This is a genomic window from Shewanella colwelliana (assembly GCF_001735525.1).
Taxonomy (GTDB): Bacteria; Pseudomonadota; Gammaproteobacteria; order Enterobacterales; family Shewanellaceae; genus Shewanella; species Shewanella colwelliana.
Genome location: NZ_MCBT01000001.1, coordinates 115,344 through 173,014, shown reverse-complemented (window position 1 = coordinate 173,014; position 57,671 = coordinate 115,344). Strand labels below are relative to the sequence as shown.

The following is a 57,671-nucleotide window of genomic DNA, read 5'->3' as shown; positions in this document are numbered from 1 at the left end:
GCTATGTTGATGCAGAGGTATTATATACTTACATTAAGAATACTGGTGACATCAAGGCTGCAGATTATGCGCCAGTTGCTGGTGATATTCAGTTCTTAAACAGTAAGAGCCCATTAGCTTGTAAGTTCTAAGCGACAAGATAAGTGTGCAAAAAAGGCAGCCAATAGGCTGCCTTTTTTTATGTCTGCTATATCTATTACCGTCTTACTCTTAGGTAAATAATTTAAAATTTTTCACTTTATGGGTTGAAAAGGATTTTCGCTATCCGCATATAGTGATTATGAGACGCTCGATGAGGTCTCTAAGTTAAATGAACATTCAGCGCCTTCGGGGCTGCAAGGTTTAACTCAACAATGACTCGGTGCGATACCCAGTAAACCAGATAAGTTTGCTATATCGGCCATTTAAAATTGATATTGCTTAATACAAGGATATACAGATGCGTAATTATGACTTAACTCCTCTATACCGAAGTGCCATTGGTTTCGATCGTTTAGCCCAGCTAGCAGAGCATGCTGCTTCGAACAAAGGCAATTCAGGGTACCCTCCTTATAATATCGAGCTGCTAGATGAACATAGATACCGTATTACCATGGCGGTGGCAGGATTTTCGATGCAAGAATTAGATATTACCAGTGAAGGTGACAAACTGGTTATCAAAGGGACTAAAGCCGAGCAAGATACCGAGCGTAAGTATCTGTATCAAGGTATTGCCGAGCGCGGTTTCGAGCGCACATTTCAGTTGGCAGATTATGTGACTGTGGTGGGTGCAGATTTAGAACATGGCTTACTTAATATCGATCTTAAGCGTGAGATCCCAGAGGCACTTAAGCCGCGTAAAATCGAGATTGGTACTACTAGGTTAATTGATGCCGAGTAATTAACTCAGCTAAACCCTGGATGAGAAAAGGAAGCGACCGCTTCCTTTTTCGTTTCTACGATGAGTCACGACACAGAATCATTCTTACTTAACGTGTCTGGCTCTATGTATATCTATCAGATAAAACAACTTTTTTTACATTCACTTTAATAATATTTATCCCCACTAAGTGGCATTAATCTATAATTTCATCCATGATGAAATGAGACTAAAAAGTAGGGGTAATTATTGGGTGCGCGGAACAATCCGATCTATTTTTTTGCTTAGTTTAATCATCAGCGCTGGTGTAAATAGTGCCCGAGTGGTTGCTCAACCAGAGACTGAACAGTCGTTGGTGGCACAGCATTGGGTTGACTCTGAGTTACAGCCTTCCACTCTTTCACGGGATGAACAGTTAAGAGAACTGCAATGGTTTATCAACAGCAGTCTGCCTTATCAAGGCATGGAGATCCGTGTCGTATCAGAACGTATCTTGACCCATTGGTATGAAGCCAATGTGCTCGCAAAAGCTTTTTATGAGCTCACGGGTATAAAAGTGGTGCATGAGTTAACTGGCGAAGATGATGTCATACAAAAATTATCAGCGCAGATCCAAACCAATCAGAACCTCTACGATGCTTATATTAATGATAGCGACTTAATCGGTACCCATTTTCGCTCCGAACAGGTGGTGGCACTTTCTGATTTTATGGCCAACGAGGGTCAAGCTGTTACGCTTCCAACGCTTGATCTACAAGATTTCATGGGGATTAAGTTTACGACCGCACCAGATGGCAAGCTCTATCAACTTCCTGATCAGCAGTTTGTAAACCTCTACTGGTATCGCCATGATTGGTTTAGCAATGTCGCTTACCAACGCCAGTTTTTAGCTAAGTATGGTTATGCGTTAGGTGTGCCACAAAATTGGCAAGCCTATGAAGATATCGCAGATTTTTTTACTAATGATATTAAAGAGATTGATGGGAAACGGGTATATGGCCATATGGATTACGCTAAAACTGATCCCAGTTTAGGTTGGCGTATGTCGGATGCATGGCTGTCAATGGCGGGGGTTGGGGATGTTGGCTTGCCCAATGGGCTGCCCGTCGATGAATGGGGCATTCGCGTCGAAAACTGTCGACCTGTCGGTGCCAGTGTGAGTCGCGGTGGGGCATTAAATGGGCCAGCAGCTGTTTATGCGATCGATAAATTTGTCTCTTGGCTTAACTTGTATGCGCCACCAGAGTCGAGCTCACTGAATTTTACCCAAGCGGGTGAATGGCCGGGTAAGGGCGTGATTGCGCAGCAGATATTTTGGTACACCGCGTTTGTTGCCGATCTTACTGATCCGAGCCTTGCGGTGATGAATGAAGATGGTACCCCAAAATGGCGCGTTGCTCCTTCGCCTGTGGGTAAATATTGGCAAAAAGGGATGAAGTCGGGTTACCAAGATACCGGGGCGTGGACGCTTCTTAAAAATACCCCCTTAAAAAGACAGCAAGCGGCGTGGTTATATGCGCAATTTGTGGTGTCTAAAACAGTTTCGCTTAAAAAGACGTTAGTGGGTTTAACACCCATACGCCATTCAGATATACAGTCGGACGTCATGACGAAAAAGGCGCCATATCTAGGGGGGCTGGTAGAGTTCTATCGCAGCAATGCCCGAGAAGTTTGGACCCCGACAGGTACTAATGTACCTGATTACCCAGGGTTATCGCGTTTTTGGTGGCAGTACATTTCAAAAATAGTGGAGGGGACGTTAAGCTCCCAGCAAGCGTTGGATCAATTTGCCACAGCTGTTGATAAACACCTGGATATGCTTTCAAAGCGTTCCTCTCACCCCTGTGCACCAAAACTGAATGATAAGCAACCGGCTCAATTTTGGTTGCAACAAAATGGCTCGCCTAAACCGGTGAATCTTGATGAGCCAAAAGGCAAGACCTTGCCTTTTGAGGAGGCAATAAATGCATGGTACTAGACGCATTGTTAACGCGTTGCTGTACTTGATTCTGGCAAGCTTTGCGGTGCAGGCTGAGCCCGTTAAGGTGCTCACCTATGATGTTGCTCCCTTTGCGTTTACAAATGGCGAGCAGAACCAAGGTTTGTTGATTGAAGTGCTTGATGAGCTGTTCAAGCGTTCAGAACTTGAGTATATGGTGCAGTTTCTACCGTTAAAGCGGGCCATCATTAGTGTCGAGCACGACAATAATACTTGTGTATTACCCATAGAGAGAAGTCAAGAACGTGAAGTCCATTTCCAATGGATAAGCCCGGTATTAGTGTCTCGTTATGGGCTGTTTGACTTGCCTGAGTCGCAGATCCATTTGACCACACTCGAGGATGCCAAACCTTATGTTATTGGCAGCTTTCTAGGGAGTGGTGTCGGTGAATATCTCAAAGACTTTGGTTTTCGGGTCGAGTTAACCTCGTCAAATCGTCAAAACGTCAACAAGTTACTGCGTAAGCGGATTCCTTTTTGGGCGGCTGAGTTAGTGAGTGCCAATCACTTAATGAAAAAAGCTGGGGTTAACTTGACCCCAGAGCTGGTGTTTTACACCTCGTTACGGGCGATGGCTTGCAATAAAGAGATGGATTTCAAAAAGGCTGAAGCGCTACAAGCGAGCTTGTTGAGCATGTATCACGATGGTTTCTTGACGGCACTCTATGCGAAATATGGCACAGAAATTTAAACCGCGAATCGCTTTCGTTTAAGAAGAGTTGGTTCGCGGTAAAAACTAACCTGTCAGTTACCGACTTACCCCTTGTTCAATGGCTTCTGCTAAATACTCGCTAAAATCATCACCATGATTGGCTAACATTTTTGGAAACATTGAGATGGGCGTTAGTCCTGGGAAGGTGTTAATTTCGTTTAATAAAATTTCATTCTCAGGCGTTAAAAAGAAATCAATTCTTGATAGATGACGTAGCTTCATTCCATCAAAGACCTTAATGGCATACTCGCGAATACGCTCTGCAATCTCGTCACTGACATCAGCCACGACTTGGGTGGTGGCTTGGCTATTGGCAGCATACTTTTCATCAAAGGTGTAAAAGGTGTCTGCGGAGCAGATCACTTCGCCCGGCAATGTGGCTACAGTTTCTCCACGATATTGGTATACCGCTACTTCTAACTCTCGAGCACGGATGGTTTTCTCTACAACAACATAAGGTGAAAAGCTAAATGCTTCGGTTAAAACAGCGCTAATATCTTGTTGTTGATCGACGCGGTAGCAGCCGACGGAGGAGCCTTGTGAAGCCGCTTTAACGAAGATTGAGCCCCACTGTTGAAACGCGGCTTCTGTCTGTTTAATGGCATTATCATCCAGCTGGTTTAAAAAGATGTAAGGCGTATTAGGGATCCCCAACGCGCTAAACCACATCTTTGCGGTGATCTTATTAAAACAGTTACTTGAGCCTTCAGAGTCACAACCAAAATAGGGTAATTTGATCAAATCAAAGTAGGATTGGATATCTCCGGTTTCACCAGGGAAACCATGGATACAGGGGATCACATAATCGACTGGCCATGGAGCGATGCTTTCATCGTCAAAGCGGATCACCTTTTGATTAGTGAGCTCGCAGGGCTGGTCCGTTTTGGTGCGATACTGCCCATTGCCATCTAGCTCAACTCGTAACACAGACACGTGAGGCAGTTTTGCTAGTGAGGTTTCGAAATAGTTAGCCGACAACAGTGAGATTGCATGTTCATCTCCACCGCCACCACACAAAAGCAATAGATTGGTCGGACGCATCTTTTCTCCATAATATCCAGTACATTTATACCCAAGGCCACTATGACGCGCTGAGGAATTTATGCAAGTTTTGCACGCTTACTTAGGTCTCAATTGCTGGTTTTCTATCCTAGGGAATAGGTTTTAGCTAACTTGCCCAAGGGGTCTCATAGATGGCTTGGTAAGTGTTTTGTTTTAGTAAGGTTACACCGACTGCACTAAGGAACAGGGTTTGCCCTGGTGTCAGTGCCTCCTGTGCATAAATGAAGTAGGCCGCTCGTTGACGTTGGGGATAAGCTTTAAAATATTTTGCCCGTTCAATCAGTAGCCAGCGAATAAATATTTCGCTACTTTCTAGCCCCAAACCGATAAACACCAAGTCATTGCTAAATAGGATCTGTAGCCAGGTTGAGCTGCCGTTCCAATGGCTGAGATCGTCATTGGCAAAGAGTCGTCCTTTGCCCCCTTTGTGCAGCAGTGCCCGTGCTCGTTCGACCGACCCCATATAATGGCTTAGCCCAAGCCTTACGCTACGAGCATAACGTTGCATGCCGTTAATATGCCAAATTGCAAAGGCATTGGTGGGATCATCAAGGTTATGTGGTGCAAAATGGCTGCCCCAAGGATAGTAATCGGTAAATCGCTTAGGGTTGCTATGATATAAGTTGAGCCCCTGATCGGCACTGAGGGTCTCTTCAAAATTAGTGGTCAAGATAGGGGCATTGTGTGCCTTAGCCCATTCAACAATGGCGTTATGGTGAGCCGTGGGTTGCCAATTTGCCATCAATGCGCAAAATGCTTTTTGCAGCGATACATCTTCGCTGTGATTGATAAGCGTTAAAGAGTCGTAGAACTCTGTCAGGGAGATACCGTGCGGGATGTGGGTAACCGCGCTATCGGCGAAGGCTTGGTATAGTTGCAGTAGCATGGTATCCCACGCATTTATCGCGCCATCAGGTGCACCATAGCGGTTAATACCATTACCTATGATAAAGGCTGGTTTACTGCGTGGATTATTCCCGAACTGCGTCAGCAGCTCAGTTAATGTGCTTGGGTTCATGACTGCCAAAGTCTGTTAGCGAGGCCAGAGGCTCGCTGGGTTGCTTGAGCACAGGCTGCCTCAAAGATTTTTTGACTGCCTAAACAACTAAAATGGTTTTTGGCCCGAGTGATGGCCGTGTAGACCAGCTCTTTACTCAATAGCTGACGCTGTGCAGCGCTCGGTCGTGGAGGCAACACCAGTGCCACTTGGCTAAATTCGCTGCCTTGGCTCTTATGAACTGTCATAGCAAAGCAAGTTTCATGGCTAGGAAGCCTAGCGGGTAATACTTTTAACAGGCTTCCATCGGCTTGAACAAAATGGGCCATCAGCCGAGAGTGATTGGTTTCATCTGGCAAAATCACCCCAATATCGCCGTTAAATAGTCCCAAATTGTAGTCGTTGCTTTGAATGATCACTGGGCGTCCCGCATAAAATTCATGGCTTAGCGAAATAAGTTGCGCCTGAGCCAGTGCTTGGCTCACGCTGGCATTAATACCTTCGACGCCAAATTCACCCACGCGCATGGCGCACAGTATGCGGTATTGATTGAACCTGTCGATGACCTCACTGGGCGTATGGCAGCCACTCGCAATGGCTTTTAAATAGACACCGTAATGTTCAACACTCTGCGTAAGCAGTGCTTGCAACCCAAGATTCCCCTGAGGTGTGTCTTGGTGCTCAATCCATAAAAGCTCTTGATAGCCCTGTTGCCAAACGTGCAGAATAGCTTCCAGATCAGAGCGATTAACGGCGCCAGCAAGTAAGCCAATGCCGGCATCGCCTTGAAAACGGTGACTGTGCATTAACATCGCCAGAGCATCGCCAATTTGGGCATCGGGGCTGACAAAGGGGGTTAAGTCGCTAGCGGTCAATTGGCTGAGTAGCTTTGCTTTATCGGGGCTGTAGCGCATTCGCCATTGGCTAACGCCATCTGCAGAGACCTGTTTTAATCCTGCACAGATATCGGCAAGCACAGCGCCGGCTTCTACAGAAGCCAGTTGGTCTTGATCGCCCAATAAAATCAAGCGCGCATGCTCGGGCAGGGCATCAAGCAGCTTATGCATCATAGGCAGGTCAACCATGGAGGCTTCATCGACGATCAATAGATCTAGACGCAGCGGATTATCCTTATGGTGCCTGAAGCGATGGGAGTTTGGGATCACGCCCAATAGACGGTGCAGGGTTGTCGCCTCTTCAGGTACTGCGGCTAACGCGGTTAATGATAGCGGATCGCTCTTTTGCCCAAGTTCAGTGGCTAAGCGTACTTTGGAAGCCTTTATCGATTCACTCAAGCGCGCAGCAGCTTTACCGGTTGGTGCCACCAATTTGATGGTCAATGTTTGCTGCTGGCAGAGTAACAATAATAATTTGGTTACCGTGGTGGTTTTACCTGTACCTGGGCCACCCGTTATCACCGCCAGTTTGTGGCTGAACGCGGTGGCGGTGGCAATTTTTTGCCAGTCTAGTGCCTGGGCTGTTGGCGAAAATAATGCGGACAATAATGTTTGAGTGTGTGGGATATCGTCAACATCAATGGGAACACACAGCCTTTTTAGTTGCTCACTCACCTGATATTCAAATTGATAATAGCGTTGCAGGTAAAGATTGTTTCCATCTAAAATCAATGGCTTACCTGTATCGCTTGGCGTGCCAACAGCGCTACTTTGGCTTAAGGCATCGACTAACTCTACAGTCGAACCCAATAACTGACACTGAGCAGTGACTTCAGCCAGAGGATTACTACTGTCAATGAGGTTAAGTGGTAGGCAGGTATGTTGCAAGGATAGCTGCCGGCTGAGCAGGGCGCAGATAAAGGTAAAGAGTGGCGTGCTGTCAGCATGCATAGCGCTCATTTCAAGGGCAAAATGCCTGTCAAGAGCGGTGAGTAGTCGTTGCTGCTCCCATTCTTTGAGTAAGCGCTCGAGCGGTTTATCTAATGCGATCATAATGGCTGCTCCACTTGAGTCGATGTATGAGCGCTAGTGGCCATATCGCTGGTGCTATATTCAAATAAGGCATCGAGTCGCTCAATTAACGCCAACGGTGGTTTATCGAAATAGACGCCTGATCGAGCGTGGCGGGCTGACATGCCACGTAGAAATAGGTAATAGCAACCGCCGAAGTGTTGCTGATAGTCATAATTTGGCATACGCATTTTTAAATAGCGATGCAGCGCTAAGGTATAGATGATGTATTGCAGATCGTATCTGTGGCTGCGGATCGCTTGATGCATAGCGTCAACCTGATAGTGATGAAAGTCATCGCCCAAGTGGTTAGATTTATAGTCGGCAATATAAAATTGATTGTTGTGCTCGAAGGTTAAATCGATAAAACCTTTGAGCATGCCTTGTAAGCTTTCAAACTCTAAACCCGCGCTGTAGCCAAATTCGGTCAATAGCTGATTAAGCTTGTTGGCGCTGAGCCGTGAAATGGGCAGATAGAACTCCATTTCCACTAATGTTTGCGTAGATGATAGGTCTGATAACCTAAGGCAAGCATTGCTATCAAGCGGTGCTGCCAGTAAATCAAGATACCAGTGATGTAGCACAGATTGCCACTGCTCATCGATAGCATATTTCTCCATTGCGCCGGGCAACTGGGTGCTCAAGGTGGTATCTGCGTCGGTAAAATCGATAAGTTCAAGAACAAGATGCAGAAAGCTACCAGCGTTTGCCCCACGCTCGAAAGTAAAGCGCGACGCGGCAGCGGGCTGCTCATCTCGAATAACGCTAACTTCAGGAAAGGTCTCATCATCACTGCCAGGCAGGACTCGCTCATGGGCGAGGTGTTTGACCAAGCCGGAGTAACTGCCCACGCGCCAAGGTATCATCGTCGGTCGCACTAAGGTTTTAGGTGCTAACTGCGTGGCGAGTTCATCGGTGAATTCGACGGGCTGGGCCTCTGCGATGCTGTCTATGGTGGTGACACTAATTGCATCACTAGCGAGCTTTAGTGCGTGATTCTGTAATTGTGAAAACTCACAGTTTTTATCTTCAATCCCCAGCAGGTAACCTATGGCCGTTTCATGAAGTTGACTGCTGATCCCCGCTTTTTTGGTGAACCTTGAGTGGTTAGCGATATACAAATAGCACGCCAGAACCGGACGAGTTAACGCTACGTAGAGAAGACGAAGATCTTCAGCTAGGGTTTCTCGTTTATGGTTTTCCCAGCCTTCGTCTGTTTGACCTATGTCCCATAGCAGTTGATTATCATGATGGTAGAGCATAGGCGAGGGCTTGCGTCGGTTGTCTCTGGCTAAGCTGACAAAGGGCACAAAGCAGACAGGATACTCGAGGCCTTTACTTTTATGAATGGTGACAATCTGCACCAAGTTTTGCTCACTCTCTAACCTAAGCTGTGACTCTTCCGTGCCCTGGTGCTCTATTAGTGCTTGTTCATACCAATTAACCAGAGCGCTTATCCCATCTAATTCAGTGGCTTTTTGCTGTAAAAGCTCGCCTAAGTGCCTGAAATCAGTTAAGCGTCGCTGACCATCTTGTTGTGTGAGAATTCGCTCAATTAACTTAGTCTCGCTGGCCATAGCCAAGAGGCAAGGCATGACGCCGCGTTTCAACCAAAGTTGATGCAATGCGTTAAACTGCTCTAGCAAGGTCTGACGGGTATCTTCATCTATGTTAAAACGATGAATCGCCTCGCAGTTATAACCTAGCAGATGAGTGGCCAGTGCACTGCGCAGGGTTCGCTCATCTTTTGGGTTAGCAATTGCGGTGAGGATAAGTGCGAGTTCTCTGGCTTCAAGTGTGGCAAAAACGCTATCACGGCTGAGAAATACCGCACCGATGTTACGCTCAGATAACGCTGTTTTAATATATGCGGCTTCATTTCTGTCCCGCACCAGTACAGCAATATCCCTTGCCTTCAATGGTTTATCGCAATTCAGACATTGGCCTTGCTGGGCTTGGGTTAATAGCCGCGCTATCTCATTGGCACAGTCTTGTGCGAGTAGTTTGCGAGCGCTGGCCTTATTGAGGCCTTTATCTGGGTCTTCACTGAGTAGTTTAATTCGCAGTCCACTGTTGTCGTGCTCTGCCTCAATGAGTTGTTTATTGATTGCAAAGGGCGATGGCGCGACTGAGTCAAAGGGAATGGCCTCACTGATAAAGGGATCTGAATGCTGCGAAAACAGCTGGTTCACACCCGCAATCATATTAGCGCTAGAGCGGTAATTGGTGTCTAAGCTGTAGTGCTCTTCGGTATTATTTCTGGCATTGATATAGGTATGGATATCGGCGCCGCGAAAGGCGTAAATGGCCTGTTTAGGATCGCCAATCATCAGCAGACTTAGTTTCGCTGACACCGTTTCATCTTGATCATAAATTTGACTAAAAATCTGATATTGCAATGGATCCGTGTCTTGGAACTCATCGATGAGCGCGACAGGAAAACGTTTACCAATACTGGTGGCCAGTGGTGTGGCACTGTCCATGGTTAATGCGTGCGCCAAGGTGGTGAGTAGATCATCAGGCGTAAGCAGGTTTCGTTCCTGTTTTTGCCGTGTAAATCGCGCTGAAATACCTTCGCGGGCGGTAAAAAGAAAGCTAGGTACCAACTGAGCGAGTAATTGGCTTAGACTTTCAATGTGAGCCAGTAACGGGGCTTCATCAGGTGTGGGTAACACGCCGCCTTTGTTAAGCTTTAGATTGTGCAAAGAGAGTGCATCGAGCACTTTAAGATCGGGCAGAGCTTGGCTATATTTGCCCCAGTTATCCATGGCATCAAGCATTGCGGCTAGCTTAGGGTAACCTTGGTCTTTTTTTCCAAAGCGGACACCGTTGAGAGGCAGTTGATGCAATAACGCTTCAATTGCCTCTCGCTCTCGCTGCCAAGTCAGCTTAAGCCGGCTTAAACTTTGGCTGACTTGCGCCGAGAGAGCAGCAAACTCGATGGGAGTTGGTGTGGCAATCGCTTGGCTTGCCCCCAGTAATGGCCGAAGCTGACTTGCTAATCCGTCTGGATCATTAAACTTATTTTGTATTACTTGTGCCAAGTAGCTGGGCAGCTGATAGCAGCTTTCACGCCAAAAATCGCGTACTGCATGGTGCAAAAAATCGCTGTCATCTAAGGTAAACTCTGACTCAAACAATAGCGACGATTCAAATGCCATATCAGCCAATATCCGCTGGCAAAAGCCATGGATAGTAAAAATTGAGGCTTCGTCTAAGGATTTGAGTGCCAAGTCTAAACGCTTGCGGGCAATGGCAAGTTCTGTTGTTGGGGTTTGTTGGTACAGCTGCTCAATGAGCTCATCATCGACGGCGAGGCCTATAAAGCGTTTGTAAGCCTGCTGGATTTTTTTGCGAATGCGATCCCTAAGCTCACCCGTTGCGGCGTTGGTAAAGGTAACCACCAAGATCTGCTCGCAGCTTAGCGGTGCCGAGATCTCGTGTCCCAGTAGTAAACGCACATAGAGGCCCGCAATGGTATAGGTTTTACCCGTGCCCGCACTGGCTTCGATTAGCCGTTTTCCGCCAAACGGTAATGTTAAGGTATCTAATGATTTACTGTGCTGCATTACTGCCCCTCCACATAGCCGACTAACTCATTTAACGGTGCTTTGTGGTAAAGACTCAGCATGGGAGAGAGCAGTGTGGAACTGATCTCGCCAAAACCTTGAGCATCGAAATCATCGGGAAAGCGATAGAGGCGTTGGAAGTGAGGTTCTAACCCTTCACCGAGTTGACTCTGTTCATCAAGCCACTGTGTCTGTGCTGCCAGTAACTTCTCGTGATGATCGCCCTCAGCTTCTACATAGGCCAATGCGGTTCTGGGAATAAACATAAGCGGTACACTTTGTCCTTGATTGAAATAATCGACCCATATTTTCAGCTGATTGAGGGCTTGGTGCGGTTCAATGGCTGCAAAGGCATGAAAGTGGCCAATGTCGAGTAAGTAACTGGTTCTATTTTGTGTACTGGCTTGCGGCGTGGTGCAGGCATTGAGACACAGATGACGCAGATACACCCTAATAAGGTCCCGGGCATTGGCAGTGCCAGGTCGATAGTTAACTAGCCCTTTTGCCGAAATGGCATCGATACGCCCCACTAATGTTTGTTGGGCGGTGTTGCCAAGCTCAAGCGTGATATCAACCGAGTGCGCCTTTTCACCTTTTAAATAAAGGGTTCGACCAATAACTGGTTTAATATCGTGCAAATATTGGTTTAGCAGTAGGTCATCAAAAGGTGCCAGTGGTAGTTGACCTGCCAGTTTTAATTTGTGCAACATCTGTGAGTCGGGTGATTCTTGCTGCTGGCGGATTGCATCGTCAATGAGGCCACTTTGCAGTTGGTAGCGTGACAGTGGATTTAAACTGAAGGGTTCATCATTATCATCGGCTTGAATCGAAAGATTGAGATCTAATTTAAGCGAACGGTTAAAAAAGTACTGTGCTGGGTTGCGGAAGAAACGGATTAACGCCGACAGTTCCAATTCGTTACTTTCTTGCTCATCGGTGAGAGTCAATGGTGCGTTGATAAACCCGGAGTCTAAATGTGGCTCGCCGCCTGCGGTGGTTGGACACCATTGCTCGCTATAGCTTTGTTGCAGTGTACCGCCGTCTTGATAGAGACGCTCATCGAAAGGCTGCAGCGGTTGCATGATGATCAACTGCCCACTAACGGCTTGCTCAATTGCTTGGATATCGTTGATGCTGACCGTTTGCCTGTCAAAATAGCTTGGTAGATAGCACAGCTGGCAATACTCCACTAATTCTGACACTAACATCGAAGCGATACGTTCGCTATTATCTCGCTCACTGTGGCCAATATAACTGATATAGAGCTGTTCTCTGGCTGACAGTATGGCTTCTAAAAACAGGTATCTGTCATCGAGACGGCGAGAGCGATCGCCTTTGCGCGCGCCATATTGTGCGACTAAGTCAAAGCCGACTGGATGCTGTACGCGAGGATAGACACCGTCGTTCATTCCCAGTAAACACACAACTTTAAAGGGAATGGAGCGCATTGGCATAAGAGTACAGAAATTGACACTACCGGCTAAATAGCGCTGGCCTACACGGGACTCTGAAAGATGCGATACAAACCAATTTTGCAGTACATCTATGCTCAATTGGCCTTGATAGATGGCTTGTGAAACCTCTTCGTTGAGGCGACTTATCGCTGCGTGTAGGGTTTGTACCTGTTGCAGCTCTTCGTCGATGGGATCGTAGAACTGCTCCACTAACTGTTGCAGCTGTTCTATTCGTTCGGGTAACGGACTGCTGTCCTTGAGCTGTAACATAAACTGATCGAGCGCTTCAATAAAATTGAGGAGTTTACCCAATGCTTGGGCTGATTGTCCTTCAACGCCATCTAGGGCTAACTTGTCGTGGTAGACCGGAGCATTATCACTAAAGCTATAGCCTAAGATCAGGCGCTTGATACCAAATGACCACGCATTTTTCTCAAAAGGAGGCAGTTGTTGTGCTGTTCGACCTGCAGCATCCCGCCCCCAACGCACGCCAGCTTGTTCAAGCCAGCGACGAATCAAGCTGAGTTCCTCATCATCGAGTTCAAAACGCCTCAGCACAGCTGGCACCTCTAAAATACTGATGATGTCAGTGAGAGCAAAACGGCTTTGGTTGATGGTCAGTAGTTTTAAGAAACTGCTGATCAGCGGCGATTCTTGAGCCGCGCCACGATCGGCTATTGCATAAGGGATATAATGGCTGCCTGTTTTAGCCGCAAAAACAGCATCTATATAGGGGGCGTATGCCGCAACATCTGGCATCATGATCACGATATCTTTAGGGGTGAGCACCTCTCCTGATGCGGCTGGTTTTGACAACATGGTCAGCAAGTGATCATGCAGGGTTTCGATTTCACGTAACGGGCTATGGCAGCTTCGCAGTGTAATTGAGTCATCAGTAGGCGTAAGGGGACGTCGGCCTTCGATACTAAGATAGAACTCGCCGTTAGGACCTAAACTCTCACCGCGGGTTTGCATTTCCAAAATATCATGTTGGATGCCACTGAGCAGGTTGTGGTGGCCTGGGTCCTCAAAGCACTCAAAACTAAAGTCGGTATTATCTTCCGGGAGTTCTAACATCAGGTCGAGCAGTTCACGCCCCATTTTACCATTATTAGCTAGCAGCGGGTTGCCGACCTCGAGTTTATCTTCCCAGTCCTGTGCCAGTTGATGCTTGTCTGCGTATTGCAGTGCCATGCGAGCCCTGAGCCTGGGGTCAACAATATCTCCCCAGTAGTGTTGGCAGGGGGAGAGGTTAAGCATGATGACATCGATACGTTTGGCGAGAAAAGCTATCACTTCAAGTGTTTGTGGTGCCATGGATGAGATACCAAACACAAATAGGCGCGGCGGTAATCCATCCAGTGGACAATTTGGATCGTCGAGCGTATCGAATAGTGCCTGATGGAGATTGGCTCTGTGATAGGTACTTTGAGCTAATTGGTTGTGGTTGTAATGAATTAGCTCACGCCATAATACAGGTTGCCACGCTTGAGATTCGTTAAGGATTTCCTGTTTAGGCGGTAGGGTGTTTTCTCCCGCTTCCCAAGCTAAAATCCAGTCTGGACGATACACTAAGTACTGGTCAAAAATATCAGCAATTTGACCGCACAGTTGAAACAGCTTAAGCGAGGCGTGGTCGACGGTATGACTTTGCAGCGTATTGTTCTCTAAATAGTGCGCGAGTGGAGCATAAATCGGCTGGTGGATGAGCTGGGGCAACAGATCCATCAATTTCCACGTCATAGCTGCTTTGGTAAAGGCGTTCTCTTTGGGCACATCATTGAGTAGCAAGTGGCAAAGTTGCCAAATGAAACTTGAGGGTAAGGGAAATTCTAATGCGGCAGCAATATTGTTATGTTCAGCAATGGCTAGACGCAACCACGTGGACATCCCCGGACTTTGAACCAGTATCTGCTCTGGAGTTAATAGTGGCTGGTTTGCAATGGGCGTTTTAAGCTCATCCGCGAGCAGTTTTGCCAAAGATTCCATTCTATTTGATTGAACCAAGTAGAGCATAATGTGCCTTATCCGCGTTGCCTTTTATCCCGCTAAAGCCGATGTTCGATTAGGGACAAATTGTGATAAACCATTCTATGTGTTTCTTAGTTCATGTCCAATAAAAGCCATTAAAACGGCTGATTATTAGATGATTTTGCTGGAAAAAACATCATGGTGCTATCTTAGTTTTATTTAGACGTAATATGGCTATTCTAGCCTGATGTAAAGTTTGTCTATAGCGATTTAAAACCCTTTTTCGCCCAGCATCACTCAAAGGCTTGTACTTAAGAGTGATATAGCAATCGATATAGGGATTAAGGGGTTCTCTTAGGCCTGGATAATGTTGCAATACCCGCTTGTAATAGTCACTTGGAGACTCATTGATGGGCCTAGAGACCCCTTTTTTTGCTAGCATGATGCAGATCTGTTCGAATCCCGCGACCACCTTATCTTGCTGCCGAGAAAAGTGCAGTAACCCTACACTGTAGGCGATTGCAAGACCTATTGTGGCTAAAATCAGTAACATGAAAATGGCAAGCTTAGTGCTTGTTACATCCCCAAGTAGTTTTTTCAAGATCATGCTTTGCCTTTCATTATCAAAGCCCAACACCCATTTGCTCCAGTAATAATCGATACTAGCCAATGATAGTCTCAGGTTATTAAGCAGTGGATATTGGCGTAATCTGAGCGTACTAAATGGACTTTCTAATAGGTAGCTTTGCTGCGGGTTAAAGAATGCATCAAATCCATCGTCTATTCGTGAAGGTGCTATCATCGCTGTGGGATCGTAGCGGGTCCAGCCAGACTGGGGTAGCCACACTTCGACCCACGCATGTGCCATATATTGATAAACACTGAGATAACCAGCGGTTCGGTTCCATTCACCGCCTTGATAGCCTGTCACTAGCCGCGCGGGGAGACCTGTCGCACGGGCCATAAAGGCAAATGCACTGGCATAATGCACACAAAAACCTGCTTTATTTTCAAACAGAAAATCATCCAACTGCTGCGGCCCAACTTGGGGGGGGCGTAGGGTATAGAAGTAGGGCGACTCATTAAAATAGCGCATCATGGCAGTTAACCGCGCCTTGGGTTCGGGGTGATCTTTTTTGAACTGCAGTGCCAATGCCCGGGTCTTTGGATTGCCTTTTTCGGGTAATGCAAGGTTAAGAGCTTTGACGTTTGGTGCTAAGCGGCGGTCGAGTATCGCTTCTTTAAAGGAGCTGACTCGGTATTCGAGTTTTTTGTCGACTCGCGATACCGCGTATAAACGGCCATCGGGCAGGTTGAGGATATCAGCTTCACTGCTATAAGCGAGGTCCATACCATACAACCAATGTTGACGGCTGGGTTCAGTGATCACTTCATAACTAATAAACGGGCCTTGGGGTGGTTTTCTGTTCGCGGCGGCGTTGGCCGCTCTTTCAATTTTTTTGATACTCTCATCTTGCGTCCAACGTTTGCCATCGTAATTCTCCATAACCAGTGCGCGCCAATACAGTTCTGCGTTGTTTGGTTGCTCGGCATCAAAAGTGACCCGAAACGCTAACGCCGTAGAGCGGGTTAACTGATCAATATCACCAAATGAGACCTCATCGGAGAGCCCGGTCGTGGCATTGTTAGCTGAAGGAACTAGCCAAAGTGGCGGTAATCTTGGCAGTACGACAAACAGAAACAGCGCAAGGGGGAGACTTTGCAGCATTAGTTGTGTTCCGAGGCGCGCTGTACTGCGCAGCGAATCGCTATTTCGATAGAGGCTGACTAATACACAGGTATTGATTGTGGCGACTAAAGTGAGCTGTATCGTAAACCACAAGCTCTGTTTCTCAATAAACGTGATGGCGATGAGAAAATAGCCCACTAGCACCACTGCACGCACGTCTCGACGATCTCGCATCTCGATATATTTAAGTGCGTAACCTAAAATAAGCAAGTTAATTAGTCCATTAAGCATCCCTATTTGACTGGTAACTAGGGCAAGCGTAATGGCCGATGCCACCGCTAGCGCCGTGACGAGGTAGCGTGGCGGCTTAGCGACTTTTCCGCTGAAGATACCGAGTCGCCACAGTAAACAGATGGCACATATTCCCATACTCCATGGCGTCATTTTGTCATACAGGGGTAATAACACCAGTGTATTGACCATGAGTAGCCAGAGTAGGCTCTGGCGACCAATAATCTCCCCTTGTGCGAGACTCATCCGAGGTTGCCCTTAGTGCTAATGTGATCTATCGTCGCGATCGCTTTAAGCGATGCTAAACGGTGATGCTGGCCTGTTGCCGGCATATATGTTTGGTTTGGAAGCACTAATCCAAAGGCTTGTTCTTGCTCGCTCAATTGGTCAACAGACCAAGTTAATTCACTGAGTTGAAGTTCTAAATCCGGGTGTTTGTCATTAAACGTTAGCCAGGTTGGCGCACTGAGTGGCTGTTCAAACTCTTTAGTTAACATACCGCGCCCCTGAGCGAGCTGTTTCCATGCAATTTGATGTAGAGATTCACCAAACACGTAGGGCTTTAATCCCTTAAACTCCTCTACACCTTGAGTTGACCGGCCTCGTAGGGGTTGCTCAGTTGTGCCATCTTGTAGATGTTGATGCAATTGCGTCACGCTAGCGATAGGTGTGGCGAAAACGATCTGCGCATTATCAAGATCGACATTTGACCAAGCTCGGCATAGTCCCAGTGGATAACGAGATTCAACTTTAAGCCTGCCGGGGTGAGTCCACCCTCGGCGTTGGCTGGCAAAGGGGACTAAGGTTTGCACCGCTTTATCGGTGACATTGGCGACAGTTTGAGTTTCGTTGTCGCCGTAAGACAGCGTAACTTGGTGTTGTACCTGATTGGCACTAAGGTAAACCGGATAGAGTACGGTTTGCCCAGCGTAAACGTGAGGGCCTGTTTTTGCTTCTAGGGTCATTCCCGCTAAATTACGATAGCTATAAATAATGCAAGTATTAAATAGGCTCAATAGCAATAAGCTAAGCGCGATAACCAAGTTGTTTTGATAATTGGTACCAAATAGGAACAGCAGAACCACCAGCAGTAACCAGATAAGGCCAAAGCCTGTGGGCAAGATAAAGATGCTTTTGTGGGCTAATGTCACTCGATTTTGTGGCGGTAGCCGCCGAGATAACCAGCTTTTCCACCAGCGTTGGTAAACGGTGTCTGTTGTCTGGTTCAAGTCCATACTGATCACAATATTGGATTAGTACTATTGAGTAGTTTATGGGACAGCGCTTCTCCCTGTTGCTGGCTGACATGACGTAGCCTGTGTTCGGCAACAGCAGGAAATACCGCCTGCACATCTTCTGGCACTATGTAGTGTCTGCCTGCGATGAATGCCCATGCTTTTGCTGCGTTGAGCAGTGATTTGCTGGCTCTAGGGGATAGCCCATAACCTTCGTTTAGTTGGCGAGACCCATTAATAAGCGCCAAGATGTAGTTGAGCAACGCGTCGGAGGCTTTTACATCCAATACTTGTTGCTGTAGATTTTTTAATGTCATCGGATCGATACACTGTGGCAGATGGTTGCCTTGCACAGTCGTGCCTTCCCCTTTAAGCATTGCCAATTCAGCTTCGCTGTCGGGATAGCCGATAGAGAGGCGCATCATAAATCTATCTAGCTGTGATTCAGGTAACGGAAAAGTGCCTGACTGTTCGCTTGGGTTTTGCGTCGCTATCACAAAGAAGGGACTTGGTAAGGGGTGTGTAATGCCATCAACCGTTATCTGTTGCTCCGCCATCGCTTCTAACAGTGCACTTTGAGTTTTAGGGCTAGCACGGTTGATCTCATCGGCTAGCACCATCTGCTTAAAGATAGGCCCTGGATGGAATACGAATTGAGATTGTTCTTTATCAAAAATGGATACCCCCAAGATATCCGCTGGCAACATGTCACTGGTAAATTGTACTCTTTGATGGCTCAGGCCCAGACTTTGCGCTAGCCCCTGGGACAGACTGGTTTTCCCCATGCCTGGAAGATCTTCAATCAAAAGGTGTCCCTTGGCTAAAATACAGGTGATGGCCAACTTTATTTGCTGTGGTTTACCTAACAGTACCTGTTCGAGTTGCGCTAATAACGCGGTTATCGCTTGGTGAGACATAACTGTCCTTGTAGAGAGTGAGCCAACATTTATCAATATTCATTATCTCGAGTATCGCTTAACTATGCGATATAACGGCTGTTTTGGCTAGCCAATAATGGTTTCTGTGTTGTCGTGTGCCTTGATAAGTTGTTTCAAGGCGATCCTAGGTTTGGCTGTGACAAAGTCCGTTTTAAATAGAAAGCCTTGCACTAAGTCGATGCCCAGTTCCTGTGCAGTATTGAGCTGCTTTGCGGTTTCAATACCTTCTAAAATAGTCAATTTCCCCGCAAATTTACCGTACTGAACTAAGGATTGAATGAGATAACGTTGCTGGCTACACGCGAGTTGGTTAAGCCAACTCATATCAAATTTTAGGCAACTCACTTGGCTCATCAGTGCAAGCGACAGCATGGCATGGGGGGCACCAATATCATCGAGAGCGGTGTTAATCTGAGATAGATGTAACTGAGTGACCAGTTTTTCAGATTTTTGAGCATCGTTAACGCAGGTATTTTCAATAATTTCAACGGTAAGGTGTCTATGCGTGACAAACTCACGAATAAAAAGAGGAAGATTTTCAAGATCAACTGCGTGTGGGTCTAGGTTGACAAAAAGCGCCAAATTAGGATTTGAATGGGCAATTTGTAACTGTTTTGCCGCCAGTTCAACTTGGGTTAGCAACGCAGGGTGATGATGCAGTCGATCGAATACCTGATTGGGTGCAATAGGGTTGTTATTGGGTGTAACAAAACGAGCGAGTGCTTCGTAGCCGTAAATTGTCCCAGTTTGGGCATTAACCAAAGGTTGGTACTCGCATCCCATAGTGAGCATTGCAAGATCTGTCATGATGCGTCGCTGTTAATCTAAATGATAATTATTAACACTTGCTGGGCGGTGATCAAGGAATCTTTGATAATCAGTGATCTAACTGCTGCTAATTTGCACTAACACATCTCTGATTAAGTCGACATTAGTAACGAAATGCGAGCTCCTGCTCAGAAAACAGCTGTGGTGGTTGCTGTTGCTTGATTTGATAAATGATGCGATAACTCAGCACAGCTTGGACATACTCTCGAGTTTCAGTGAAGGGGATAGATTCGATAAAACTCATGACATCTAACTGACCATCACTGACTGCTAGCCAGCGTTTGACTCTGTGTGGACCTGCATTGTAAGCGGCGGTAGCCAGTACTCTATTGCCGTTAAATTGCTCAAGCAGGCGTTTGTAGTAGCGACTACCCAGTTGGGTGTTAATGTCGATGTCATACAGGCTCTTTTGACCACGGTATTTTAGTTTTGATTTTTTAGCGGTCTCTTTCGCTGTTGCAGGCATCAATTGCATTAAACCTCGTGCGCCAACACCTGACGTGGCCCACGGATAAAAGGCGGATTCCCTGCGGGCAATTGCTCTGATCTCATTAATATCTACATTGACCTGTTGGCTGGCTTGCTTAAAGGCTTTGTCCGCGGCATAGGGAAAACGCATCGTCATATCATTCCAAAGTTGTGCTTGAATGCTCGCTTGTACGCCTAAATCATGCCACTGGCGCGCTTGGGCGAGCAGGCCATATTGAGCCCTTACGGCTTTTGGATGGCGATTAAGCATTAATACCCATTCTGCACGAGCATCGATGGTTTTATCGATTGCGAGTAGCTCTTCTACGCGGGCTAAGCCTGCGTCATGGTCTAGGCTGGTGTATATTTCAGCATCTTTAAGGGTTGTCTGATGCCCCAGTTGAAACTCAAGGCTTAGGGTATCGGCGGCACTGAAGCCGTAAAAATTGCGTTGCTGTGCTAGGTTAACTAACCCTTGCTGTGTTAAGGCGTTCGTGTGCTGCGGGTATTTTGTTAGCCAATATTGCCAGCGTGCCTTTTGCTGTTTCTCTGGCGTAAGTAAGGTGAGAAGCTGCGGTAACTTTTCTTTATCGGCTTGGCGAATAGCCCAGCGGAGTCTGAGTTCTACTAAATCATCGCTATCGAGCAGCGGTAGCATGCTATCGATAAAGCTTTGCAGTGAGTCCTCTTGTCGTATGAGGGCTCGTTTAATCAAATAACGACTTAGTTTTCGTCCTTGATGATCACTAAAGCGGTCCGCTTTTTGATACATCAAGTAGAGTTTTACCGCTTTGTTAAGATCTTTTTTTGCTAGGCGACGAATACCTGCATCGACAATATCGGCGTTAATATTTGCTTTAGCGAGAAACGGTTTACTGTGTCTTAAGGTTCTTGGGTCTTTATAAACACTGAGCAAGCGCTGCGCATCGCTTTTATGTGTGGTGACCTTTTTTGCCAAAAACTTGAGTAGCCCATATTCACCTGCATTGAAAGCCAATAACATACGTGACCAGATTAAGTCTTGAGTGCGGTAGCCTGCTTTTTCCCATTCCGTGAATAGAGGATCGCATTCCTTGGGGCGTGAGCGTCCATGTAGCCAGAGTTTGCTAGCTCCTTTATAAGCCAACTCAAGCTTACCAGCGGTTCTTTGGGCCCGATAGAAATAGCATTGCAGTACTAAGTTGTTAGGTTCGTCAGGACTGATAAGCAAAAAGTCTTGCCAGCGCTTTTGTTTACCAGCAGCCATTAGATAACGATAACGTGCTGTTTGATATAAAGGCGTGTCTTGAAAAGAGGCGATTGCGGTTAATGCCGTGCTGCCATCTAGCGATAAAATATCATCAATATTGGCATGAAAATCCAGATAGGGCGTTAATGGATAGCCCTTGAGCGTGTGACGCAGTGATTGATAGTCAGCCATTCTTTCTTGTGATAACGCTTCTCTGGCTTCGAGGTACTGCTGTTGATGTGCGGTTAGCGCGGATGCACTGGCACTCGTGCTTATCAACATCGCTATAAACAGTTGTAAAACTCGATAAGCAAAAATGCGATATAACGGCAATGGCATTTTTATTAACTCCTAGTTAACTTTCCCTATTAAATGTGGCGACTCACCACCAGGTTAACATTCCTTTAATTCAGTTTTGTGTCAAACGCTTGATGCTCATCTAACGCTTTATCCACCAGTTGTGCATCAAGCTGTTTAGTGGTGACGACACCAAGTTGCTGCATCTGATGAGCTTGACGAAGCAAATTTCCTTTGCCTGTGCTCAGCTTACCCATTGCATTTTGGTAGCTTTTATCCAGAGAGTCGATGGCGCGGCCCACTTTGTCCATATCCTCTATGTAACCACACAATTTGTCATACATTTTACCCGCTTGCTTGGCGATCCGCTGCGCATTTTGGTTTTGATACTCATAACGCCAGATATTATTGATTGTTCTTAAGGCGACCAATAGATTGGTTGGGCTAACCAACATTATGTTGTTTTCAAGTGCATAGTTAACCAAGCTAGGATCATGTTCAATCGCTAACAAGAATGCAGGTTCGAGTGGAATAAACATTAGCACATAATCGAGGCTTTTTAAGCCATGCAACTGCTGGTAGTCCTTTTGACTGAGCCCTTTAATATGGGCTCGAATAGATTGGCAGTGTTCTTTAATGGCTGTCAGTTTAATCGCTTCATCGTCGCTATTGAAATAACGCTCATAGGCAACTAGTGACATTTTGGCATCAATCACTACATCTTTGTTTTCTGGTAGGTGAACAATGACATCGGGTTTAAATCGTTTACCCTGATCATTTTTAAGGTCTTGTTGGGTATCATATTCATGACCTTCACGCAGGCCGCTTTCTTGCAGTACCCGTTCTAAGATCACTTCACCCCAATTGCCCTGTTGCTTGTTGTCACCCTTTAAGGCTTTGGTTAAATTGATGGCGTCTTGGCTCATCTGTAAGTTTAACGCTTTTAGCGATTCTAACTGATGTTTGAAAGCACTTCGCTCAGCTTGCTCTATGGTATATGACTCCTGCACCTGCTGACGAAAGCCCTCTAATTGTTGCTTGAAGGGCGACAGTATATGGCCTAACTGTTGTTGACTCTGGCTCTGTAGCTTTTCGCTTTTGGCATCAAATATTTTGTTGGCGAGGTTTTCAAACTGCTCACTTAAGCGCGTCTCTGAGGCGTTAAGTTGGGCGATTCTATCCTCTAATGCTTGCGCTTCTGCTTGATGTTTCACCATTAAGGTTTGCTGCATCGCATTGGATTTTGACAAGGCAAGTTGGGTTTCTAACTGTTTACGTTGTGTTTGCTGCAATTGTTCTTCTAAATCACTGCATCGCAGGGCTTGTGCTTGGCTCATGCCTAATAATGTCATTTGGTGCTCTAACTTTTGCTGCAGTGCATAATTATCTTGTTGCTTGTCTTCTAATGCAGCTTGAGTTAGTGCTTGTTGTTGGTTGAGTGCTTCAATCGCAACGGCGTGCTCATCAATCTGTTGTTGCTTCAGCTGCTGCCATCTGCTGCGAGTGAGGCATTGATTGATCAGCGCACCGATAAGAATGGAGAGAAAGGCGACACCGGCCAATGCAATGATTTCAGGAACGGATAAGGAAAGGGCAACAGGCATAAAAGCAACACCAGTAATTTAAGATGGGTTAAGCGTCTCATGGGACACCTTAGTGTTCAATAGGTCAAAGGGTGTTTGCTTAACTCTTATGCGTTAATTATTTTTTATGTGAAATTTTTTGGCTCTTCGTGCTATCTATTGAGGTATGAGTTAAGCAATCACAGAGGTGTGTGAGTGAAAAGCACTAAATTTGGCAAGATTAAGTCTGCTTCTAGCTGGAATGAAAAAGAAAACAGTGTCACCCCGGAGGGCGTGTTTAATGACAGACGTAACATCATTAAAGCCTTAGGGCTTGGTGCGATAGGTGCAAGTATCCCCGGACATGTTCAGGCCGGCCTTTTTGATCTGTTTGGAGAAAAGAAAGCCGTTGATCCTTTTGTGACCCAAGTGCTCGACTTCACCAAAAACAGTGCATTTGGGTTAAAAGAGACACTCACCCCAATGCAAAAAGTGATAACCCATAATAATTTTTATGAGTTCGGCACCAGCAAAACAGATCCTGTTGATAATGCACAAGGTTTTAAAGTTGATCCTTGGGTATTAAAAATTGAAGGATTAGTGGATAACCCGCTAACGTTAGATTTAGATGATTTGACTAAGCTGTTTGCGCTCGAGGAGCGTATCTACCGTTTACGCTGTGTCGAGGCATGGTCGATGGTTGTTCCTTGGGTCGGTTTCTCATTGGCCTCATTACTTAAAAAGGCTGGGGTTAAATCGTCGGCAACCCACGTGGCGTTTGAGACCTTGTTTGACCCTGACCAGATGCCTGGTCAAAAGAGCCGTTTAATGGGCGGTGGTATTCACTATCCTTATATCGAAGGGCTACGCCTTGATGAAGCCATGAACGATTTATCATTTATGGCCGTGGGCTTATACGGCAAAACGTTACCCGCACAGAATGGTGCGCCGATCCGTTTAGTCGTCCCCTGGAAATACGGTTTTAAGAGTATTAAATCGATTGTCCGTATCCGAGTGATGGATAAGCAACCGCCTACTAGTTGGAATCAACTTGCTGCCAATGAATATGGCTTTTACGCCAATGTGAACCCCGAGGTCGATCATCCAAGGTGGTCTCAAGCAACTGAGCGCCGTATCGGTGAGGGCGGTATATTTTCAGCAACTCGGATAGCAACAAAGCCATTTAATGGCTATGGGGAGCAAGTTGCGCACCTCTATAAAGGTATGGATTTAAGTCGGTTTTATTAGGCTATGCAGGTCTGTCGAAGATAACCCTTAGGTTTTGTGATTGGAGTAGTTTGTCGTGCGTTTATCCTTAAAACACCTTCTGCCAATCAAGGTGATGTTTCACCTGTTGGCAATTTTACCCTTCTGTTATCTGTTGTTTACTGTGCTGAGTGAACGTGCTGGTGGTGATCCGGTGCAGTATATTATTCATTATACAGGGATGGGCGCACTCAACGCCTTAGTTGCGGTATTACTGGTATCGCCGATTGCCAAACGATTTAAACTCGGGGTATTGATGCAAACTAGGCGTTTATTGGGCCTCTATGTGTTTGGCTATGCGTCTTTGCATATTTTTTCATTCTTGAGTTTAGATCTGTTATTTGAATGGCAATTGTTAGCCAGTGAGATTGTTAAACGTCCCTATATTTTGGTTGGTGCATCGGGCTATCTGATTTTGGTGCTATTGGCTGTTACCTCATTTAACCGTATTCGGCGGAAAATGGGCCGAAGCTGGCAAAATCTGCATAACAGTATTTATCTACTTGCACTGCTGGCACCCATTCATTTTTACTGGTCAGTAAAGTCTGAAGTTATTGAGCCTTCTATTTATCTAGGGATATTTATTTGCCTGTTGATTGTCCGTTTTAAGTCAGCCAAATTAGTTAAAAAGACTAATGTGGCTTCAAAGAAAGTGAAGGTTGTTTAGTGCACTATTTGCGCTTTCACTGAACTGGTAGCTATTACCAGTCGTAAGCTTTGCAAGGTACATGTTATCGTCCGCTATCTTAATGAGGGCTTGACGGGCGACATCATCATTGGGCAGCAGGGCGATGCCTATGCTGGCCTCAAGCCGAACTTGATGGCTAGGTAGGTTTAGGGGTTGCGACAAATTTTTCAGTATTTTGTCGCATACCAATTTAACTTCTAATAGCCCACTGATAGGCTCAAGCCAGATAACAAACTCATCACCACCTATACGGGCACAAATATCAGAACTTCTTACTGATTTGAGTAAACGCGCTGCACACTCGACTAAGACTTGATCGCCAATGTGATGGCCTAAAGAATCGTTAATCTGTTTAAATTTGTCCAGATCGATAAACAACAAGGCGGCATGAATCCCTGTTCTATGGCACCGAGCGATGGCTGTATCGATTTGACGCTCGAAAGCACTGCGAGAATAAAGTTGGGTTAGGTCATCATGCTCAGCGACGAATTTGAGTTTTTCGTGTTGTGCTTGAAGTTGCTGAGTTTGTCGCTGAACTTCAAACTGAAGGGCTTCTTTTTTTATGGTGGTTTCGTTGAGCCTTAATGTCATTTTATTGAATTGCTCGGCGACGTCAGACAGCTCATTGTCTTGCTGTATCATAATTTTTGTCTGCAGATCGCCTTTGCTGAGGCGCAGGATCCCTTTAGTTAACCTAAGAAGGCTTTGGTTAAAAACTTTTAAGGTTGCTTGGATTTGATGTAAAAGCGCTAACGAGCCTAACAATAGGATACAGATGGCAAAATAGAGAATAATTTTCTGCTGGTGGGCAACATGTCGAATCATTAAGCTTTGCGCACTGGTTAACTCCTCGCTCATGGCTTGTAAGGTCATATTAAATCGTGCCGTTAACATACCATTGGTGCTTGTGATACCGTGTTTTGTCGTGGTGGCGAGGCCTTTATCTGCGAAGGTAAGTAGTGCTCCTAAATTGTCATTCATCCTAATTAGATTGGTAAAAATAGAGGTGATTGCAATTTTTTTGAAGTGGTGAGTACTAAGTTGTTGACTGAGAATGTCGTGGGCAGCTTTTGTTTGTGCTAATGCTTCTTCATCTTGGAATTCTTGCAGTATCCACAGCCGACTTCGTAAGGTGTCTACTGCATTTTCTGTTCGCATAATATAGTCCAACCGATCAAAGTTAACGTCTTGTAGGTGCTTCAAGCCAATAAAAGTCGCAATGATGATGCTGGTTAATAGCAAACTGATTAACAAAATAATTTTCAAGCGCGTGTTTATCATGGTGAGTTAATCTTCCTTGCCACTCTCTAAGACATGACGTAATGCTTTATCATTGAGTAAAGTCCTAAAATCAGGCACAGATAGTGCTATGGTCTTCTCTCTGGCGACTGCCCAACGTCCTTGTGTTTGTAAGTTGGATAATAGAGAGTTGTTTAAGGATAGTCGAAACACATAGTCACTCCAGGTCCACTCCAACTCATTTAACGGCACTTTCAAGTATTCACTGATTATTTGTTTCGCCTGCAAAGGATATTTGGCTATGAACAACTGCGCTTCATCTATCGCTTTTAATACCTTTACATGCTGTCGATAATGGCTTTGAGCATGTTGTTGTGTACTAACCAAGTTGAAAGAGAGGTTATAAGTCCCTTTACTTGGAAATTGATAAATTTTATCGGGATGAGCTCTGTTGAGTTGATACCCAAAGGGTTCCCACACAGAAATAGCATCAACGTCTCCAGCGATCAGCGCAGGCCCTAAGTCTTGTGGTGGCAAATAGACCTTTTCTATATTGAGATCATGTTGTCCAGTGATAATTAAAAAAGCATCAACAAAAAACTCACTGGCACTGGCTTTGACCATCCCTATTTTACGATGATTAAGATCGGTAATCGCTGGTTTTTCATCTGTGCCATAAGTTATCAACTTTAGATCATTATCAGATTCAACAAAGCTAGCTAATAGGCGAAAGTCCTGCCGCTCAAAGCTGTTGAACATGACGACAGACTCCGAACTCGTCGCTAAGTCAGCTTGGCCCGTAATCATGGCTTCAAAACAGAGGTGCCCGCCTCGAAATGGCATCAGTTCAACATCTATTTTATGTTTTTTAAAAATCTCTAATTGGCGCGCGATAATAATCGGTGCACTTAATGGTGTCGTTGACATGGCAATACGTAGTTTATCTGTTGGTTCCATGTCTGCCGATTGGGATAGATAATATCCAGATCCAATGCCTCCGATGGCTAGGAGCAGAATAGCGGTGTAAATCGCAAGTTTTTTCATTAAACCCTTTGAGTATAAAGCGGATGTTGTTTTCTAAGTTTAGAGCGTTACTGTGATCTCGCTTAATTTTTTGTGCTTAAACTATCACTAAATAGATATTGCCGAAGATTGGTGGGCGATCTGAAGCAGCGGATCACTGTTAGCAACCTTTGACAAAAGTAGCTTGATGAACAAGATTTAAAGGAATGGCGTCCTCAGCATTTATGGCGAGGTGGGAAGATGGAATCAATAAACAACTTGTTTAGAAAGATCAAAATATCTAGTCGATTAATCGTGATGCTAGCATTAGCCATTGTCGCTACCATCGTCATGTTTATGTTTGCGTTAACAAACATTGAGGGGCTATTACTGGCGGAAAAACAGGCAAAGTTGTCGTCATTGTCTGATGTGGGTGAGAAAGTGATTGCTCGTTACTACGATAGTGCTCAGCAAGGGATGATGAGTGAAGGTGAGGCAAAGACTGCAGCGATAAAAGCGCTGGATACGCTGCGTTACAGTGGTAATGAATATTTTTGGACCTTAGATAGGCAAGGTAATATGGTCCAGCACGCTTTTGCTAAGAAGTTGGTTGGCACAAATGTACTCGGAATGAAAGATCCAAATGGTGTGTTGTTGTTTCAGGAGATGGTGACTGGCACAGCAAGTTCCGATTATGCGCTAATTAATTATATGTGGAACAAACCTAATGCAACGGCACCCAGCCCGAAAATGAGCGTTGTTAAGCGGTTTAAGCCGTGGGGCTGGATAGTGGGAACGGGCATATATGTCGATGATATTGATCAGCAGATGACGGCGTTTGCACTAAAATATTTTGTTATCGCTATTATTGTGTGGCTACCAGTTATTTTACTACTTTGGCTAATATCACGAAGCATCTCTGCACCAATGAAACAAACCATCGCAGCGTTTGAGAATATAGCCAGTGGCGATGGGGATTTAACGCTACGGCTGAAAGCGTCTGGTAATGATGAACTGCAACAAGTCGCAGCCAGTTTCAATGCGTTTGTGACTAAAATTCAATCCTTAGTTACCTCAGTTTCTGCATCGGTAAGCCATAGTCGCGATCTCGCTGTTGGACTGGCCGATATCTCTGCTGAAGCAAGTACTGTCACTAGTAATATGCAGGCTGAAACCGAGAGTGTGGCGACAGCCATCAATGAGATGTCTATGGCGGCATCTGAAGTCGCGTCAAATGCACAACTTGCGGCCGATAGCGCAAGTGATGCAGACGGTCAAGCCGATAGAACCAACCAAGTGGTTGATAGTGCTGTCGCAAAAATCACCTCGCTATCACAAGAGTTAGAAGTCTCTTCGAGAGTGACCCAGGAACTACAGGTCAGTTCGAGCAAAATTGGTCAAATACTCGATGTTATCGTTGGCATTGCAGAGCAAACTAATTTGCTGGCGCTTAATGCGGCTATTGAGGCTGCGCGAGCAGGTGAAGCTGGTCGTGGTTTTGCTGTTGTGGCGGATGAGGTACGTACCCTGGCTAGTCGAACTCAAGAGTCAACCCAAGAGATCAATAGTATTATCGATGCAATTAGAGATGCGATAGAGAGCGTTAACACCTCGGTAATACGTGCTAAGGACCAATCGGCAGAAACGGTTTCAGAAACTGCCGAAGTGGTTGATTCATTGGGAATGATAAAGTCATCGATAAAACAGATCTCTGATATGAATATTCAAATTGCCGCGGCGACAGAAGAGCAGAGCGCTGTGATCGCCGAGCTTAATATGAACGTGACCAGAATCAACGATATCTCCCTCGAAAATCAACAAAAGAGTGTTCAAATTGGTGATGCCAGCGAGATGATTAAAGCCGGTTCTAGTGAATTAGAGACCTTAGTCTCAAGCTTTAAAGTGTAATGTAAATGGCCTGTTTCGTAGCGGAGTTGGGCCATTAACGTTTTTCGGCTTGCTGTTGCATGATAGCGACCACTTGGTCAAAGGTGATCTCATACTCCCGTGAGAGATGGATGATCTTAGTTCTATAGGTTTGCAACAGTTCTTGTTGACGCTGCTTATGTTTCTCATCATCGACAAGTTTATTGACCACCTCTTGTAATATGAGCAATCTTCTCAAATTATAATCAAGTGACGTTAAGTAGGTTTCCATCTGATTATGGGTGCGAGCTTGCTCTAGTCCGCTGGTATTTTTTTTGTCATAACCATATTTATCGAGTGCGGCAATTGCGTGATTTAATTCATCTGTCTGGTTCATTCTAAATCGCTATGGGTTGACGGATTAATCGGAACACCAGTATGAAATGGCATTAGGTTTTACTTAAGTGTCGATTATAGAGTGAGATCAAGGTGAGTAAAAGCAATTGATTTTTTATTCATCAATTTTTAATTTTTTTGACTATTAATTATAGTAAATTAGAGAGCGAACCCATTAATTTTGCCATGGAGGCATCTATGTTAGACCTACTTCCTGATCTATTCGATAACTATGAAGAGCAACTTCATTTACTTGCCCCTCATTACCAGCAATATGGGCATAAAAACATATTTTGGGGCGAAATTGTCACGGTTAAGTGCCATGAGGATAACTCAAAAGTTAAGCAGGTCTTAGCACAACCTGGTGAGGGTAAAGTGTTAGTGGTCGATGGCGGCGCTTCAAATCGGCGAGCATTGCTTGGGGATATGATCGCGCAAAGTGCTGTCGATAATGGTTGGAGTGGGATAGTGATCAATGGTTACGTTAGAGATGTGGCAGCACTAAAAACAATGCCTATCGGTATACAAGCACTTGGTGCTAATCCGATTAAAACAGATAAGCGCGATATCGGGGATGTTAATGTTACTGTCGAGATAGATCGCGTTATAATTAAACCAGGTATGATGCTGTATGCCGATGACAATGGTATTGCGGTCACCGATGAAGCATTGTCATTGTCACATCTTCTTTAAGTTGTTGGTATAACTCCAGATGGAATCTGTTATGAAAATAGTAAAATGGATACTTATTGCTTTTGTGTCGTTATTTATCCTATTGGTTGGATATTTAACCCTTGTTTTTGATCCGAATGATTTTAAGCCGCAAATTGTGGATGCGGTTAAAGAGCAAACGGGTCGTGAGTTGCGTATTAACCAAGATTTAAGTTGGACCTTCTTTCCTAGTATAGGTATTGCGCTGGGGGATATTAGCTTATCTAACCCTACTGGCTTTAAAAATAGCGATATGGTTAAGGTGAATAATATGGTTGCCGAAGTTGCGCTAATGCCGCTGCTAAGTAAGGAGGTTGAAATTTCACAACTAAACTTAGATGGCTTAACCGTATATTTAGACACCTATAAAGATGGCCGTACTAGTTTAGATGGGTTAAATGGCAAAGAGGGCGCGAAGCCTGAATCACAAGCACCTGATCAAGCGGGCAGTGCTACACAAATTAGGCGGTTAAATATTGGTGGCGTTACGATTACCAATACCCAGATCCACCTGTTCGATGAAGCCTCTTCAACCACGCAGTTGTTTGTGCTTGAAAAATTTGCTCTTGGTGAGTTTTCGTTGGGACAGCTTGCTGATTTTTCTTATCGTTTTACCGCCACATTACCTGATATCTCTGTGAGCAGCGAAGGCGCTGGGCAATTGACCGTGGCAGAAAACTTGGCACAAATTAAAATTGAGAATTTTGCTATCAGCAACGGTATTAAAGGTGAAGCGATACCCAATAAAGCGATGACAGTGGCACTTAAGACTAGCTTAACCTTGGATCTCAACCAAAAGCAGGTGAGTGGTTTGCTGTCTGAGTTTTCTGCCAATGAGATACAAGCTAGTGGTAAGTTTGATGTTGATTATGGTGCCAAGGTGCCGGCTATTGTGGCATCGCTTGAGTTGGGCGATATTGATTTAGATAAGTTGATGCCTAAAAGTGAAACGGAACAGGAACAGACCACACAAACGGCTTCAGGTTCTGCCAAAGAGCCTGATCTGTCTGGAATGAAAGCGGTTAATCTTAAGTTTGACATGCGGATAAAATCGGTGACCGTGGCCAAGCTAAAAACCACTAACTGGATGATGAAACTGGGGCTAAAAGATGGGGTGCTAGACTTAAGCCAACTTTCTGCCGACCTTTATCAAGGCAAGTTGCAAGCCAAGGCACAGCTAGATGGACGTCAGTCCGTTGCGAGTTATCGTTTTGACAAATCAATTTCCGGCATTCAGGTTCGACCGCTGTTGACTGATGCAGCTGGCGTTGACATGCTTGCTGGTACCACTAATTTCTCTGTATCGGGTTCAGGTAAGAGCTTAATTCCCGATAATATAAAGCGTAATTTAGTGGCAAAAGGACAATTTGAAGTGGCAGATGGAGCGCTGTATGGTGTCAATATTCCGCAAATGATCCGCGATGCACAGGCTAAATTAAGCGGTGATCTCAGTGCTAGTGGTGCTGGAGAGAAAAAAACCGACTTTACCAGCCTTACGGGGAGCTTCTCGATGGCAAAAGGGGTCGTAACAAATCCCGACTTAGCCATGGCCTCGCCGTTAATTCGTCTAGCAGGCAAAGGAACGGTGAATGCTATTTCTGAGGCGATTGATTACAAGTTAACCACCTCTGTGGTTGGCTCATTAGAGGGGCAAGGCGGTGGCGAGCGTAATGCATTACAAGGTATTGAGATCCCATTTTCAATTACTGGAACTGCCACTGAGCCCAAATTTGGCCTAGATACTGAAGCACTTTTCGATGCCAAATTGAAGCAAGAAACAGAAAAGGCGACTGAAAAGTTAAAAGATGGCTTGTTTAAAAAGCTTGGTGGCTTCTAATGCGAAATAGGTCAAGATTATTGATCCACTGTGCAGTGCTTGCTGCGGTGTCAGGTTGTAGTTCAACGACACTTTCTGCCGCCTCTGATGCTAAAAATGTGCCTAACGTGGTCAAGTCAAGTCGCCATGGTGACGATGATCATCGCATGGTTTTAGGTAAAGGTGCCGAACCATTAATGCCGACAGTGATCGATCCTGCCACGGTTGAGGGAGTGCTTGAAGGTCAGCTTAGCACTGTTGATGTCGATAAAGGCTTAAAAGTACTGTTAACCGTGACCAACCCAAAACCTTACGGTGTACCGATTCAGTATCGTTCGGGGAAAACTGCCGATCTTTGGGTGGTAGATTCGTCGGGTGGGCGCTTATGGGCTTGGTCAGATGGCATGATGTTCACTCAAGTCATACGCGATATTGTCGTTGGCGCGGGTGACGAGTTTACTGTGGCTTTTACGATAACAGCTGAGCAATTGACCCGTTTCCCTAAGGGGTGCCTACTCGTGGCTAAGTATGCGGGCGCTGCAACCGAATCAAGCCAAGTTGCCCTTGCTGATGTGATATTGCCGCTGCCTTAATTTGTTAAGCGTGAAAAAAAAGCGATGTCATGGACATCGCTTTTTTATTGCTGCGAAACGTTATGCGCGACGCTTTTTTACTTGAGCTTATACTCGCGTTCTGGTCACATCGACATATAGGGTTAGCTTTTGCCCCGGTTGTAAGTACTTTTGATTTGATAAAGCATTCCATTGTACTAGCTGCGCAACAGTGACCTTGAACTTACTAGCAATCCGAGCCAAAGAGTCACCAGAACGAACGGTATAATTGACGGTTCGGGTGATTTTGTTGCCGCTTGGCGCTGATTGCCAGATCACTAATTTCTGCCCAAGGTTAAGCGTATCTTTTGGCGCCATACCATTCCATCTGGCGAGACTCGATACTTTAACTTTGTGCTGCTTGGCAATTTTCCACAAGGAATCACCGCTAACAACCGTGTAGTAACTTTTTTGTCCTCGGCCACTACTTGATTGACGCTTTTCGAGGCGTTGATTAGCAGACAGTAAATACTGTGAAGGGTCTTTGGCCGCAACAGGAATTAGCAGGTATTTACCAGCGATAATCCTGTTGTTTTTAATATCGTTTACGGCTCTAAGGGCCGAGGGTGTGGTGTTATAACGCTGGGCAATAAGACCTAAGCTATCACCGGAACGGATTTTATAGCGCTGCCATTTTAGCCTGTCTTTACTGTCACTATTAGCTAAGGCGATTGTAAACTGCTCCGCTTTGTCTACTGGCACCACTAAGTGATGGGGGCCATTTGGCGCAGTTGCCCATTGATTAAAACCAGGATTAAGCGAATGTAGCTCAGTTAGACTCATTTGTGCCATTTGAGCGGCAAGCGCTAAGTCAATTTGACTGCCAATATCAATAACGGTTAGCTGTGGTTCATTACTGATGGGGTGCAGTGATATGCCATACGCGTCAGCATTTTTGATCACATCGGCCAGTGCCAGCAACTGTGGCACATAACGCTCGGTTTCCCGAGGTAGGTCGAGTGACCAAAAATCGGTGTGCTCGCCATTATTTTTATTACGTCTTACGGCATTGCGCACTCGACCTTCGCCGGTATTATAGGCCGCTATGGCATAAAGCCAGTTTTGATAGGTTTTACCATAGAGGTATTCAAGCATATCTAGCGCTGCGGTCGTGGCAGCAGGTACGTCGCGACGGCCGTCATACCACCAGTTCATCTCTAGACCAAAATGTTTCGCCATGGGGGCGGTAAATTGCCACAAGCCAGAAGCCGCACCATGAGAGTAGGCAAATGGGTCAAAAGCACTTTCAACGATAGGTAACAGTGCAAGCTCAATGGGCAGCCCTCTGCGTTCAATCTCATCAACAATGAGAAACATAAAGGGGGTTGCGCGCTCGGATACGCGTTGCAGATGCTGTGGATGTTTAATGTACCAATCGCGATATTGATTCACCAATTTCTGATCGGGGATAGGCATTGCTAAACCGAGGCGAATGCGTTGCCATACATCGGTTATCTCAATGGGGGTTGGCGCAACAACTTCCTTGTCGATAGCGACAATCGTCTCAGGCGGCTTAATTGTGACAGGAGCCTGGGTTGGCTGCTCAGTCAAATTTTGACAACCAGCAAGCAGGGTCAATCCCCCTGCTATAAAGACAAAAGGTAAGCGCATCGAAAAATCCTCACAAGATGTCCCTCTATCAAAACCCATCAAAACAGGGGAAGGGGACTTAATTAGCGCGCTATTGTAAATGATTTATTAGAACTTGTCCTTCCATTGCCTCAGAAGCGTGAAACAGCGCTGCGTGCTATCAATGGCTTGTTGTGAATGACGAGCGACGCTAGCTTGTATCGCTTTGTTATCTGCACGTAAAAATGGGTTGATGCTACGTTCTAGTCCAATAGAAGTCGGGAGCGTTGGTTTATCCTGTGCCCTAAGCTGTTGCGCCGCTTTAGTGTATTGGCTCAGAGCATGATTATCGGAGTCAACGGCCTGAGCGAAGGCCAAGTTAGCTAGAGTGTACTCATGGGCTGGGTAGACTAAGGTGTTTGTATCAAGAGAGGCTAATAGATTGAGGGAGGCAAGCATCTGCTCTGGCGTACCTTCAAAGAGTCGACCACAGCCACCACTAAATAGGGTATCACCGCAAAAAAGATGGCCTGCGAAAAAATAGGCGATATGGCCTAAGGTGTGGCCAGGGAGGTGGATAACTTTTATTGGTGTTGGTTCAAACGGCACGCTAATGGACTGAGTGCTTGGAGAGATAGGATGGGTTAAGCCGGTTATGTTTTCATTGTCGGGGCCGTATACTGTCAGACTATTGCCGTAATGTTGCTGTAGCTGAGCGATACCACCAGTATGATCGGCATGATGATGGGTAATGAATATGCCTGTCAAACTCATTTTATGCTGGTTAAGGTAGGTAATCACCGCGTTGGCGTCACCTGGGTCGACAACAAAGACGTGGTCGTTCTGCTCATGAGTGATTAGCCAAATATAGTTATCATTGAAGGCGTTGATGGGCGCAATACGATACATAGTCACCTGCATAAAAAGTTGTTTATTTAGTGCCTAGTTTACTGAGTAATACGGTTGCGTGTATAGCGCTTTAGGGCGCAAATGCTCTATGATGATCGCATGTCAACAATAACTCGCTAGTGCATTGGAGATATCTGTGTCCCTTATTATGCCAACCAAGCCGATGGAATGGAAAGACTTGCCTAATGGTGAGTGGATCCAAGAGGCGGTCGAAGATAAGTTGGACCCATGGTGGCCTAAGGTCTTTGGCTATCATATGCTCAGTGTCGGTCCATTAAGTGCCACACTTGAAAAGGGTAATTTGCCTATTGGCAGACAGTTTTCGTTGGGTCCATGCAGCGACCAGAACCTTATTGGCGACTTTAGTGAGTTACCCATACAAAATGGGGTGATTGATGCCGTGGTGTGTAGCCTTATTTTAGATTTTGAACACGACCCTTACAAAGTCCTGCGTGAAACTGACAGAGTGCTGATAGCTGGTGGTTATCTGTTTATTATTGGTTTTAACCCTTTGAGCCCAGCGTTTGTCGGCAAGTTGTTACCTCAATTTCAGCAGAAATTACCTTGGAGTGGACGTTTTTTTCGCCCATCGCGAGTAAAAGACTGGCTGGGGTTACTGGGTTATCAAATCGTGGCTGATGAGCGATTAGGGTATCATCACTTTTTAACTGAGATTCAATCAGATAGTATTTGGCAGCATGCATTACAGGCATGGTTGCCGGGAAGTGGGTCGCTTTATTTACTAGTGGCCAGAAAACTGGCAACACCACTAACCCCGATACGCGAGCGAAAACGCGTCCGTCAGCCAAAATGGTCGACGGCCCCTAGTGCGGGCAGAGCAGAACACCTCCACAATAATAATCAATAAAAGATCCGTATTATCGATGAGAATTACCCTTAAACAACTGGCTATTTTTGAAGCGGTCGCCAGAAGCGGTCAGGTTGCTAGAGCCGCCGAGATGATGAATTTGTCTGCACCAGCGACTTCCATGGCATTAGCTGAACTGGAAAAACAACTCGAGGCACGTATGTTTGAACGTGTGGGTAACCGATTACGCCTAAATGCCCAGGGCAGCCTGCTACTGCCGTTAGCGACGGAGGCGATACACAAAGTTGAGCAGATTGAGCATCTGTTCTCCTCTCCTGAGGCTGAGCTTAGTGGCACATTAAATGTGGCGGCTAGTTCAACAATTGGCAACTATCTGTTAGCCAAAAGCGCGGTTGCTTTTTGTCAACAATATACCTCTTCGCTGGTCGATTTAAACATCAATAATACTCAAGCCGTGATCAATGCCGTGTTGGAGTTTAGTGCTGAGGTTGGCTTTATCGAAGGCCAGTGTTTGGACAGCCGGATTAAGGTCGAAGCCTGGCATAAGGATAAGTTACTGGTATTTTGTCACCCCGCGCACCCTTTAGCAGGGCAACGGGTTGAACCAAAAGCGTTAACCGGAATGAGTTGGGTGATGCGCGAAGCAGGATCTGGCACCCGTGATTATTTTCTTAATGCCGCGAATGCTTTAGATATGCAGCCACAAGAAAAATTCAGTTTTTCTACCCCAGATGCCATTAAGCAGGCTGTTAAGCAGGGGGCTGGGCTGGCAGTTTTGTCTGAATTAACCTTAGAGAAAGAGCTTAGCCGCAAAGAACTGGCAGTTATTGATGTAACCGGTTTGACCTTAGAGCGGCAATTTTATCGCATTCGTCATAAGAGCCGGAACCCGACAGCGCTATGTGAGGCGTTCGATCATTTTTGTCAGCGCTTTCTTAATATTGATCACTGAGCAGCAATGTAGCCACTATCTATTTGTTTTGGTTTAGCTTCTGCGGCTTCTCGCGCTAAGGTATCGCAACGTTCATTTTCGATGTGACCCGCATGCCCTTTAACCCAACGCCAATCAATCTTGTGTCCTTGTGTCGCGGCATCGAGACGCTGCCAAAGATCTATGTTTTTCACTGGTTGTTTTGCCGAGGTTAACCAGCCACGTTTTTTCCAACCGTGGATCCATTGAGTGATACCTTGGCGCATATACTGGCTGTCGCTGGTTAGAATAATATTGCATGGCTCTTTGAGTGCTTCTAAGGCGACAATCGGTGCTAAAAGTTCCATGCGATTGTTAGTGGTCATGGCATAGCCATCGGCCATCTCTTTTAGGTGTGAGCGGTATTTCATTACGACACCGTACCCACCAGGACCTGGGTTACCTAAACATGAGCCATCAGTAAATATTAAGAGTTGTTTCAGTCCAGCCATCAAGTTGCTACCATAGCGATAAATGTGGGCAGTATACCCAAAATTACTAATCAAAAGCGTAACGGTTATGAATATTATCTCCAGTGCAAAACGTCAGGTCATTCTCGATACCGAAACCACAGGTATGAATCAAGGTGCCGGTGCTATCTTTTTTGGGCATCGTATTATCGAAATCGGCTGTGTCGAGGTGATTAATCGAAAACTAACGGGGCGACACTATCACGAATATATCAATCCTATGCAGTTGATTGATGAAGAAGCGATAACCGTTCACGGTATCACCAACGAGTTTGTCGCTGACAAACCGGTATTTGCACAAGTAGCACAATCGTTTATTGATTTTATCGATGGCGCAGAAATCGTCGCACATAATGCTAACTTCGATGTTAGCTTCATGGATCATGAATTTTCCTTATTACAGCCTAAGGGGCCAAAAACCACAGATATCTGTCAGGTCCTCGATTCACTGGCTGTAGCCAAATTTTTGCACCCAGGACAAAAAAATAACCTCGATGCCTTATGTAAACGATATGGTATAGACAACTCTCGGCGTGAACTTCACGGCGCACTGCTTGATGCCGAGATCTTGGCCGATGTTTATTTGATCATGACTGGTGGTCAAACTAAATTTGAATTGTCCAATGAGAAGGTGGGTCAGGAAGGTGGTGGTATTATGCGTCTCGATGCAAATCGTGCAAATCTTAAAGTGATCGCGGCATCGGCCGATGAACTAACTATGCATAGTGAAAGGTTAGATTTAGTTGAGAAATCAGGACAATGTATCTGGCGAGGATAAATGTCACCCAATGAATAAATGGCTCACGCAGGTAACCCTAGCGGTCGTAATGACAATCATGAGTGTAGGGCAGTTAAGTGCCAATGTCGTGCCTTATACTCAGGCTAGCGAGTTAAAGAATCGTTTTCGTATTGACCATATGGTGGAACAGTTAACGCTTTTCGTCCAGCGAGAGTATGGCAGTGCCCCGGTGGTTATCGTGCTCCCCGATGGGAGTAAGTGGCATTCATCTCGTCACCCTGATTCGGTGAAATGGGTCGATGGACTCAGCGGTGACATCATCATTATTGATAAGCCTATACCTGGTCCGTGGCAGTTATTGGGGCGCGTTGCACAAGGCTCTACCATCCAGAAGGTGTCAGAGCTCCATATTGAGGTGGAGCCAATGCCACAGCCACTCTATCAAGGTGAGCGTATTAAGGTGGTGGCCAGCTTGATGGGGGATGATCAGCGTATGCGGATGCCCGGTCTGGACTACTTGGTCAATTGGACTGCCAAATTTGTGAGTGAACATCTGCCAGGTGATGAAAACTTTGCTGCGGGTACGCTGATTGTTGGCAGTTACAAAGATAATGGTGAAGCGCTTGATGAGTCACCAGATGATGGCGTATTTACGGGAAATATAAATCTTAATCACCCTTGGGGTCACTATCGTTTCGATGTGAGTGCTGCCAACAATGTGTTTAGTCGTGAAGTTCGTAGTGAGTTTGAGCTACTGCCTATGCCTATCTCAGTGGATATCATTGAGCCAGACGACCCATTAACAGGTCGTTGGCAGATAGAAATCTTTGTAGACGACACGCAACTTAATCTCGGGGACACTTATTTTGAGTTTGAGTTGGTCGGCCCTGCAGGCTTGCAGTTGACCATTCCTTTGCGGGATTTGACCAGCACAAGAACGCAATTAATGCTGCCTCAGGTGAGTGATTTTGGCAGTTATCGAATAAAAGGTGTTGCAGCGTCAACGGCGTTAGCTGGACGAGAAATCTTGTTAACCTTGCCTGAGCAATTTTTCAATTTAGTACGTCCACCCGATCCTCCCCCGACGGCGGAGGAGTTAGCAGCTATTGCCGCTAAAAAGGCGGCTATTGCCGAGGCAAAAGCCAAAGAAGATGCCATGTTTTGGATCATTACCGTCAATGCTCTGCTCTTGGTGTTGGGAACCATTGCATTGCTAATTTGGCGTAAACGGCAAAATCTCAAGCAGGCACTTGCGGTGACGGCTGCAAGATTGGAAGAGGAGCGAGCCAAAGAGATGGGACCCACACTGGATGAGATAGATTTGACTATGCCAGAAGATATCCCAGAGACTGGTAAGGATAAAAACGAGTAGGATAAAGTCTCGTCATTTTGGTTTCTAAATAGACAGCTTGGTTATTTTTTAACTAATTAGTTTGTTTAGGCAAAAAAGTTATTGACGAGGGTTTACCTGCTCAGTATTATCCTTCGCAACTTGATGTGGAGCGGTAGTTCAGTTGGTTAGAATACCGGCCTGTCACGCCGGGGGTCGCGGGTTCGAGTCCCGTCCGCTCCGCCACTCAAGTACCTAATTTAGATTATTGCTATTATAGTGATAATTAAAGTTTAGGAGCGGTAGTTCAGTTGGTTAGAATACCGGCCTGTCACGCCGGGGGTCGCGGGTTCGAGTCCCGTCCGCTCCGCCAAACAGATTAACCCTTGTCATCTGGCAAGGGTTTTTTTGTGGCTGAGATTTACTTTCTACATGCAGTTCTTCGCCATTTCTTATCTCGTTTCCTAGCGTAAACTAATCGTTTCTCACTCGTTATATTTAGGGTCAGCGATCATTTAGACCTATCAGTATTTTGACCCATTGCACTGCAATTGGGTGCCATAAGGAATAAAGTTGCTATGCTAGGGAGTAGATTGGCAAAGTATGCGCTTCTTTAATGAAGAGCCAATGCACACATAGGAAATATATCGACAATATGCGAACGCGCAAGCATGCTGTCATTAAAACTGTTTATTGATATTTAAGGATAAATATATATGGTTGAGCAGATCACTGCGATGCTTGGTTTAGTCGGTGTGTTGTCTATATTGTGCCAATGGTTGGGCTGGAAGCTTCGTACGCCGGCAATCTTACCGCTGTTGCTGTGTGGTTTATTGGTAGGGCCGGTATTTGGGGTGCTTAATCCCGATGCGATATTCGGTGATCTGCTTTTCCCAATTATCTCTCTTGGTGTCGCCGTCATTCTGTTTGAAGGCGCATTGACTCTTAATTTCTCCGAGATTAAAGACCATGGACGTATGGTTACTCACCTCGTGTCAATCGGCACGTTAATCACTTGGGCGATTATTGGGGTTTCGACCCATTTTATTATGGGCTTTGGCTGGGAGATGGCGATGTTATTTGGCGCCTTAGTAGTCGTGACTGGCCCTACGGTGATTGTCCCAATGCTGAGAAGTATTAAGCCTAAGTCTCAACTCTCCAGTATATTGCGCTGGGAAGGGATAGTCATAGATCCCATTGGCGCTTTATTGGCAGTGTTAGTGTTCGAGTACATTGCTGTCGCGGCCGAGCCAACTAGTCATATTCTTCATTCATTAGCGTATATGTTAGGGATTGGGTTGGGCGTAGGTGCGCTGGCCGGCTATGGAATTGGACAGATCATCCGCAGAGGCTTGGTGCCACATTACTTAAAAAATACTGCCGTGTTGACCATTATGCTAGGGGTTTTTGTCGGCTCAAATCTCATTCAAGAGGAGTCCGGTCTGTTGACCGTAACTGTCATGGGGATTTGGTTGGCGAATATGCGCGGTGTCGATATTGACGATATTATTGAATTTAAAGAAACCCTTACAGTGCTGTTTATTTCCGGGTTATTCATTCTATTAGCGGCGAGATTAGACTCTCAAGCGCTGTTGCAATTGGGTTGGCAGGGGGTTGCATTACTTTTGGTTGTGATGCTTATTGCACGTCCGATAAGCGTGTGGTGCTGTGGTGTCGGTACGTCGTTAACACGGGCGGACAAATGGTTTTTAAGCTGGGTTGCGCCGCGAGGGATTGTTGCGGCGGCAGTTTCTTCACTATTTGCCATTAAACTGGAAAAACTTGGGATACCCGGTGCAGAGCAAATTGTTCCTTTGGTGTTTCTCATTATTATCGGCACTGTGGTTAGTCAAAGTTTGACGGCTGGCGCATGGGCGCGATTTTTAGGCGTTAAAGCGGGGTCAGCGCAAGGATTGTTGATCTTTGGGGCCTCAAAGTTTTCCCGCGAACTGGCGAAAGTCTTATTGAGTAAAAACATCCCGGTTATTCTCGCTGATAACAACTGGGACAACATCAGATTGTCACGTATGGATAATATTCCTGTCTATTTTGGTAACCCTGCTTCAGAGCATGCCGATAATGCTATCGATATGACAGGAGTCGGGCGTTTGTTAGTGCTATCACCTTATCGTCAGCTTAATCCGTTGGTAACGTTTCACTACCAAGACTTTTTAGGCAAAACTAAGGTCTTTGGCCTTAATAACAGTGAGGCAAACAGCGCACGCCACCAGTTGTCAGAGTCTTATCTTAAGCGGCTGTGTTTATTTGGTGAAAATGTCTCCTATGCTCGTCTTGCCAGCACAATGGCAAAAGGGGGCGTAATAAAGAGTACCAATTTGACGGAAAGCTTTAACTTTGAACATTTTAAACAGCGTTATGGTGAAGGCGCCTTGCCACTTATCTACTTGCAAGATGGGCGAGTTAATTTAGTCACTGGAACACTTGAATCGCTTCCTAATGGCATTGAACTGATCAGTTTGCTATCGGTTGAAGCGCTAGCAGAGGCACAAGCCAGCGATGAGCTTAAAGCGCAGAAGGAACCAGATGTTGAGCAGCCAGTATTAAATGGCTAATCTCTTAAGCTATCTTTTGTGGTTGGAAAGGATTTCGTTGTGAACAACAAGGCAGGCCGCTTGCCATCTTGCTTAAAGGTTTCGATGAATTATTGCAGTTCTGGGCTGTTGTTCAAAGGACTAAGCTGCCCCCTTAACGCTTTGATTAAAATCATAAGCTTTGAAAGTATCATGCATGTATAGCATGCGCTTGTAGCAAACAGATGCTGGCCAATAGGCACAAAAAAGGAGACCGTTAGGTCTCCTTTTTGTTTTACGGTTTACGCCGCTTGATGCTGAGTCTCTGGGGAGAGCATTTGAGCACGTAGCTCGACTGGATCGAAGTCATCGACATTAATCGACTTCATACGGCCGATTTCAGCGCGTTCTAGCAGAGCAATTTCATCTTCACTCAGAATACCTAGAGCTTTGCCTTCTGCGGCTAACTTATCTAACCACATAAAGGGTAAGCGTTTACCTGCTGCTTTACAGATCTTGTCGTGCAGTGGCTCACAAGCCAAGATATCTTTAAAGGTTTGCTCCTGAATGCCCACAGCATTGAATTGCGATGGTGTCCAGAATTGGCCTTTGCCAAGGCGGTCACGGCTAGCACACGGGGTCTGCATAATTTTTGCGACCTTGTGGTCAAGCACATCACTAGGACGTTTGATTGGACGGCCGAATGGGAAGATGATAACGCGTAATAGCTTACCTAGACCCATAGGGAAGTTATCGAGTAGATCGTCTAACGAGTCTTGTAATTTGTACAAGGCATCTTCAACTGCCCATTGCAAAAGCGGAAGATCTTCAGTCTGACGACCTTCATCTTGATAACGCTTCAAGGTTGCTGAGGCAAGATAGAGCTGACTGAGCAGATCGCCAAGACGTGCAGAGATACGCTCTTTGCGCTTAAGGCCACCACCTAATGTTGCCATCGCTAAGTCTGACAACAGAGCAAGGTTGGCACTGAAGCGATTCATGTGCTGGTAGTAACGCTTAGTCTTGTCGCTGTATGGGCTGGTAGAGAATCGACTTGAGGTTAAACCAAGCCAGAAACTACGCACTAGGTTACTGGTGGTAAAACCAATATGGCCAAATAGCGCCGAATCAAAATCATTCAGTGCCTTGCTTGCATCGGGATCAAATGCTGATTCCATTTCGGCTAGCACATAGGGATGACAGCGGATTGCGCCTTGTCCATAGATGATCATTGAACGAGTGAGAATGTTTGCGCCTTCGACGGTAATAGCAATAGGTGCCGCTTGATAGCCACGTCCTAAATAGTTGCCTTCGCCTAAACATACGCCTTTACCGCCGTGAATATCCATGGCGTCGATGACACAGCGTTGCATTCTGTCAGTGAGGTGGTATTTGACGATAGCTGAGATAACCGATGGCTTTTCGCCAAGGTCGATACCTGTGGTAGTTAATGTGGTGACGGCGTCCATTAGATAAGCGTTGCCGCCAATACGAGCCATTGGCTCTTCGATGCCTTCAAGCTTACCAATAGGCAACTTAAATTGGCGACGAATACGGGCGTAGGCGCCAGTAGCAACCGCAGCGGTTTTAACGCCACCAGCCGAGTTAGAAGGCAAGGTGATACCGCGGCCAACAGACAGACACTCAACCAACATGCGCCAGCCTTGGCCAGCCATCTCAGGTCCACCAATGATAAAGCTTAATGGCACAAATACCTCGTTTCCACGGGTTGGGCCGTTTTGGAACATACAGTTAAGCGGGAAGTGGCGACGACCTGTTTCGACACCAGGGACGTCAGTCGGAATGAGAGCACAGGTGATCCCAAGCTCCTCTTTATCGCCCAGGAGTTTGTCAGGATCTTGCAGTTTGAATGCTAGACCGAGTACGGTTGCCACAGGCGCAAGGGTTATGTAGCGCTTGTTCCAGGTTAGTTTCATTCCCAGCACTTCTTCCCCTTGCCATTGCCCTTTGCAGACAATACCAAAGTCAGGAATCGCGCCAGCATCACTACCAGCTTCAGGGCTAGTTAAGGCAAAACAAGGGACCTCTAAACCTTTTGCAAGGCGGGGTAGGTAGTGGTCTTGTTGTTCTTGAGTACCATAGTGTTGCAGTAACTCACCTGGGCCTAGTGAGTTCGGTACACCGACCGTTGAAGCCAGTTCGCTACTTAGGCCTGCTAATTTTTGTAACACGCGAGATTGTGCGTAAGCCGAGTACTCAAGGCCGCCATATTTTTTCTTAATAATCATGGCAAAGAAGCCATGGTCTTTTAGATATTGCCAAATTTCAGCAGGTAGATCGGCAAGTTGATGCGATACTTGATGCTCATTAAGCATTTTACACACTTCTTCAACCGGGCCATCTAGGAAGGCTTGCTCTTCAGCGGTTAAACGAGCAGCAGGGTAGTTATGTAATTTTTTCCAGTTTGGCTTGCCGGCAAACAGATCCGCTTCCCACCACGTGGTGCCTGCTTCGATAGCTTCTTTTTCGGTAGAAGACATCTCTGGCATGATCCCTTTATACAACTTAAGCAGCGGCCGAGTAATAAAGTTTTTTCTAAATGAGCTAATATTGAGTGGTAGTGCAATAGCTAGGAAAACAATCCAAGCGAGAGGAGAAATGGAACCAGATAAGGTGCCTGCTGCGATCACTATCGCGGCGATAATGCTTGAGGTGAGTAGGGATACTCTGAGATAGGCTAGCGCGCCTAACGTAAAGAGCATCACAAAAATCCAAAGTAAGGTAGTCACTGTTATTCTCCTTCAATTGCGACTGATAACCGACAGAGTCAGTATTTTTATATGACCATTATCACAATTATAGTTTGTGGTCAGACCTGTGTCGCATAAAATCTAACCCCATGTCGATTTTTATACAAGCTATTTTCAAACAATTGTTTAAAAAATTTATATAAAGCAGGATTCCACAATGCGCTTCAACTAGTTAGAATGAATTTACTTTGATGAGTGATGGATAAGGGTACTGTTTATATGTGTGAGTTGCTGGCCATGAGTGCTAACGTGCCAACAGATATCGTGTTTAGTTTTACAGGCTTAGCAGAGCGTGGTGGGGTAACTGGACCGCATGTGGATGGCTGGGGGATCACCTTTTATGAAGGTAAAGGGAGTCGTACGTTTAAGGATGCCTGCCCGAGCAGTCAGTCTCATGTGGCCAAATTGATCAAGTCTTACCCTATTAAAAGTGAAGTGGTGGTGAGTCATATCCGTCAAGCTAATAGAGGCTGTGTCTCGCTTGAAAATACCCATCCTTTTACACGCGAACTTTGGGGGCGTTACTGGACCTACGCCCATAATGGTCAGCTTAGTGATTATCAACAAAAATTTGCCGTATCTCGGTATCAACCAGTGGGTGACACGGATAGTGAGTTGGCATTTTGTTGGATTTTGGAACGAGTGGTACAGCAGTTTGGCGATCGGGAACCTGCAGATCTTAAACCGGTATTTTCCTTTGTGGCGCAGTTGGCTGATGAGATCCGTGCACTGGGTGTCTTTAACATGATTTTGAGTGATGGCGATCATCTGATGAGTTATTGCAGTAATAACTTGTGTTATATCACTCGCCGAGCTCCGTTTGGTAAAGCTAAGCTGATCGATACAGATGTAGTTATTGATTTCAACAAAGAAACTACTCCTAATGACATTGTCACCGTTATCGCTACTCGACCGCTAACCGATAATGAGCAGTGGCATATATTGAGCCCAGGTGAGTGGGAGCTGTTTTGTAAAGGTGAGCGATTAATCGCGGTATAGTGACCTTTACCGCTGTGCTTAAGCACTGAATGAAAGCCCCTGTTAAGGGGCTTTTTTGAGTGTCAAATTATTGCACTGACTCAATACGTTAAATTCATCGACAGCGCTTAATCGTTTTATGCTGAATCGGCTGGTGCAATGGCCGAGTTATAGAGCCTGTAAATAGGATTTTACTGCCGTTAACCGTACGGTAGCGCCACCGATTATGTCGAGAAACCCAAGCAGTGAGTGAGGCTTTTCGGCGCTTATCCACGCTGAACCAGTCGCGCCTATGGGAAGCACTGCCATGGTCTCTGCATCGATCTCTAAGATCACTGTTCTGCCTACAGGCGCCGCCCCTCGCTGAATATGCTGAGCTACTGATTGCTCTTGCGGTAGCAGACTGCCCTGCGCTTCGCCTGTAGCATTAACAACACTGTGTACGCGCGCCCTAAATATCTCTCCGGGATAAGCATGGACAAAAAACTCACTAAACTGACCTTTCTGTATATGCTTGTAAGCTTGATCTGGAATACGCATTTCGATAAATTTCTTGTTGATATCCCATAAGTGTAACGAGCCTATCCGAGAGCCGTCAGCAATATAAATATGAGTGACCATGCCATCGAAAGGGGCTGTGACAGTCAAACGAGCTAGCTCAAAGTTTAGATTATCCTGTTGGGCCTTAAGCCCTAATTTTTGGGCTTGCAATACTGCTAAATCGGCATTTAAGGTATCAACCAGATCGGCAGATTCTTCTAAGTCTTTAGGTGAAACATGTTCATTCATGCCTTGATGGCGAATGTGATTGCGCTTTGCTTGTGCTAATGCGACAAGTTTTGCATCTATGGTTCGGTCGATTTCGATTTTTGCCGATCTAACCTCTGACATCGCGGAAGTGATTTTATCGTCCTTCAGCTGATACAGAACGTCGCCTTTGGCAACGATTTGGTTATGGTCGATAAAGATCTTGTCGATCTGTTGACCAATTGCTGGTGATAATACGGCGTGTGGCGCTTTGACTGTGGTTGAATTAGTTAGATCCGCGGGTGAATAAAATCGATGCCCAAGAAAAAGTGTTAGGGCCAGCAGTATGCCGATTGACGTTGTAATAAAGTAATTACGTCCCGTTGGTTTTAATATCTTGAACTTAAATAGCAACCAGGTGATGAGAATATAGGGCAGCATGATCTCTTTCATAGTTTTGTCCCCCTAATCCAAAGCTGGACTTTGTCCCAATCGGTAACAATGGCCAAAACGGCTAATATCCACAGCGGTTTCCATATGAGCCCTAACACACATAACCAGAAAACTAACTTTGCCTGCGCTAAGCCTTTCTCTTTCGCTAGATGCTTTGGTATTGAGTGGATATGCCATAACTTGGCTGCTACCCAAACAATAATACCGAGGGTAATAAGTACCACAAACCACATAAATCCGATGGAATCTAGGAGTCGATACACAGAGGGTAAACTTTCATAGGTCAAACTGGTGCTGTGAATGTGCATTGATATAGCCTCTTAATTTGAATAGAGACGCATAACGCCTTGTGAGCCTGAGGCAATCATAACCAACGTCGTTATGATTTATTGGTATTTGAGATATGCTTGTTTTGCATTGTTGCTGTTGGCTTGTACAGAGTATTACCGTTTGGTCGTTATGATAGGGTCGATAGGCCTCTACAGTCGTGACGCTCTAGAGCTCAATGGTGCTGTTTAATGGCATAAAAAAGCTGCTCGTTGAGCAGCCTTTATGGTTAGGTTAATTCTTAAGGTTTGGGGGGCTGGGTGGCATGTGTCACGGTTGTCACCACTGGGGATTGAAACTGATAGTTAAGCAGTTTTATGTCGAGCTGCTTACTGCCTTTTTCAAAATGGGTCAGTCTCACGGGTAGGTAGCCCAATTCTGGAGACATCCAAAAGAAGGTTTGGCGCTTGGTGCTGTCTCTGACCACTTCGATTTTTACTGTGTCGTAACTGCCGCTCTCAATGGTCATCCGCTCCTTGCCAACTACCTTAAAATCGTATTCATCAATCTCACCACTTTTGAGCATTTTGTAATGCAGCGCAGTTTTACCAGCCATCATATCGAGACGAAATTGCAGTTGAGCCATGAGTGGATCATACAGATCTTCCGTATAGGGAAACTTAGCGCGCTCATCTTTGTAGCGGCTGTGGACTAACTTTTGGTCGATAACATAGGCCGATTGCTCCTGATAGCTGGATCCGGTTCCGGTTCTGTCATGGGTGTAGCGCATGGGAGTAAGTTGGTCACCTTTAATGGTAAAGCTGCTTTTTACTGTGCGCCTATCAGATAGCATTAATAAGCTCACATTGCTGTCAAAACGATACTGTACCTGATTTCCCTCAATTTCAGGGAGCTGAAAACGTGCCTTACCTAGCTCTATGCTGCCGTAATTGACTTGGTATTCGGCTATATGGGGGGTTAACGGCGTTTGCGCCGCATACAGTGGTAAGCTCAGGCTTAAAAGCGTCGACAGAATAATTAAAGGCTTCATCATTGACAAGGCGTTCTCCACTAGATCAAATTAAAATGGTAATTCAAAGACTAAAGTTGCGAGATTGGGCCGCCACTCGTAGTTCGACAATTTTATTTTGCCACAGTTCACTTCAATATCTTCGCTTCTCAGCTTTTGCATCTGCTCAATAAAGGGCTCGCTATTGGGGGCAAATGAAATCTTGCCTTGGCTATTGATAACACGGTGCCAAGGCAGTTGCAGCGTATCAGGTGCCATTTTCAAAGCTTTGGATACATACCTTGCTCGTCCGGGCAGACCAGCTAAATCGGCCACTTTTCCATAGCTACAGACTTTTCCTTGCGGAATGATGGCGACCACATGCCAAATTTTTGCCATAGGCGAAAGTGCGGACGGTTCCATTATGGAACTCCTTTCTAAGAGCGAAGATAAAATAGTAACGGTAAATCGCAGAGCTGACCAGAATTAGTCGCCATAACAGGGTTAATATGGCCGAGAATGGTTACCTTTTTTAAGTAAAGGTTTTTGTTGTTATGGTATTGTAATATATAGAAAAAATCTTGAGATTGAACTGCGCGAATTGGATAATAGCATTTTTCATTTGAGATTGAGTATGTTGCCTCGTTTTTCTTTGGTTAATAGTCCGTTGATCGTTGGACTATTGTCTTCCTCTATGCTTTTCAGTTCTGTGGTGAATGCCATGCCAGATCGGCACATCGCCGATCCTTTAAATTTAAATACCGCTTTGGGTATGGGCCTAGACACTAATGGGCTCAATATCAGTGGTCAACTCGGTTTTGCGCAGCAACGTATAAATGTTACCTCCGCATTAGACGGTGATACCTGGCAAATAAACTATCTTTATTCACCGTTATCAAGTGGGCAAGGTTGGCATTTTAGTGCGGGGGTGGAGCATAACCATACTTATACTCAAGAGGGCAAGTTTAACCATTATCGCTATCGCTTAGGGGCGATCAACGAAACTAATTTAGCGGGTAATATCAAACTGTTTTCACAACTCTCGGCCGATTATGTGGATATTGAGCAGCAGAGTCAGCTCAATAACGGTGGAGCTAACCTATCTTTTACCTTTTTGAAAGTATGGAATGAGCGTTGGTATAACCAACTGATTGCAAGAGGGACTATGGCGCTAGACGGTCATGATCGTTATCAGGCTGGAGCAAAAATAACACTCGGTTATCGCCTAAGCAGACAATGGTCATGGGAGTTAGCCTATCGCTACGATTTTGATAAAGTAGAGCGGGTCGAAAATGAAGAGACTAGTTGGGTATTTGGAGTGCGATCGCAATTTTAAATCGACACCGCTTATCTCATTTAGCGGTGTCGATTGGGTATTATTAGGCCGTTTGTGCGGTGTCTAATGTGGGCTGTTCCATCACGCCAAAGCGATGGAATAGCACTAACCCTAAGGCAGCAAGTACGCCAAGCCCGCCAATGATGTACCACATCAATGCTGGCTGATTAGCCTCTTTAGCTACCTCTGCGTAAAGGTATCCCGAGAGCGGACCTGCCAACAAAAAGCCAATGGCTGATGAGACAAAGTAATAGCCCATAAACATTGCTTTTTTATCATGTGGGGCAAAACTGGCAACATACTCCTGACTTTTTGGCGAGGCAACCATTTCACCAATGGAAAACACCAATATTGAGGTGAGTACCATAGTGCCGCCCATCAACATGCCATGGGCAAGACCACCTAATGCTGTGCCGAGTGCCAAAATTAAGGTGCCTGCCACCAGAACGGGGAGCGGACTGAACTTCTCTGCGATGCGACTGACGACTATCTGCATGAGTACGATAGAGAGAAAATTTAACCCAATAAGGTACTCTGGGTTTATCTGTCGATATTGGCTCGACCATTGCTCTGCATATTGCTGTGCTAGTGCGGGGGATTGTCCAATGAGTGGTAAGGCTTCATTGAGCACGTTGACTGGAACCATTACCTTGGTATGCACCAGTTCGAAATAGACTTGCTGTGCACTGATCACGCCTGCGAGGTGCTCGCCTGCTAAACGTTGCAGTTCGCTGTTAATAAGCGATAGATCGACTGGGGCAAAAAATGCCAACAGATCCGGCGAGCTTGCGAGTAACACCACGAGATCTTGGGTATCAACAAAGTCGCGAATATAGATAGGTAAAGTAATAAATATCTGTTGGTAGACCATCCAAAACCCTGACAATATCAATAAATAAGTTACAAATGGCTTATTACCTACAGTGATTTTTTGTTGATACCAAGGTGCATTGCGCTGATGGCTGGCGAGGTAGTTCCACAGTCCGTGGCCACTAAACCAAACCACATAGCTTATTAGGCAGGTTTGACCGCTAATCCACTTTGCGCCGTAAGACATCAAGATGATCAATGTGCCAAAGAAGAGGACGGCAAACCTTGCGTTACCTAATACATCCTGAATATCCTTTAACACTTGCGAGAGTGGCTTACCTTGTTGCTTATGGGGATCGGTAGGCTCTTGGTAAAAGAAAATAGCAGGAATAAAATTAAGCCCTATCCAGAACGCCGACATGATAAACACCCAGTCCCAGCTAATGGCGCGTACATAACCCGCAATAAAGGGGCCAAGAAATCCGCCAATGTTAACCATCATGTAAAAAATACCAAAACCTAGACCTCGGTTGGTATTGTCAGTGGTTCTGGCCACTGTGCCTGTCACCACAGGTTTAAAACAGGCTGCGCCAATCGCAACGCCCATAAAGGCGATAAAGAAGCCACTAAAGCTAGTGACTTGCCCAAGTAGGTAATAACTGGGACACATAATGCCGTAGGCGATTAGGAACATTTTTCGATAGCCATACCGATCGGCCAAGGCCCCGGTTAACACTGGAAACAGGTAGAGAAAGAAAGGGATCATTCCCTGTAACAGTCCTCGCTCTTGCTCGGTAAAGCCCAAACCTCCCTGATTGTGTGGTGAGGTCATGTAAAGTGATGACAAGGTAAAGAAGCCATACCACGCTAGCCGCTCGAAGATCTCCATTGTGTTGGCGACAAAAAATGTCTTGGGTAGTGGGGTACGTTCTGTGGTCATCCTATTTTCCGTATATTGTATACATTCTGTGTTTTATGCTATCGGCTATTGGACGGGAATACAAGGTTGATCCATTAAGGGAGTAAAAAAGCTGTAAGGATAAAGTTGCCTTTACTTTGATTTGCGTCATAATAACGCAAATTTTTTACCACCAATAAAATCATGTCAGTACTGGATATTCTTACCATCCCCGATGAGCGCTTAACACGCAAAGCAACGCCTGTGAGTGACATCGCCGCAGTGCAATCTTTTATCGATGATCTTATCGAAACCATGTACCACACCGATGATGGTATTGGCTTAGCTGCGACTCAAGTCGGCAGTCCACATGCTATTTTGGTCATTGATCTGTCTGAAGATAGAGACGATCCTCTGGTATTGATCAATCCTGAATTTGTCGAACGTTCAGGCGAATATATTGGTGAAGAGGGCTGTTTATCCATCCCGGGGTACCGGGCAAAAGTGGCCCGTTTTGAAAAAGTGAAGGTCAGTGCCTTGAACCGTGAAGGCCAGCCTATTGAGATCGAATCGGATGAGTTTTTGTCTATTGTGTTACAGCATGAGATGGATCACCTTGATGGTAAAGTGTTTATCGAACATCTATCTAAACTAAAACAGCAAATTGCATTGAAGAAAGTGAAAAAGTATCGTTAACAATTATCGATGCTAGTTCGTATCATCTAACCACCTACAGCAGGTGGTTTTTTTATGGCATTCTCTGAGACCCAAGATGCTCGCCCTTGTGTACTGATCACTTATTGGGTCTGATATGAAAGTTAAAACAAGGCCGTGAACGGCAAAATAGCCCTGAAAAGTATTACCGTATTGCGCGCAGATAATCACTCATTTTCAAGGGCGACTTTAACCTGAACTAGGGGTACAAACGTTACTCCATCTCTCAAGCCAAATTCAGGTTATGCTAAATTTACTACCCGCTAAACCGACTCTAAACTCTCTTTTAACCGCTATCTAACCGCCATTGTTCTCCCGATTGTCCCCCATATTGTTTGGTTATCGATCGCCGATCTTGGATGTAAACCTTGCGATCTCATCATTTATAAATATACTGTGTTTATATACAGTATCGTGCGGTGATTGGACGTGATCAAAATGTCATGGTTATGTACCTTGTTGTTTGCCGTGCCGAGGCAAGGTTTAGATTTTATTGAGAGGTGAGGCTCATGGCGGCGCTAGAGCAAAATGTTAATCTCGCAGGAGCGAGTCAGAGTCGGCTTGAACTGTTACTGGAGCGGGACGATCTTTGGCGCGGCGATGCTCAGCATAGTGTTGCGGGAGTCGACACTGGCTTTGCGGGTTTAAATCAACACCTGTTTAATGGAGGGTGGCCGCCATCTGGCTTATGTGAGCTATTTCAGTCCAGTGAAGGTGTCGGTGAACTGAGCGTGTTACTGCCTTTAATTGCGAAAATCATCCCCTCGAACCCATTGAAAACCACTGCCATTGAAGGAGGTGCTTGGGTTAGTTTTGTGGCGCCCAAACACATCATTTATCCTGAATCGTTATCGATGCAAGGCATTGATGTGAGTCGTTTACTGTGGATTGATACGGCAGATAGAAAAGAGCAACTATGGGCATTAGAGCAGATATTAACCAGTGGTGCTTCACCATTAGTCTTGTGCTGGCTAGATAAGCTGAGTGTGACAGAGGCGCGACGCTTGCAGTTAGCGAGCGAAAAAGGTACTAGCTTGTGCGTATGTTATCTTCCCCAAAGTGCATTGCAACAAGCGCATCCGGTGCAGCTTCGTTTGCTACTTAATCGTGTGGGCGCTACGTCTCAGGGCGCAGACTTATCAACCAATGTGAGCATTATTAAACGTCGAGGTGGTTGGCCAGTGGCAGATTTTGAACTGCCTTTACTGCCGCCCTTTATGGCACAAAGTTTTGCATTCGACGGTATCGTTATGCCAGCTGCAGCATCAATGGCGAATGACAACAATGTGCTGCAAGGGCCGTGGTCAGCCTAATATGCAGTGGCTCGCTATTCACTATCCCAATTGGTTGCTGCAGTACCAAAGTTATCATCAGGGCTTAGCGCCTGCGCAGCCTGTTGCGCTCTATTGTCGGCAATCTAGTCAACTGCTATCTGTATCGGATTCAGCCGTGGAAGTGGGGCTTAAGCCTGGGCAGAGTGTCGCTACCGCGCAAGCATTATCCAGTGATTTACAGCTGATTGCCTATGAGGTTGCTATGAGCATCGAAGCGGCTGATTGGCTCTGTCATTGGAGCTATGATTACAGCGCAAGAGTCGTACCGCTGACCTGCCAGCATCACAGTAACTTGGGTATGGATCTGCACGTGCCAGACACCTTGCTGCTTGAGGTGGGCTCCATGGCACGAGTCTTTAGCGGATTACCACAACTGCTTGAGCAATATGCTACGCAAGCCCAGGAATACTCATTACAGTGGCAATTGGCTTTAGGTGATAACCCGCTTGGTACAGCACTGCTGGCCCACTCTGCGCCGCACTATGTTGCGCCACAAAGCGATAAGAAATCAGATGCGAGCTATTTTCAAGCTGCACAACAACTGGCCACAGGGCATCACATTAAGGCGCTAGCGGCATTACCAGTTAACGTATTACCGATCGCCCTAGAGTTACAACTAGCTTGCGAGAATATGGGGCTAACTCACCTTGAATCACTCTTTGCGTTACCTAGAGCCGAACTTGGGGAGCGATTTGGTGATGAACTGTTGCAGTTGCTGGCTAAGCTTACTGGCCAGTTACCCCAACCACTGGCGTTTTATGAGCCGCCAGAGTGTTATCAACACAAACTGATCTTATCGTATGAAGTTGAGCATATCGAGGGGCTGTTATTCCCGCTTGGGCGCATGCTTAGTGAGCTCGCCAGCTATTTACTGCGCCATCAACGGGCGGTTTTATGCTTAAGGCTTAACTTTGAATATCGCGACAAAGCTTTGGTGCCGCTTATGTTAACCATCAATTACCCTTTTGCGGAGCATCGCAGTGATGGCCTGCTGAAATTATGCCGTTTACAGCTGGAACGAATAGTGTTGAGTTCACCAGTGGTGAGCATCGCCTTGCAGTTGCAAGAGAGCGTGGTATTAACCTTTACACCGTCTGAGTGGTGGCAGGGCAATACCCAAGATGAAGGCAGCACTCGATTATTGGCAACCTTAGTGGCAAAACTGGGTCACGAGTCAGTTAAGGGTATTGCTTGTGTTGCTGCACGTTTACCTGAGGCGAGTTGGCAATCGCAACCGTTAGCACTGGGTCGTTCAGAGACCCTATGCGCCGAATCTCGGGCCAGCTATCAAGGAAAAACAGTCGCGATTAAGCAACAGCGTCAGCGAGCTGGACAAGTGGTTCAGGGTATCCATGATGGCCGTTTTAGGCCCACTTGGTTACTCAAGCAGGCCGAGCCGATAGCGTTAACGGATGTGCGCTTGTTAAAAGGCCCTGAACGTATTGCCAGTGATTGGCATGCAGTAGGCACCCACCGCGATTACTATATTGCCCAGCATAAAGATGGCGGCTTGTGTTGGGTGTATCGAGAAGTGAATGGGATATTTCTGCACGGTTGGTTTAGCTGATGTACGCAGAGCTCCATTGTATCTCAAACTATAGCTTTTTACGGGGGGCATCTCATCCCCATGAGCTGGTGGAGCAGGCAGCTTTGCTTGGTTATCAAGCCGTGGCATTGACCGATGAATGCTCACTAGCTGGCAGTGTAAAAGCCCATGAGGCGGCAAAAGCGTGTGGCGTCAAATTGATCCATGGGGCTGAGTTTCACCTACCTGAAGGGATCTTTGTATTACTCGCCACTAATCGTCAGGCGTATGCGGAGATAAGTCTGCTGATCACTTTAGGGCGTCGGCGGGCCGATAAAGGTGAGTATCATCTCACCTTGATGGATATTCTGGACAGCCAGCAGCAAAGCTTGCTGTTGTGGCAACCCTTTACGCTGGCGCAATATGCGCAAGGGGATTTAGCCGAGCAAGTTCAAATGTATTCGGCAGAATCTCAATTACAGGCTTATGAACAAGCGCTGCTGACGATTGCTCAGCAACTGAAACATACCTTCAGTCATCGCTTGTATCTGTTGATGGAACGCCATTTAGTCCCTGGGGAATCGCTAAATCTGAATCTATGGCAAGCACTGGCAACGAGCCAAGGGCTCGACTGCGTTGCGGCTACAGGCGCACGTATGCATTGTGGTTCACGCCAGCGGCTATTGGATATATTAACCTGTATTGCCCACGGTACCCATGTTGATAATGCTGGAGAGCTATTGAGTGCCAACCGTGAGGCATCACTTACACCGCTTGAGTATCTTAATAAGCGCTACCCCAAGGCATGGCTCGCTGCCACGATCCAGGTGGCGAATCGCTGTCAATTTTCCCTAGATGAGCTCAAGTATGAGTACCCCGCAGAGGTAGTACCTCAGGAGATGAGTGCGAGTGACTACTTGGCTCAAGAGGTGGAGAAGGGCGCTAAACGTCGTTATCCCAATGGCGTTCCGAGTGAGGTTGAACAGCAATATCAAAAAGAGTTAATGCTGATACAAGCGATGAGCTATGAATATTTTTTCTTAACCATCTACGACATTGTCAGTTTTGCTAAAGCGCAACGAATTTTGCACCAAGGACGCGGCTCCGCGGCAAATTCGGTAGTCTGCTACTGCTTAGGGATCACCGAAGTCGACCCGACCAAAGTGAACATGCTGTTTGAGCGTTTTATCTCTAAAGAACGTAATGAGCCACCCGATATCGATGTCGATTTTGAGCATGAGCGACGAGAAGAGGTGATTCAATATATCTACCGTAAGTATGGACGCGAGCGCACGGCATTAGCGGCGGCAGTGATCAGTTACCGTTTTAAGAGTGCAATGAGTGATGTGGGTAAAGCGCTGGGGCTAGACAGTCAGCAGATTGAGGGGATGGTGAAAGGTATTGACCGCCGTGATCCTGATAATCACTGGATGAGTCAGTTAGCAGAGAAAGGTTTGGTGCCGCAAGAGGGGCATGGGCGTTACTTATTGCCTTTAGTTGAGCAACTGATGGGGTTCCCTCGTCATCTGTCCCAACATGTGGGAGGCTTTATCATCTCAGCTGGTCCGTTAGAGCAGTTGGTGCCGATTGAGAATGCTGCCATGCCTGAGCGGACGGTGATCCAGTGGGATAAAGATGATTTAGAGAGCTTAGGCTTATTAAAGGTGGATATTTTAGCCCTAGGAATGTTAACAGCGATTCGCAAAACCTTTGAGTTACTAAGCTGTGATGATCAGCCATTTTCGATGAATGATGTGGTTTGGGAGCAGAACGAGGTTTACCAGATGCTGCAGCGGGGTGACAGCATTGGCGTGTTTCAAGTGGAATCTCGGGCACAGACGGCTATGTTGCCGCGATTAAAACCACGCTGTTATTACGATCTGGTGGTGCAGATAGCCATTGTGCGCCCAGGACCTATTCAAGGCGACATGGTACATCCTTACTTGCGTCGCCGTGACGGACGCGAAGCGGTGAGCTATCCGAGTCCTGATGTGGAAGCTGTTTTATCTCGTACTATGGGAGTGCCTATTTTTCAAGAGCAAGTGATTCAACTGGCGATGGTGGCTGCAGGTTTTAGTGGGGGGGAGGCGGATCAATTGCGCCGAGCTATGGCCAGTTGGAAGCGTTCTGGCCAGTTACAACAATTTGAAGATAAACTACTGAAAGGGATGGCGCAGCGGGGCTATAGCGAAACCTTCGCTGCCCAAATATACCGCCAAATAAAGGGCTTTGGTGAGTATGGTTTCCCTGAGTCTCATTCTGCCAGCTTTGCGCTACTGGCCTATACCTCGGCTTTTTTAAAATATCATTACCCAGCGGCATTCTGCTGTGGCTTACTCAATAGCCAACCTATGGGGTTCTATAGCCCATCACAATTGATCCAAGATGTACAACGTCATGGCGTGATAGTGTTGCCTGTGTGCGTCAACCATAGTCAATGGGATTGCCAACTGGTGCAGCTCTCCACCGAGGTGTCCTGCTATGGGATACGTTTGGGTTTTAGAATGGTAAAAGGGCTTAAGCGTGCCGAGATAACAGAGCTGGTTAACGCGCGTCCAGATAACGGCTTTACCAGCATAGATGCGCTTTATAGACTGCAAGTTTCTCAGCGCTGTTTAACTTTGTTAGCGAGTGCCGATGCGATGGCGATGATGGCGGGGCATAGATATCAGGCTCGTTGGCAGCTATCGGCGTACCAACCGAGCTTACCGCTCTTTGATGACCTGCTTCAACAAACCGTGGTACAGCTTGCCGCGCCAA

The 57,671-nt window shown here is 45.9% G+C and carries 44 protein-coding genes and 2 tRNA genes (2 of these 46 cut by a window edge); 23 read left to right on the top strand and 23 right to left on the bottom strand.

The window, feature by feature from the left end:
• From ushA to BEL05_RS00790, 4 genes are all read left to right on the top strand, one after another.
• A protein-coding gene (gene ushA, locus BEL05_RS00805) for a bifunctional UDP-sugar hydrolase/5'-nucleotidase UshA (protein WP_069670042.1) crosses the window boundary here: on the top strand, positions 1-131 show its final stretch. 1,570 nt of this gene lie to the left of the window's left edge; only the last 131 of its 1,701 coding nucleotides appear in the window; the start codon falls outside the window, past its left edge; the stop codon is at positions 129-131.
• Positions 132-439: 308 nt separating this feature from the next.
• The gene (locus tag BEL05_RS00800; protein ID WP_028764958.1) at positions 440-880 is read left to right on the top strand and encodes an Hsp20 family protein; all 441 of its coding nucleotides are present in this window, start codon (positions 440-442) and stop codon (positions 878-880) included.
• 202 nt (positions 881-1,082) lie between these two features.
• Entirely contained in the window at positions 1,083-2,837 is a 1,755-nt protein-coding gene (locus BEL05_RS00795) for an ABC transporter substrate-binding protein (protein WP_069669984.1), read from the top strand.
• Positions 2,824-3,549, top strand: a complete 726-nt coding sequence (locus tag BEL05_RS00790) for a substrate-binding periplasmic protein (RefSeq protein ID WP_069669983.1) — start codon at positions 2,824-2,826, stop codon at positions 3,547-3,549. Before BEL05_RS00795 ends, BEL05_RS00790 begins: the two co-directional genes overlap by 14 nt.
• Positions 3,550-3,606: 57 nt before the next feature.
• Here the strand turns inward: BEL05_RS00790 and BEL05_RS00785 are convergent, their stop codons facing one another.
• From BEL05_RS00785 to rmuC, 11 genes are all read right to left on the bottom strand, one after another.
• Positions 3,607-4,611, bottom strand: a complete 1,005-nt coding sequence (locus tag BEL05_RS00785; RefSeq protein ID WP_028764961.1) for a D-alanine--D-alanine ligase — start codon at positions 4,609-4,611, stop codon at positions 3,607-3,609.
• A 127-nt stretch (positions 4,612-4,738) separates the two neighbouring features.
• Positions 4,739-5,650 (bottom strand): hypothetical protein, encoded by a 912-nt coding sequence (locus BEL05_RS00780; protein ID WP_083250268.1) that lies wholly within the window; start codon positions 5,648-5,650, stop codon positions 4,739-4,741.
• The gene (recD, locus tag BEL05_RS00775) at positions 5,647-7,578 is read right to left on the bottom strand and encodes an exodeoxyribonuclease V subunit alpha (protein WP_069669982.1); all 1,932 of its coding nucleotides are present in this window, start codon (positions 7,576-7,578) and stop codon (positions 5,647-5,649) included. Before recD ends, BEL05_RS00780 begins: the two co-directional genes overlap by 4 nt.
• Positions 7,575-11,165, bottom strand: coding sequence for an exodeoxyribonuclease V subunit beta (gene recB, locus BEL05_RS00770; RefSeq protein WP_069669981.1), 3,591 nt, complete (start codon positions 11,163-11,165; stop codon positions 7,575-7,577). The genes recD and recB overlap by 4 nt, the downstream gene beginning before the upstream one ends.
• Positions 11,165-14,635 (bottom strand): exodeoxyribonuclease V subunit gamma, encoded by a 3,471-nt coding sequence (gene recC, locus BEL05_RS00765; protein ID WP_069669980.1) that lies wholly within the window; start codon positions 14,633-14,635, stop codon positions 11,165-11,167. The genes recB and recC overlap by 1 nt, the downstream gene beginning before the upstream one ends.
• Positions 14,636-14,786: 151 nt before the next feature.
• The gene (locus BEL05_RS00760; protein WP_069669979.1) at positions 14,787-16,817 is read right to left on the bottom strand and encodes a transglutaminase TgpA family protein; all 2,031 of its coding nucleotides are present in this window, start codon (positions 16,815-16,817) and stop codon (positions 14,787-14,789) included.
• Complete coding sequence (locus tag BEL05_RS00755) at positions 16,814-17,806, bottom strand: DUF58 domain-containing protein (RefSeq protein WP_069669978.1); 993 nt, start codon at positions 17,804-17,806, stop codon at positions 16,814-16,816. The genes BEL05_RS00760 and BEL05_RS00755 overlap by 4 nt, the downstream gene beginning before the upstream one ends.
• A 5-nt stretch (positions 17,807-17,811) precedes the next feature.
• The gene (locus BEL05_RS00750; RefSeq protein WP_028764967.1) at positions 17,812-18,723 is read right to left on the bottom strand and encodes an AAA family ATPase; all 912 of its coding nucleotides are present in this window, start codon (positions 18,721-18,723) and stop codon (positions 17,812-17,814) included.
• Positions 18,724-18,810: 87 nt separating this feature from the next.
• Positions 18,811-19,551 carry an EAL domain-containing protein gene (locus BEL05_RS00745; protein WP_069669977.1) on the bottom strand — a complete coding sequence of 247 codons (741 nt, stop codon included), beginning with the start codon at positions 19,549-19,551 and terminating at the stop codon, positions 18,811-18,813.
• Positions 19,552-19,675: 124 nt separating this feature from the next.
• A complete protein-coding gene (locus BEL05_RS00740; RefSeq protein WP_069669976.1) occupies positions 19,676-21,607 on the bottom strand; it encodes a transglycosylase SLT domain-containing protein in 1,932 nt (643 codons plus the stop codon).
• A 65-nt stretch (positions 21,608-21,672) separates the two neighbouring features.
• Positions 21,673-23,169 carry a DNA recombination protein RmuC gene (gene rmuC, locus BEL05_RS00735; RefSeq protein WP_069669975.1) on the bottom strand — a complete coding sequence of 499 codons (1,497 nt, stop codon included), beginning with the start codon at positions 23,167-23,169 and terminating at the stop codon, positions 21,673-21,675.
• 174 nt (positions 23,170-23,343) lie between these two features.
• On the opposite strand from rmuC, the gene msrP reads away from it, so the two are divergent.
• Together msrP and msrQ are read left to right on the top strand one after the other, a co-directional pair.
• Positions 23,344-24,375, top strand: coding sequence for a protein-methionine-sulfoxide reductase catalytic subunit MsrP (msrP, locus tag BEL05_RS00730; RefSeq protein WP_069669974.1), 1,032 nt, complete (start codon positions 23,344-23,346; stop codon positions 24,373-24,375).
• 94 nt (positions 24,376-24,469) lie between these two features.
• Positions 24,470-25,060, top strand: coding sequence for a protein-methionine-sulfoxide reductase heme-binding subunit MsrQ (msrQ, locus tag BEL05_RS00725; protein WP_083250274.1), 591 nt, complete (start codon positions 24,470-24,472; stop codon positions 25,058-25,060).
• On the opposite strand, the gene BEL05_RS00720 is transcribed toward msrQ, so the two are convergent.
• The gene (locus BEL05_RS00720) at positions 25,037-26,239 is read right to left on the bottom strand and encodes a GGDEF domain-containing protein (RefSeq protein WP_175427305.1); all 1,203 of its coding nucleotides are present in this window, start codon (positions 26,237-26,239) and stop codon (positions 25,037-25,039) included. The genes msrQ and BEL05_RS00720 overlap by 24 nt on opposite strands.
• 129 nt (positions 26,240-26,368) lie before the next feature.
• Complete coding sequence (locus BEL05_RS00715; protein WP_069669971.1) at positions 26,369-27,364, bottom strand: ABC transporter substrate-binding protein; 996 nt, start codon at positions 27,362-27,364, stop codon at positions 26,369-26,371.
• Positions 27,365-27,583: 219 nt separating this feature from the next.
• Between BEL05_RS00715 and BEL05_RS00710 the strand changes: the two genes are divergently transcribed.
• On the top strand, positions 27,584-29,230 hold the full coding sequence (locus BEL05_RS00710) for a methyl-accepting chemotaxis protein (protein ID WP_069669970.1): 1,647 nt from the start codon (positions 27,584-27,586) through the stop codon (positions 29,228-29,230).
• Positions 29,231-29,264: 34 nt separating this feature from the next.
• On the opposite strand, the gene BEL05_RS00705 is transcribed toward BEL05_RS00710, so the two are convergent.
• A complete protein-coding gene (locus tag BEL05_RS00705) occupies positions 29,265-29,585 on the bottom strand; it encodes a hypothetical protein (RefSeq protein WP_028764976.1) in 321 nt (106 codons plus the stop codon).
• A gap of 197 nt (positions 29,586-29,782) precedes the next feature.
• On the opposite strand from BEL05_RS00705, the gene BEL05_RS00700 reads away from it, so the two are divergent.
• From BEL05_RS00700 to BEL05_RS00690, 3 genes are read left to right on the top strand one after another with little or no spacing between them, the layout of a single operon-like run.
• The gene (locus BEL05_RS00700; protein ID WP_028764977.1) at positions 29,783-30,277 is read left to right on the top strand and encodes a putative 4-hydroxy-4-methyl-2-oxoglutarate aldolase; all 495 of its coding nucleotides are present in this window, start codon (positions 29,783-29,785) and stop codon (positions 30,275-30,277) included.
• Positions 30,278-30,308: 31 nt separating this feature from the next.
• Positions 30,309-32,132, top strand: a complete 1,824-nt coding sequence (locus BEL05_RS00695; protein ID WP_069669969.1) for an AsmA family protein — start codon at positions 30,309-30,311, stop codon at positions 32,130-32,132.
• Positions 32,132-32,704, top strand: a complete 573-nt coding sequence (locus BEL05_RS00690; RefSeq protein WP_069669968.1) for a BsuPI-related putative proteinase inhibitor — start codon at positions 32,132-32,134, stop codon at positions 32,702-32,704. Before BEL05_RS00695 ends, BEL05_RS00690 begins: the two co-directional genes overlap by 1 nt.
• 87 nt (positions 32,705-32,791) lie before the next feature.
• Here BEL05_RS00690 and BEL05_RS00685 read toward each other — a convergent pair whose 3' ends face one another.
• Together BEL05_RS00685 and gloB are read right to left on the bottom strand one after the other, a co-directional pair.
• Positions 32,792-34,333: a lytic transglycosylase gene (locus BEL05_RS00685; protein WP_069669967.1), complete on the bottom strand. Its 1,542-nt coding sequence runs from the start codon at positions 34,331-34,333 to the stop codon at positions 32,792-32,794.
• 87 nt (positions 34,334-34,420) lie between these two features.
• Positions 34,421-35,200, bottom strand: coding sequence for a hydroxyacylglutathione hydrolase (gene gloB, locus BEL05_RS00680; RefSeq protein ID WP_069669966.1), 780 nt, complete (start codon positions 35,198-35,200; stop codon positions 34,421-34,423).
• A 148-nt stretch (positions 35,201-35,348) separates the two neighbouring features.
• On the opposite strand from gloB, the gene BEL05_RS00675 reads away from it, so the two are divergent.
• Positions 35,349-36,068, top strand: coding sequence for a class I SAM-dependent methyltransferase (locus tag BEL05_RS00675; protein WP_069669965.1), 720 nt, complete (start codon positions 35,349-35,351; stop codon positions 36,066-36,068).
• Between the two features lie 16 nt (positions 36,069-36,084).
• Positions 36,085-36,981 carry a LysR substrate-binding domain-containing protein gene (locus tag BEL05_RS00670; protein WP_069669964.1) on the top strand — a complete coding sequence of 299 codons (897 nt, stop codon included), beginning with the start codon at positions 36,085-36,087 and terminating at the stop codon, positions 36,979-36,981.
• Here BEL05_RS00670 and rnhA read toward each other — a convergent pair.
• Positions 36,975-37,451 carry a ribonuclease HI gene (gene rnhA / locus BEL05_RS00665; protein ID WP_069669963.1) on the bottom strand — a complete coding sequence of 159 codons (477 nt, stop codon included), beginning with the start codon at positions 37,449-37,451 and terminating at the stop codon, positions 36,975-36,977. The two genes, BEL05_RS00670 and rnhA, sit on opposite strands and share 7 nt — an antisense overlap.
• Before the next feature lie 67 nt (positions 37,452-37,518).
• On the opposite strand from rnhA, the gene dnaQ reads away from it, so the two are divergent.
• The 5 genes from dnaQ (at position 37,519) to BEL05_RS00640 (ending at position 42,111) form a co-directional block, all read left to right on the top strand.
• On the top strand, positions 37,519-38,247 hold the full coding sequence (dnaQ, locus tag BEL05_RS00660; protein WP_069669962.1) for a DNA polymerase III subunit epsilon: 729 nt from the start codon (positions 37,519-37,521) through the stop codon (positions 38,245-38,247).
• A 49-nt stretch (positions 38,248-38,296) separates the two neighbouring features.
• Entirely contained in the window at positions 38,297-39,580 is a 1,284-nt protein-coding gene (locus BEL05_RS00655) for a TIGR03503 family protein (protein ID WP_245686912.1), read from the top strand.
• 127 nt (positions 39,581-39,707) lie between these two features.
• Positions 39,708-39,784 (top strand) — tRNA-Asp (locus BEL05_RS00650).
• A gap of 50 nt (positions 39,785-39,834) precedes the next feature.
• A tRNA-Asp gene (locus tag BEL05_RS00645) sits at positions 39,835-39,911 on the top strand.
• A gap of 343 nt (positions 39,912-40,254) precedes the next feature.
• Positions 40,255-42,111: a cation:proton antiporter gene (locus tag BEL05_RS00640; protein WP_069669960.1), complete on the top strand. Its 1,857-nt coding sequence runs from the start codon at positions 40,255-40,257 to the stop codon at positions 42,109-42,111.
• A 260-nt stretch (positions 42,112-42,371) separates the two neighbouring features.
• Here BEL05_RS00640 and fadE read toward each other — a convergent pair whose 3' ends face one another.
• Positions 42,372-44,819, bottom strand: coding sequence for an acyl-CoA dehydrogenase FadE (fadE, locus tag BEL05_RS00635; protein ID WP_069669959.1), 2,448 nt, complete (start codon positions 44,817-44,819; stop codon positions 42,372-42,374).
• A 240-nt stretch (positions 44,820-45,059) separates the two neighbouring features.
• On the opposite strand from fadE, the gene BEL05_RS00630 reads away from it, so the two are divergent.
• Positions 45,060-45,839: a class II glutamine amidotransferase gene (locus BEL05_RS00630; protein WP_028764987.1), complete on the top strand. Its 780-nt coding sequence runs from the start codon at positions 45,060-45,062 to the stop codon at positions 45,837-45,839.
• A 147-nt stretch (positions 45,840-45,986) separates the two neighbouring features.
• On the opposite strand, the gene BEL05_RS00625 is transcribed toward BEL05_RS00630, so the two are convergent.
• The 4 genes from BEL05_RS00625 to BEL05_RS00610 form a co-directional block, all read right to left on the bottom strand.
• Positions 45,987-47,018, bottom strand: coding sequence for an HlyD family secretion protein (locus BEL05_RS00625; RefSeq protein ID WP_069669958.1), 1,032 nt, complete (start codon positions 47,016-47,018; stop codon positions 45,987-45,989).
• On the bottom strand, positions 47,015-47,326 hold the full coding sequence (locus tag BEL05_RS00620; protein WP_028764989.1) for a hypothetical protein: 312 nt from the start codon (positions 47,324-47,326) through the stop codon (positions 47,015-47,017). The genes BEL05_RS00625 and BEL05_RS00620 overlap by 4 nt, the downstream gene beginning before the upstream one ends.
• Before the next feature lie 260 nt (positions 47,327-47,586).
• The gene (locus BEL05_RS00615) at positions 47,587-48,336 is read right to left on the bottom strand and encodes a DUF3108 domain-containing protein (protein WP_083250273.1); all 750 of its coding nucleotides are present in this window, start codon (positions 48,334-48,336) and stop codon (positions 47,587-47,589) included.
• Between the two features lie 30 nt (positions 48,337-48,366).
• Positions 48,367-48,717, bottom strand: a complete 351-nt coding sequence (locus tag BEL05_RS00610) for an MGMT family protein (RefSeq protein ID WP_028764990.1) — start codon at positions 48,715-48,717, stop codon at positions 48,367-48,369.
• A gap of 298 nt (positions 48,718-49,015) precedes the next feature.
• Between BEL05_RS00610 and BEL05_RS00605 the strand changes: the two genes are divergently transcribed.
• Positions 49,016-49,630, top strand: coding sequence for a hypothetical protein (locus BEL05_RS00605; protein WP_139151797.1), 615 nt, complete (start codon positions 49,016-49,018; stop codon positions 49,628-49,630).
• 43 nt (positions 49,631-49,673) lie between these two features.
• Here BEL05_RS00605 and BEL05_RS00600 read toward each other — a convergent pair whose 3' ends face one another.
• Positions 49,674-51,380, bottom strand: coding sequence for an MFS transporter (locus tag BEL05_RS00600; RefSeq protein ID WP_069669955.1), 1,707 nt, complete (start codon positions 51,378-51,380; stop codon positions 49,674-49,676).
• Between the two features lie 162 nt (positions 51,381-51,542).
• Here BEL05_RS00600 and def point away from each other — a divergent pair, with 162 nt between their 5' ends.
• From def to BEL05_RS00580, 4 genes are all read left to right on the top strand, one after another.
• Positions 51,543-52,034: a peptide deformylase gene (def, locus tag BEL05_RS00595; RefSeq protein WP_028764993.1), complete on the top strand. Its 492-nt coding sequence runs from the start codon at positions 51,543-51,545 to the stop codon at positions 52,032-52,034.
• Between the two features lie 527 nt (positions 52,035-52,561).
• Entirely contained in the window at positions 52,562-53,365 is an 804-nt protein-coding gene (gene imuA, locus BEL05_RS00590) for a translesion DNA synthesis-associated protein ImuA (RefSeq protein ID WP_069669954.1), read from the top strand.
• Between the two features lies 1 nt (position 53,366).
• A complete protein-coding gene (locus BEL05_RS00585; protein ID WP_139151796.1) occupies positions 53,367-54,953 on the top strand; it encodes a Y-family DNA polymerase in 1,587 nt (528 codons plus the stop codon).
• Positions 54,953-57,671 carry the 5' portion of an error-prone DNA polymerase gene (locus BEL05_RS00580; RefSeq protein WP_069669952.1) on the top strand. Its footprint extends 419 nt past the window's final position, so the window shows 2,719 of its 3,138 coding nt (coding positions 1-2,719); the start codon lies at positions 54,953-54,955; the stop codon falls past the right edge of the window. The genes BEL05_RS00585 and BEL05_RS00580 overlap by 1 nt, the downstream gene beginning before the upstream one ends.

Coding starts and splice junctions, on each gene's coding strand:
- BEL05_RS00800 (WP_028764958.1), top strand. CDS start 440: ATGCGTAATTATGACTTAACTCCTCTATACCGAAGTGCCATTGGTTTC.
- BEL05_RS00795 (WP_069669984.1), top strand. CDS start 1,083: ATGAGACTAAAAAGTAGGGGTAATTATTGGGTGCGCGGAACAATCCGA.
- BEL05_RS00790 (WP_069669983.1), top strand. CDS start 2,824: ATGCATGGTACTAGACGCATTGTTAACGCGTTGCTGTACTTGATTCTG.
- BEL05_RS00785 (WP_028764961.1), bottom strand. CDS start 4,611: ATGCGTCCGACCAATCTATTGCTTTTGTGTGGTGGCGGTGGAGATGAA.
- BEL05_RS00780 (WP_083250268.1), bottom strand. CDS start 5,650: ATGAACCCAAGCACATTAACTGAGCTGCTGACGCAGTTCGGGAATAAT.
- recD (WP_069669982.1), bottom strand. CDS start 7,578: ATGATCGCATTAGATAAACCGCTCGAGCGCTTACTCAAAGAATGGGAG.
- recB (WP_069669981.1), bottom strand. CDS start 11,165: ATGCAGCACAGTAAATCATTAGATACCTTAACATTACCGTTTGGCGGA.
- recC (WP_069669980.1), bottom strand. CDS start 14,635: ATGCTCTACTTGGTTCAATCAAATAGAATGGAATCTTTGGCAAAACTG.
- BEL05_RS00760 (WP_069669979.1), bottom strand. CDS start 16,817: ATGAGTCTCGCACAAGGGGAGATTATTGGTCGCCAGAGCCTACTCTGG.
- BEL05_RS00755 (WP_069669978.1), bottom strand. CDS start 17,806: ATGGACTTGAACCAGACAACAGACACCGTTTACCAACGCTGGTGGAAA.
- BEL05_RS00750 (WP_028764967.1), bottom strand. CDS start 18,723: ATGTCTCACCAAGCGATAACCGCGTTATTAGCGCAACTCGAACAGGTA.
- BEL05_RS00745 (WP_069669977.1), bottom strand. CDS start 19,551: ATGACAGATCTTGCAATGCTCACTATGGGATGCGAGTACCAACCTTTG.
- BEL05_RS00740 (WP_069669976.1), bottom strand. CDS start 21,607: ATGCCATTGCCGTTATATCGCATTTTTGCTTATCGAGTTTTACAACTG.
- rmuC (WP_069669975.1), bottom strand. CDS start 23,169: ATGCCTGTTGCCCTTTCCTTATCCGTTCCTGAAATCATTGCATTGGCC.
- msrQ (WP_083250274.1), top strand. CDS start 24,470: ATGTTTCACCTGTTGGCAATTTTACCCTTCTGTTATCTGTTGTTTACT.
- BEL05_RS00720 (WP_175427305.1), bottom strand. CDS start 26,239: ATGCGAACAGAAAATGCAGTAGACACCTTACGAAGTCGGCTGTGGATA.
- BEL05_RS00715 (WP_069669971.1), bottom strand. CDS start 27,364: ATGAAAAAACTTGCGATTTACACCGCTATTCTGCTCCTAGCCATCGGA.
- BEL05_RS00710 (WP_069669970.1), top strand. CDS start 27,584: ATGGAATCAATAAACAACTTGTTTAGAAAGATCAAAATATCTAGTCGA.
- BEL05_RS00705 (WP_028764976.1), bottom strand. CDS start 29,585: ATGAACCAGACAGATGAATTAAATCACGCAATTGCCGCACTCGATAAA.
- BEL05_RS00700 (WP_028764977.1), top strand. CDS start 29,783: ATGTTAGACCTACTTCCTGATCTATTCGATAACTATGAAGAGCAACTT.
- BEL05_RS00695 (WP_069669969.1), top strand. CDS start 30,309: ATGAAAATAGTAAAATGGATACTTATTGCTTTTGTGTCGTTATTTATC.
- BEL05_RS00690 (WP_069669968.1), top strand. CDS start 32,132: ATGCGAAATAGGTCAAGATTATTGATCCACTGTGCAGTGCTTGCTGCG.
- BEL05_RS00685 (WP_069669967.1), bottom strand. CDS start 34,333: ATGCGCTTACCTTTTGTCTTTATAGCAGGGGGATTGACCCTGCTTGCT.
- gloB (WP_069669966.1), bottom strand. CDS start 35,200: ATGTATCGTATTGCGCCCATCAACGCCTTCAATGATAACTATATTTGG.
- BEL05_RS00675 (WP_069669965.1), top strand. CDS start 35,349: ATGCCAACCAAGCCGATGGAATGGAAAGACTTGCCTAATGGTGAGTGG.
- BEL05_RS00670 (WP_069669964.1), top strand. CDS start 36,085: ATGAGAATTACCCTTAAACAACTGGCTATTTTTGAAGCGGTCGCCAGA.
- rnhA (WP_069669963.1), bottom strand. CDS start 37,451: ATGGCTGGACTGAAACAACTCTTAATATTTACTGATGGCTCATGTTTA.
- dnaQ (WP_069669962.1), top strand. CDS start 37,519: ATGAATATTATCTCCAGTGCAAAACGTCAGGTCATTCTCGATACCGAA.
- BEL05_RS00655 (WP_245686912.1), top strand. CDS start 38,297: ATGACAATCATGAGTGTAGGGCAGTTAAGTGCCAATGTCGTGCCTTAT.
- BEL05_RS00640 (WP_069669960.1), top strand. CDS start 40,255: ATGGTTGAGCAGATCACTGCGATGCTTGGTTTAGTCGGTGTGTTGTCT.
- BEL05_RS00630 (WP_028764987.1), top strand. CDS start 45,060: ATGTGTGAGTTGCTGGCCATGAGTGCTAACGTGCCAACAGATATCGTG.
- BEL05_RS00625 (WP_069669958.1), bottom strand. CDS start 47,018: ATGAAAGAGATCATGCTGCCCTATATTCTCATCACCTGGTTGCTATTT.
- BEL05_RS00620 (WP_028764989.1), bottom strand. CDS start 47,326: ATGCACATTCACAGCACCAGTTTGACCTATGAAAGTTTACCCTCTGTG.
- BEL05_RS00615 (WP_083250273.1), bottom strand. CDS start 48,336: ATGAAGCCTTTAATTATTCTGTCGACGCTTTTAAGCCTGAGCTTACCA.
- BEL05_RS00610 (WP_028764990.1), bottom strand. CDS start 48,717: ATGGAACCGTCCGCACTTTCGCCTATGGCAAAAATTTGGCATGTGGTC.
- BEL05_RS00605 (WP_139151797.1), top strand. CDS start 49,016: ATGCCAGATCGGCACATCGCCGATCCTTTAAATTTAAATACCGCTTTG.
- BEL05_RS00600 (WP_069669955.1), bottom strand. CDS start 51,380: ATGACCACAGAACGTACCCCACTACCCAAGACATTTTTTGTCGCCAAC.
- def (WP_028764993.1), top strand. CDS start 51,543: ATGTCAGTACTGGATATTCTTACCATCCCCGATGAGCGCTTAACACGC.
- imuA (WP_069669954.1), top strand. CDS start 52,562: ATGGCGGCGCTAGAGCAAAATGTTAATCTCGCAGGAGCGAGTCAGAGT.
- BEL05_RS00585 (WP_139151796.1), top strand. CDS start 53,367: ATGCAGTGGCTCGCTATTCACTATCCCAATTGGTTGCTGCAGTACCAA.